Genomic DNA, 57,671 nt, shown 5'->3' on the forward strand with positions numbered 1-57,671 from the left:
AGCCCCTGCACGATCACCGCAATCAGTTCCCGACGAACTGCCTCCGTTTGGAGGGAAGTCAACGTCGGGTTGGCACGGGACAGGTGATCTACGAGATCGCTTGCCAGTGGGATGACGTCGTAGACCGCTGTGGAGGCGGGCTTGCCTCCCAACATGAGCGGTCCCGGGTTGTTCAGCAGCGCTGGGGACATGGGTGGCCTCCTCTAGACAGGTGCGTCGCCTGGCACAGGCACCCGGAGGCTCGGCGCGTTACGAAGCGGGGTACACGCTGAGGCCTTGTTCGGGGGCATACTCGCCGCTGAAATTTGCGGATCGAATTGCGCCAGGCGTTGTGATTTCTACCACATGAACGATCGTCCAACTGTGAAATGGACAAATGTGAAGATAAGTCCATATGCCCCACGCGCTGCGGACCTAAACAATCGTCCACTTACGGTGTTTTTCGACGTCAGAGCGGAAAACGGATTCGGAGGACACCACGAGTTCCGTCTGGGATCATTGCCGGCGCCTACGGTGCTCGTCGCGGGCGATTTGCTCAGATCAAGCTTGAGGGCCCTGGGTCCTCGCGGACCCAGGGCCCTCGAGGCCTAGGTATTGATTCGACCAGTCCGATGTACGGGAACCGGTTCAGGGTGAAATCACCCCTTTTTGTACTGCTGTCTGTATTGCGGAAATCTCTAGATGACGCCCAGCGAAATCATGGCGTCGGCCACCTTCACGAAGCCGGCAATGTTCGCGCCGTGCACGTAGTCGCCCGGCTTTCCGTACTCGGCAGCGGTGTTGATGGTGCGCTTGTGAATGCCGCGCATGATTCCGGCGAGACGCTCGTCGGTGTACTCGAAGCTCCAGGAATCACGCGAAGCATTCTGCTGCATTTCGAGGGCGGAGGTTGCGACGCCACCGGCGTTGGCCGCCTTGCCGGGCGCGAAGGCTACGGTCGCGTCACGGAAGAGCTGGATGCCGCCGGGGGTGGTGGGCATGTTCGCGCCTTCGGCAACGGCCTGAACGCCGTTGGCGATCAAGGTCTTTGCGGCATCTTCGTCGAGCTCGTTCTGAGTCGCGCAGGGGAGTGCGACGTCGCACGGCACGTCCCAGATGGAACCATCGGCGATGAACTCGGCATGCGGAACTGCGTCGGCGTACTCGCTGATGCGGCCGCGGCGAACTTCCTTGATCTCCTTGAGGAGGTCGAGATCGATGCCCTTCTTGTCCACGATGTATCCCGAGGAATCCGAGCAGGCGATCGCGACGCCGCCGAGCTGGTGGATCTTCTGGATTGCGTAGATGGCGACATTGCCGGATCCGGAGATCACGACGTTCTTGCCTTCGAGGCCTTCACCCTTTGCCTTGAGCATTTCGGCGACGAAGTACGCGACGCCGTAGCCGGTGGCCTCGGTGCGAACCTGCGATCCGCCCCAGGTGATGCCCTTGCCGGTGAGGACGCCCGACTCGTACGTGTTGGTCAGCCGCTTGTACTGACCGAACAGGTAGCCGATCTCGCGACCGCCGACGCCGATGTCGCCGGCCGGAACGTCGGTGTATTCACCGATGTGACGCTGCAGTTCGGTCATGAAGGACTGACAGAAGCGCATGACCTCTGCGTCGGAGCGGCCCTTGGGATCGAAGTCCGAGCCACCCTTGCCGCCGCCGATGGGCAGGCCGGTGAGTGAGTTCTTGAAGATCTGCTCGAAGCCGAGGAACTTCACGATGCCCAGGTTGACGCTGGGGTGGAAGCGCAGGCCGCCCTTGTACGGGCCGAGTGCACTGTTGTACTGCACGCGGAAGCCACGGTTGACGTGAACGTTGCCCTGGTCGTCGGTCCACGGCACGCGGAAGATGATCTGGCGTTCCGGCTCGCAAAGCCGCTCGATGAGTCCGGCGTCGGCGTAGCGGGGGTGGCGTTCGAGCACTACGTGAAGAGACTCGAAGACCTCTGCGGCGGCCTGATGGAACTCGGGCTCTCCTGCATTGCGAACCAAAACCTGATCGTAAATCTGCGCTACGCGGTCACGTACGGACACCGCTCACCTACCTCGTTGTGAGAACTCTTTTACATTTCCGTTACATACTAGGCGCCTTTATTGCTGTATCGGACAACTGTCCTGTGAAGGTGAAATCGGACACAGCTGTCACTTGTGTCAGTTGAAAGGGCGATTTATAACAATTTGCTCAGCTTTCACTCTCTTAACACAGTCCAAATGGTTTGCTTCTGCGGTCGGGGATCACTGTGCCTGTGGTCCGAACGGGAGTCGAAATGATCAGAGGGGCTGCACGTGCGTAAAAAACACTCGATGTCGGCGATGTTGTCGATAGGCGTCGTCACGATTGCCGCGACGATTGCCGCAGCACCGTCTGCGTCGGCGATCGGCGGACCGTGTGGGTCGGGAGGAAGTGGTTCCGCCGGATCGATGACGGGTTCGCTCGGTTCGCTGACCGGATCACTTGGCAGTGGTTCCGCCGGTACCGGCTCCCTCGCCAACGCGTTGCCGTGGATCACCGGCGCGCCCAACGGTGCTCTGCCGGTGTTGACCGGCCGCACAAAAGCGATCGAAATGGTCACTGGCCCAGGCAGTCCCAACAACACTATCGAGCGGTTCAACGTGTCGGGAACCGACCTCGGAATCATGTGGGACAACGGTCTTTCGGGGCCGGATCACGACGTTCTGATGGCATTCGGCGATACGGTTGGCGACTGCGACACCCCGGGTGACGACTGGCGCAGCAACGTGTTGTTCCGCAGCAACGACACCGCCATTGCCGACGGGATGAAGATCGACAGTTCTCCTTTGGACGGCCCCAATCATTCCAAGGAGATCATTCCGGGATTCGGCATTCCGGGTGAGTTCACCACCATCCCGACCGCTGGAATCTCTTACGGTGGTGTGCAGTACATCAGATTCATGTCCGTTCGGTCGTGGGACGAACCCGGAGCCTGGACCACCAACTACTCGGCTCTGGCTTTCTCCACGGACAACGGTGAGAACTGGGAACTCGATCCGGCGACAGTTCGCGCCAATACCGAAGGACTTGGCATTCCGGGGATTCCGGCAGTATCGCCGATCAATTCCAACTTCCAGCAGAGCGCCTTCCTCGACGGTCGGGACGGCTACATTTACGAATACGGAACTCCCTCAGGTCGTTTCGGTAAGGCGGTCCTGGCGCGAGTGGCCGGCGCCGACATCAGAAACCTCGGCGCGTACGAATACTGGGACGGCTCCGGTTGGAGTCCGCGAGATACCGATGCGGTGCAGGTCATCAAAGCGCCGGTCAGTGAACTTGCCGTGCAGTGGAACGACTACCTGAGCAAGTACGTCGCGATGTACACCAGTGCCGAGGGTAACCTCGTGATCCGTCAGGCCGACCAACCGCAAGGCCCGTGGAGCGGTACGCAAACTCTGTTGAGCGGAATCACGTTGCCCGCGTTGTACGGCGGATTCATGCACCCGTGGGCGAGCGGACAGTTCCTCGAATTCGTCGCGACCACGTGGGACCGTTACAACGTCATCTACATGCGAACCGACTTGAACGGACTCAAGATGGCGTCGTCGGATTCGCGCGATCGTCCTGACCCCGCGACCACCGGTGAGGCCCGCGTCCTCGAAGTCACGATGCCGGAAGACCGCTAGCCCGAGCAAGATTCGACAACTGTGGCCTGCAACTCGATCGAGTTGCAGGCCACAGTTTTGTGAGCGTTGATTTCGGTGATGCTCAGAGAATGAAGAGCATTTCCTGATACGTCGGGAGTGGCCAGTGATCGTCGGCGACGATGGTTTCGAGGAAGTCGGCCGCTGCACGTACCTCTGCCATGGCGGGCAGGAGTGCGTCCTGTGCGTGCTTGGCCTGATCGAATGGCGACTCGCCGGCGTCGGTGTCGATTGCTGCGCGCAGGGCCGCGAGCGCTGTGCGCAGAGCCGCAACGGGCGCCGACACTTCTTCGAGCGGAGCTGAATCCGGTTCGAGGCCGGCGGACTTCAGTGCGACGAAGTTCTGCGCAACTTCCGTCTGGTGGCGCACTGCGGCCGGAAGGATCAGCGTCGTACCGATTTCGGCGGCCAGGCGTGCCTCGACGCCGATGCTCAGTGCGTACTGTTCGAGTCCGACCTCGTAGCGACTGTGCATCTCTCGGTGGTTGAAGACCTTGTACTTCTCGAAGAGTTCCATCGAGGACTCGGTGATCAGTTCAGGAAGGGCGTCCAGCGTCGTGCGAAGGTTCGGCAGGCCGCGAGACTCGGCCTCGATCTGCCAGTTCTCCGAGTATCCGTCGCCGTTGAAGACAACCGCACCGTGGTTGGTGATGATCTCGGTGAGCAGATTCTGGACGGCGGTGTCGAAATCGGCGCCGTCGGCGACCGCGGCCTCCAGTTCGGTGGCGATGTAGTCCAAGGCCTCGGCCATGATCGTGTTGATGGTGACCATCGGGCCGTTGACTGTTTGCAGCGATCCTGGTGCGCGGAACTCGAAACGGTTGCCGGTGAAGGCAAATGGGCTCGTGCGGTTGCGGTCGCCCGGATCGGTCGGCAGGACGGGAAGGGTGTCGGCTCCGATCATCATGGTGCCCTTGTCCTTCGACGATGTTGCCGCGCCCTTGGCGATCTGCTCGAAGACGTCGGCCAGTTGATCGCCGAGGAAGATCGAGATGATTGCCGGGGGAGCCTCGTTGGCACCGAGACGGTGATCGTTGGTTGCCGATGCGACCGACGCGCGCAGGAGGCCGGCGTATTTGTGGACGGCCCGAATGACTGCGGCGCAGAATACGAGGAACTGGGCGTTGTCATGCGGATTGTCGCCGGGGACAAGCAAACTGCCGAGTTCGGAGTTGCCCAGCGAGAAGTTGACGTGCTTGCCGGAGCCGTTGACACCGTCGAACGGCTTCTCGTGGAACAGACATTCCATGCCGTGCTTCTTGGCGATGGTTTTGAAGGTGGTCATCAGCAACTGCTGGTGGTCGGCGGCGATGTTGCCTCGCTCGAACATCGGGGCGATTTCGAACTGGCCGGGCGCAACCTCGTTGTGCCGTGTCTTGGCGGGGATGCCGAGTTTGAACAGTTCCCGCTCGGTGTCCATCATGAATCCGAGCACACGTTCCGGGATCGCCCCGAAGTAGTGGTCGTCGAACTCCTGGCCCTTGGGCGGCTTTGCGCCGAAGAGTGTTCGGCCGGCGTTGAGGAGGTCGGGGCGGGCGAGGAAGAAGTGTCGATCGATCAGGAAGTACTCCTGCTCGGGACCGCAGAACGACACGATGTGCTCGGGGTCGTCGTGGCCGAACAACTTCAGGATTCGTTCGGCGTGGAAACCCATTGCCTGTTGTGAACGCAGCAGGGGAGTCTTGTGGTCGAGCGCTTCGCCGGTCATCGAAACGAACACGGTCGGGATACACAGTGTGTTGCCGTTGGGGTTTTCGAGAACGTAGGCCGGGCTCGTGACATCCCAGCCGGTGTATCCGCGAGCCTCGAATGTGTTGCGCAGCCCGCCGTTCGGGAAACTCGAAGCGTCGGGTTCACCTTGGATCAAGGTCTTGCCGGCGAACTCCGCCAGTGCACTGCCGTCGCCGACCGGCTCGAGGAAGCTGTCGTGCTTCTCGGCCGTCAACCCGGTCAGTGGATAGAAGACGTGGGCGTAGTGGGTTGCGCCTTTCTCCAACGCCCAGTCCTTCATCGCCGACGCGACCGCATCGGCGACCATGGGATCAAGCGGTTTGCCTTGCTCGATCGTCGCCATCACCGACTTGTAGACGAGCTTGGGCAGTCGCTTCTGCATGACCACCTTGTTGAAGACGTTGGCACCGAACACCTCGCCGGGTGTCTCGTCGGTGGTGAAACTGACCACCGGAGGTGTGTAGGCCTCGACGTCCTTGATCGCTTGCAAGCGAACTGCATTTCCACTCATGTGCTTACCCCTCGCCCGGGCCCAGGGCTGCGCTGCTGATTGCGAGCCCGACTTCGGCAAACCCTACGAACCTCCGGTATCGGGGGTGTTTCGTAGATATTGCGCCTGTCCGCAAACTTCGAGTCACAACGGAAATGTCGATCTGTCGGAGGTCTACGGCAGACTTCGAGCCGACGGGCTATTGCACGACAGTCGAATCGGAGAGTCTTTGTGATCAGGGTGTTGGTGCCAACAACGGTGGAGCAGGGCGATCTCGCGGAAGTGCTTCGGTTGTACGAGGAACTTGTCACCGAGACCCGAAAAGAGGACGGCTGCATCAATTACGAGTTACTGCAGCGCACCGACAATCACTGCGAGCTCGTGTTGGCGGAGGAATGGGAATCGCAGGAGCACCTCGACGCCCACACTCATACCGAGCACTTCGTCAGGTTGGTTGAGGCGCTGGACAAGCTCGAGACGGCAGCGCCGGCGCAGATCTTCACGAAGGTTCTGTAGCGGCGGAGTCCGGTCTCAGTGCTCGCTCAGGCGTCGAACGAACATTCCGGAGAGCCTCGAGCGTCAACTAGGCGAGCCGTTCCGACACACGCGGAAACTGGTTTGCATCGACACGCCAGAATCATCGTAGGTCCGTCGAGTCCGATGTAGGACAGCGCCTTCGGGCTCCAGCCGGGCCTTGTGCCGGTGTCGGCCGACCTGCACGGGCGCTCTATACGGTCACGTCGGAGTAGGGCATATGCTCTGACACCCAAGGAAATACGACTTCCATGAGTAGCAGCACCACCGCGACCGAGAGAACGATCGCCAGCAGGGCCTTCACTGGTCGGGGGCCGGGGAGCGCGCCCCAGAGGTAGCCGTACATTCATTGCTCCTGGAATGCCGCGGGCATGGTGCCCGAAGTCTTCGAGATTGTTTCGACGAGAACCGCGTGGACGATCAAGCGTTCGCTGTTCGAGTAGAGCGGATGGCACGTGGTCAGTGTCAACATACTTTCCAGCGTGGCGTCGGGCTCGGCCCAAGGGCTTCCGGGCAGCGGGTTGACGACCGCGACATCCCCGGGCACGGTGATGTGCCGCCCGAGGAGATGGGCGTAGTCGCCTTCGGAAACCCGATCGGCTTGCTCGGGATTCAAGCAGGCTTTCGCCGCAGCGCGACGTTCGGGCGAGGCCTGGTCGAGTGGGAGTAACCGGTACGTCATCCACTGGGACTCGGTCTCCACGACGACGGCATCGCATGCATCGAGTCGATCCAGGTGTTGGAAGACTGCGCCGGAACCATTGCGGTGCCCGGCGAGCGCGAAGTTTCCGGCTTCGCCGGGCATCTGCGAGTCCGGGTAGTGGCCGGGGCCGGCCCGCAGGTCCTCGTTGCGTGTGCCCTCGACGATTGCGTACGCGGCGCCGAGTGTGGGGAAATGCACGCGCGCGAATCCCTCGCCGAGCACAGGGATCAGCGGGGACACCGGCTGACCGTCGATCGCTCCTGGGGCTTCGGGGTCTTCGGCCCAGGATTCCTCCAGACTGTTGTTGAGCTCGTCCTGCAGCCGCCCTGAGACGATATTGGTCCAGAAGGCCTCATAGATGACGAACAGCAGGACGACGACCCCGGCCGTGAGGAGCAGTTCGCCGATTACCTGGCCTGTGCCCGGCCGCCGACGCCCTGGAACTTTGGTATCGCTCACGGACCGGGGTCTCCTCTTCACAGATCTACCGAGCTAGCCGATGTGTCGAATTGGTGCCGTATCGAACTAGCTGCCCGCGTTGATCGTGGCGCTTCCGGTACCGCCGAGGAGATCGTAAAGGAGTACGGACAGGCGACCGAGGCCGTCGATCGCGGCAGAACCAGTGGTCTCGATGCCTTCGATGACGATCGGGAACGGGAGGAATGACATGGTGTTTCTCCTTCGAGGGGTGGGCCACGGGGGCGGCCGCGAGATAGATACGTCGTGACGGTGAAACAGGGCGGGGGCGACCAGGCGTAGGTCGCCACCCGCCCTGTTTCGGTATTCCTGGTTGGGAGTTACTCCTGGCCGGGTGCACGCTTGCGGTTACGCAGGGTGAGCCATGCGCCACCGCCGATCAGCGCCAGCGCCAGACCGGCGAGCCAGATGACGTTCGCGCCGGTTACCGGCAGGGACGATGACTGGTCCGGTTTGGCCTGAGCAGGATTTCCCGGAGCAGGCGTGCCCGGAGCACCGTTGTGTCCACCACCGTTATTGCCGGGAGTGTTGTTGCCGGGAGTCGACACGTCGGTGCCTGGTCCTCCGGGTACCTCAGAGCCCGGCCACGTCGGGATTTCCCACGGCGGCAGCGGGATCGGGATCGGGATGATGATCAGCCCATTGCTGCTGGTTTTGTTCTCGAGTCCCAGGACCACCGACTTGTTTGCTTCGCCGGTGAGCTTGACGGAAGTTGCGGTCGGTTCGCCGTCGATATTCGAGACGTCCGCCTTGCCTTCCTTGACGCCCCAGATCACTTCACCCCACTTGACGTTGGTGACGTCAGTGTGAGCACCGGTTTCTGTGAAAGTGATGTCGGTGTTCAGCGGGAACTGGACCCGGCCGTCGATGACGGCTGCGTCGCACTGGGCGGTCGGAGTGACCGAAGCGCCCGGTCTGACATCGAGAACACAAGACCGCGCCTCATTGTCGATGTCCGTCCACGTAGCCGTGACCTGGAAGATCGTGGATCCGTCCTTGACCACCTGGCCGCCCTTGGGGCCGGTCACGATCTTGTCGATATCCACCTCGGTGGTCGGGATCGGGCGGTTGTGGATCTCCACCACAGCCTTCTCACCAGCTACCGCCTTGACGGTGTCGCGGTATTCGGCGTCACCGGCATCCGCGGACACGTAGTAATACGGCCGCGCCCAGTCGATACCGGCCAGGGGCTTGGGGTCGACCTCGGAGAAGGTGATCACGGTGTTCCGCGGCACAACCTCGTCGGACGTCCAGCTCCAGTCGTTTCCGGCATCGAGGGTGATGGTCTGGCCCACTGCCGGGAAATCGGTTCCGGCGGGGAGCGCCGGATCGATTCCGTCGATACGGACTTCGAACTTCGTGCTGTCAGGCAGGTCGGCCTCGGGGGCGCGGACGGGGTTGCCGTCAGCGTCGAGGATGAACTTCGTGAATTCGACCGATCCGAATTTCCACAGCGCCTCGTTCGACAGCGTGATCAGTCGACCGTCGGTCGGGTCGTCGGAGACTATGCCCGTCGCGGTGCCGTCGAGGTTCGAATGCAGCCACGATTCGCCTTCCGGGCTGGTTCCCCAGGAGATGGTGCCCCACTCGACTCCGTCGACATCGGGACGGCCGGTCTCGGTGAAGGTCACCTCGGTGCCGACGGGGAGGTCGACGCCGAGCGGTGTGGTCTGTCCCTGCTTGACGCTCAGCACCTGGGTGCGGTACTCCACACCGTCGCGCCAACGCGCCTCGACCGTGAACTCCACGTCGTCGCCGATGGCCTCGGCGGCTTCACCGCCGACCTGCTTTGCGATGCGCAGAGTGCCGTCGTTGACGTCGACGAAGTTCGACACCTCGATCTTGCGCAGATCCTTGCCGATGGTCACCACGGCTGCGTTGTCCGGATTGATCCTGACATTCCCGGAGTATGCGGGCACGCCATAGGCGAGACCGTCACCGTTTGCCGGAACCAGCTCTGTCAGTGTGACTTCGGTGCCGCCGGGCAGGTTCTCGCCGAACGGAACCGCGGTGCCGTCGGACGGAAGAGACAGTGTCTTGCTCTGCGGTTTGTCGTCCGTATCGAGCCAGGTGGCAATCACGTCGAAGCTCGCCGGTACGGCCTTGTCGAACGCCTTCGGGCCCGTGAGTTTCTTGCTCACTTCGAAGGTGCCTTGCGTGATCGTGGCCTCGTTGGTGACGGAGACCGTGTTCGCCGACGCATCGGCGCCGATGGTGAGCATTTTCGGGTTGATCACCGGCTCCGACCAGGTCACGAGGTCGGTGTTCATCGGTTGTACCTCGGTGAAGGTGACTTTCGCTCCGATGGGCAATTTGCCCAGGTCGTAGTGCTGACCGTCCTTCAGAGTGAATTGACGCAACTCGTTGCCGGCGGCGTCGTCACCAAAGGCGATCTCTGCGTTGACGACGAAAGCCTCGAGTCCCGTGCGCGCTCCGTCACCGATGACGGACTTGGTGATCCGCGCCGATCCCAGACTCGCTTTGTTGAGCAGTGTGACACCGACATTGCTCTTCGGTGTGATGGTCACCAGCGCCTCGGTGCGGTCCCCGTTGAGCGTCACACCCTCTGACGGGCGGAACGTCCCTCTCTCGAAATACACACCGTCAACGGTGGGGAGGTTGATCTCGGACAGTCGGATCTGCCAGCCGGTTCCGCGGGGGTTGATCCCACTGACCGGTGTCCCGTCAGCCTTCACCTTGATCTCGTAGGAGCTCACCGGGGCGTCGGTCGCTGGGTTTTGCCCGGGGGCGAACTCCTCGACTTTCACGGTGAACTCGGTGTCTTGCGGGAATTTCTCGGAGAAGGGAGCGATCTCCTTCAGCAGCGAGAACGAGCCCCGTGACACACCTTGACCGGTGCCGCCGCCGCCCCATTCCTGCTTGACGCTCTGCGACAGCGTCTGCTTGCCGGCATAGGTGAGGGTGTTGGCGTATTCCGTGTCGCGCTGGTCGAGTCCGCCGCTGCTGGTGCACAGGGTGTAGCTGACGAGGTACTTCGTCTGACGGCTGTAACCGTCCGCGTCACGCGGGAGAGTGAGATCGAAACCGCCGTCGGCGCGCGCCACCGAGGTGGCATCGGTGATATCGCGTTTCTTGTTGCCGTCGAAGAAGTCTTGCGCGACGACCTTGAGATTGAGGTTGCTCTTGAGATCGCCGCCGATTTCACACACCGTCATGTTCGGTGAGAACCTGTCGTTGATGACCGCCGGTTCCGTAAGGCCCTCGAGATCGTGTCCGGAGATTTCCACGGTCCAATTGAGGGTGGTGCCTGCCGGCTGCTCCACGCCGCCGACAGTCTGCGACGTGGTGTTGATCGCGCCGTTCTTGCCGCTCGTGAACCCAGGCCCCTCAGTCTTTCCCGTGATCGACGTCTTGTTGACGACCGCCGAGTTGGTGAGATGGTCCTCGGAGTCTGGCACCTCGGTGGTGGTCAGGCAGGTCCGGTACGTGAGGTAGTAATACTGCTCTTCGTTGAACGTGTCCGGGTTATCCACAGTGATCGCCGCGGTGAAGGTACTCGCGCCGGCTACTGCGCCGATGGGAGCAATGGTGAATCCTGCGGCAGGAGTGCGGTAGTTGGGTTCGTTCTCCCGACCTGGGAGGTAGTCAGACTTCTCGATGACTACCTGCACGCCCGAGGCACAGACCGCATGGGGGCCGCCGAAGGTGTCGGTGATGTCGATCTTGTGGTTGTTGGCGGCAATGTCGGTGCCCGGAACCACAATCGTCCAGACGGCTTCCATATTGCGCTTACCGCCGTCGAGGTAGCCACCCTTCCAGGGCTCGGTCTGCGGCGCATAGTCCTGTCCCACGCCATCCGAAGCCACCGTGTTGTCACCGATCGTCACGGAGTTGGTGTACTGAGTCCCCTTGAGATCCACCACGCCGCTGGTCGTGCATGAGGTGTACTCGATGCGGTAGAGCTTGTTGCCCTCGAAGGGCGCGCCGTTGTTGATGTTGATGGTGACCTGATCACCCGCGTCGGCTTGAGCGACGGTGACGCCGCCGGGGGTCTCTTTGAGATCGCCCGGGCGACCGGACCACAGCTTCGCGTTGAGCAGGCTGCCTGCACACACCTTCATGTTGTCGGAGAGCTCGTCGCTCAGGGTCACCGAACCGGTGTTGCCTGCGTCCAACTTGGCCAGATCGGCGCCGGGGATGTCGATGGTCCACCGCACTGACTGCTTGTTGTCCTGGAGTTTGCCGGACTTCGTCGACTCGCCGATTACGCGGCCGTCGGTGATGCCGCCCGTGCCGGGCAGGTCGACCGGCGTGACCTTGTTGTTGATCGTGAAATCCACAGTCTCTGACGTGGTGTACTCGACTGCCTTCGTGTAGACGAAGAAATCGCCCTTCACCTCGTCCGGCCGATCCGCCACAGCGTCGGAGAGCACGCAGGTCATGAGATTGGTGGAAGCAGCCAGATCGCATGTGCCCCAAACCGTCCCATCGTCGCCCTCCAGCGCGATCGTCGGGTTGGACTGAAGCTTCAGCTCGCCAGGGAATCCAATGGTGAACTGGTCGCCCGGCTGCGGACTCGCGCTTGACGCGTCCCAAGTGCCCTTCACGGTGACGGAGTCCCCGACCGTAATCTGCTGGTCGTTCTTTCCCTCGACCTGGACGTCGGTGATTTTCACATCGATGCCGGGATTGACTCCGCGTGCGGCCAGTCGCTGCGCCGCCACAGAAGTCGTAGACGGGGGCGCTGTGGATGTGATCGGCGGTTTCGCAGAAGTGGGTGACTCCGACGTGGAAGTAGGCGGCGCCGTCGTTTTCAGTGGCGCCTCCGTCGTAGTCGCGGGCGGCTTCGTTGTGGTCGGAACTGTGGTGGTCGGAACTGTGGTGGTCGAGGTCCCGATGTCATCTGCCGAGGCAACTTGGACGAATGAGAACGACGATATGACCAGCGCCAGGACCGCAACAATCATCCCCAACGCCGCCCACCGAGACACCACCCCCTCCCCGGCACGACGCGGGAAGACACGGTTACGCATGACGAACACCTTTCGTTCAGAACACATGATTTAGGCCCCGTTTCCGGGGCCGGCGAATAGCGAAACGGGACCTTGGAGCAGCTCTGGAGCCTGAATGCGAGCGTTGGTGATTCTCAGGCGACCTACTGCGGAGCCGAACAGTTGGTAATCGGGCCTCGGCTGGCGCAAAGGCAGACTGACGACCCACTGCGGGTGGGGCCGGGAAATTCCAACTGAATTCGGCCGCCGGCATTCCCTAACGCGACGACTTACGGGGCTCTAAAGGCCGCGGCTGAGGTTTTTTCCTGCGCAATTCATCGCAGTCCGGGTATGAGCGCCATCCCGGATAGCAATAGCACCAGCGCGATGGCTCCGAAGGGGAGTCTTCGTACTGCGTACAACGCGGCCGTGACGGTTTTCATGAAATTCCTTTCTCTGACAAAATTTGAAGAAACTTGCCCGGGGCGGTTCGCGAGAATGTGCAAAAGACGAGCAAACTACGCAGAAGGCGCAAACCGGACGATGCGCAATCAGGAACCTAACATGAGCAAATCGCGTAGCTGGACATGCCCTGGACGTCCGTCCATGCACGAAAAACTCCATGTACCTGGCTATATATGGTTAATTCGAAATCTTCCCAAGTTAACTGGCTGGTTCGTCACAATTCGATATCAACCATCAGTTGCATGCCCGTCCTGGCCCTCGTCGACGACCGATGAGCGACCGAGTCGGTTCGGTGCTGCTGTACCGATTGAGCCTTTATGCAGTTCACTGGCCGTTATCTGCTGTCGCAACGACGGGTTGTTCAGCGAATTATCTGTGCGCACACAGTCGGCATAAATGCAAATCTTTTTTCTTCTGGTAGTGCGAGGGTGAATTAGGGGGTGAATTTAGTTGCGAGTCATCGAAACCTGGAATCCCTGAAAGGATCCAGAGATGGGGGTCACATTAGATTCGTTTTTCTTAGCAGACTGGATTCCGGCCTGAGCTAACCGTCGATAATGCTTCGGGGCCGACATGGCATTTCGAGACGAAGAATCGCCCAGCTTTTCGTAGAAAGCCTTCGGTACGGTTACGTCAGTCCAGCTGATCACGCGCCGCAGCGACTTTTGGCGACGCTCTTGTGCGCACGGATGAGGCACTGTCTGGGATGTGAGTGGATCTCGGAAAATGCCACGTCGGAGGCTTCTTCGAAGATCTCGAGACCTCGCAAGTTCAGGTCGTTCTCGCGCATTTCGGCACGATGAAATGGCTTACTTTTCAAGCGCTTTCGATGCCCGGAGTCAAATGGTGACGGTCGTTGCGTAGTCGCTGACGGCGGATGCGGCCGGTTCGGTCGGTGCGCAGTCGCCACATCCGAGCAACCGCACCGAGTAGCCGCGAGGTCCCAGAGCCGGCGCCTCTCGCGGCTCCCTGGAAACTTCGCGAAATTAGAACTTCGAATCGAGTTCTCGCTCAACCATTCTGACGCAGCTTGTGTCAATGGTGCTACGCCCACGGCCGCCAGCAAGGTCCGACTACTCCGGCTGCTGTTACGCCCTGGGATCCGGAGCCCAGAGATTCTGTGACACTGTGCGGCGGCTCTGCTTAGCGTGTTGCATGCGACTCAGTTGGCAGTGGTGGATTCTTGGCTACCGGCTCGTTGTCGTATAACTTCGTGAGACGACCTTGTCGCAGGGGAAGGGCTACAACGATTGGTCGGGTCCGGTCAACGAGGCGGGACCGGTAGTCGGTTGGTGTGCGCCGGTGAACCGCTCGACGACGGATACAACGACGATCGCGAGTGCCAGGATTCCAACGGTCCGGGCGAGTGACTTCAGGGTCTTCGGAAGTGCCTTCTTCATGCGAGGCAGATTACTGCGGACGGCACGTAATTTGTGGGCTAGGTTTCGGTCCGTATCGGACTGCTCTGCCCAGTGGCCGCTCGTCCACGCAGTGTGACTATCCGTGAATCAAATCTTGTGGTGCCCCCGGCAGGATTCGAACCTGCGACCAAGAGATTAGAAGGCTCTTGCTCTATCCCCTGAGCTACGGAGGCGCGTGGAACATCATACTCGAGGGTTCGGGATGTGACGCGCGCCGCCCAACTCCGACGCGTTGTCGTAGTCGGTTCGCGAAGGTCCTACCCTTGAGGTATGGCTACACCCGACCTCGCGCCGACAGATTCCCCACCGGAGTCCACACAGCACAGCGGTGCACCCGCTTCTTCGACCGCGATATTCGTGGTCAGTGGACTCATCGCAGGGCTCACCGCAGCCATCGTGGTGGGATTCTCCGCGTCGCAGGCACTGACTCTTCTGGGTATCCCGGATCCAGGTCCGATCACCACGTACGGCCTCCCCGCGATGCGCGCACTGGGGGAGATCGCCGCGGTCATCGCGATCGGGTCACTGCTGCTGGCCGCGTTCTTCGTGCCGCCGCAGAAGTCGGGCGTCCTCGACGTCGACGGCTATCGAGCAGTCCGAACTGCATCGCACGCCGCGATCGTGTGGGCGATCTGTTCGTTCATGATGGTGCCCCTGACGCTCTCCGACACGTCGGGTCAGCCGTTTGCCGAAGCGATCAAACCGGCAAACCTCTGGTCGGGACTCGATCAGGTCGAGATCGCCGGCGCCTGGCGCTGGACGGCGATCATCGCGGTTGTTCTGGCGATCCTGGCCCGACTGACACTGCGCTGGTGGTGGACTCCGCTACTGCTGCTGGTCGGTCTTCTCGGACTGATGCCGCTCGCTCTCACCGGTCACTCGTCTTCGGGTGGGTCGCATGACATCGCTACTAACAGCCTGATCCTGCACCTCGTGGCGGCTTCGCTCTGGGCCGGCGGCTTGTTCGCGCTACTGGCCCACGCGCGGCGCGGCGGCGATTACACCGACGTAGCGGCTCGACGCTTTTCGACGGTCGCATCCATCTGCTTCGTCGTCATGGGATTCAGCGGCGTCATCAATGCGATTGTCCGTCTGCCTCTCGACGACGTATTCACCACGACGTACGGGCGCCTGATCGTCGCCAAAACCGTTGCACTGATCATCCTCGGGTTCTTCGGTTGGGCTCAGCGGAGTCGGGCGCTGCCGGCACTGGCGGAGAACCCGAAGAGCCGCTCTGCTCTGATCCGATTTGCCGGCGCCGAGGGCATCGTGATGGCGGCGACCATCGGTCTCGCGATCGGCCTCGGTCGTACCCCGCCGCCTCCGCCGCTGTCGATTCCCTCGATCCCCGAGGTCGAACTCGGTTACAACCTTCCGGACCCGCCGTCGTTCATGGCGTTCGTGACGGACTGGCGATTCGACCTCATGTTCGGCACCGCCGCGATCGCCGCGGCGATTCTGTACGGCATCGGCCTGCGCAAGCTGGCCAAGCGTGGAGACTCCTGGCCCGTCGGCCGAACCATCGCCTGGATGAGCGGTTGCGCGGTGCTCCTGATCGCCACGTCGTCCGGTGTCGGCAAGTACGCGCCGGCAGTCTTCAGCGTTCACATGGGCGCACATATGGCGCTGTCGATGTTGGGCCCAGTCCTGCTGGTTCTGGGTGCGCCGATCACTTTGGCTCTGCGGGCGCTCGATCCGGCGGGCAAGGACGGCGTGCCCGGCATTCGCGAGTGGATTCTGACCGCGCTGCACAGCCCGTTCTCACGATTCATCACCCACCCGATCGTGGCGGCAGTTCTCTTCGTCGGCGGTTTCTACGCGCTGTATCTCGGCGGAATCTACGGCGCGACCGTCGACTCGCACAGCGCTCACCTGCTGATGAACCTGCACTTCATCCTCAGCGGCTATCTCTTCTACTGGGTGGCGATCGGAATAGACCCGTCACCACGCCAATTGCAGCCGGTGACCAAGCTGGCGATGGTCTTCGGCTCACTTCCGTTCCACGCGTTTTTCGGCGTGGCATTGATGAGCACCACCGCCGTCATGGGCGGCGCGTACTTCCGCTCGCTCGGACTCGGTTGGAACAACGACCTGATCGGCGATCAGCAGCTGGGCGGCAGCATCGCGTGGGCGACCGGCGAGATCCCACTCATGGTGGTCATGCTCGCGCTGCTGGTTCAGTGGTCGCGCAGTGACGGAAGGACCGCGCGCCGAACGGACCGTGCGGCCGAGCGTGACCACGACGCCGACCTCGCTGCTCACAACGCCATGTTCGCCGAATTGGCCAGGCGGGACCGCGAGGGGTGGAAACCGCGTGAGGCTGCTGACGCGGAGACTGCAAGCGAGGACTCTGCGGGCGAGACACCCAGCGAGAAGAAATCCGACGAATCCTCCACTAGCACTTAGCTCCGACACTGCCCGGGCCGTTTGGCTCGGGTAGTGCTGTTTCTCCACAGCTGTCCCGCCGATGCACAGGTGGAAATCGAAATCCCGAGCCAGGCGTTTGCCGTTCCACAATCGAAACTGCCGACGCAATGATCGGCCCCGCGACAGTTGGCGGGTTCTGGAGTTCGAAGGGGGATCGGACATGTACGAAACGCATGCAACGGTTGTCGGAACCGTCATCACCAATCCGGTGAAGCGGCAGACAACCAATGGCGAAGAGGTGCTGAGCTTTCGGATGGCGAGCAACACGCGTCGCAAAGACGCGGTGACCGGAGAGTGGACGGACGGAGCGACCCTCTATCTCACGGTCAGCTGCTGGCGGCGGTTGGTCACCGGCGTCGGCGCATCCATCATGAAGGGTGATCCGGTCATGGTGGCGGGGGAGTTGCGCACCAACGAGTACACGACCAAAGAGGGTGTGCCTCGTTCCGATCTCGAGTTGCGGGCGACGGCAGTTGGCGCGGACCTTGCTCGTTGCATCTCGAAGATCGAGCGTCAGAGCAAGCCGACGTCGGCGGAGAATGTCGAGGACGCAGTCGACACCGTCGCTGCGTGAGAACTCAGATCGAGTGTTTCGGGCAGTCGCGGGGCCGAGAGTCGTGCCCCGCGTCCACTCGCTCGAGAAGTTCGGTGAGAGTTGCTCGCTCCGATTCGTCGAGGTCGTCGAACACATCCGAGGATTCTCGTCGTTGAGCTTTCGCGACGTCGGCAGCGAGGGTAGCGCCGGCGTCGGTGAGCTCGAGTAATACAGCTCGCCGATCGTTCGGATCGGGAGTGCGGCGCACCCATCCGGCCTCTTCGAGGGAATCCACGACGTCGGTCGCCGACCGCGGAACGATGCGCAATCGCTCGGCAAGAAACCCGAGTCGAACCGGCTCGCCCACTCGGGTCAGTACTCGCAGCGCTCGGCTTTGCGACGGCGAGAGACCGAATGGTTCCAGCGCTGCCACTTGGCGTCGGCGGATGAGCCGTGCCACGGACATCACGACGTCGGTGAGTTCGCGCTCTCGGGAATGCATGGCGTCAGTCTAGCGTTGTTGGTGTCAGCCTCATAGTGAGGTAACCTCACCAATATGAAACTAGGGTGAGAAAGCCTCCAGGAGGTAGAACGTGAAACCAGATCACATGCGAAACATCGAACGATCCGCTGTCGAGATCACTCCGGCGGACTCAGTACCGGCAAAGCGCGTACTCGGACTGTTCGCGCCGTATCGAACTCAGATCGCCATCGTCACCGCGGTCATCACACTCAGCGCGATCGTGGCGTTGGGCAGTCCGCTGCTCCTACGCGAAATGCTCGACAAGGCGATCCCGGACAAGAACCTCGGACTCGTCAGCGTTCTGGCCATCGGCATGATCGCCATTGCCGTGATCACGAGCTGTCTCGGCGTGGCGCAGACTTGGATGTCCAACAGCATCGGCCAGAAACTGATGCACCAACTGCGTGTGCGGGTCTACTCGCATCTGCAGAATCAGTCGCTCGGATTCTTCGCTCGAACCCGAACCGGAGAAGTTCAGTCGCGCATTGCCAACGACATCGGCGGTATGCAGTCGGTGGTCACCAACACGGCAACGTCCATCGCGCAGAATGCAACGACCGTGGCAGCCACCATTGTTGCTCTGTTCCTTCTGGATTGGCGGCTTGCCATCTTTTCGCTGGCGATCTTGCCGGTGTTCATCCGTATCGCACGCAAGATCGGTGACGAGCGCCGCAAGATCTCGGGTAAGCGGCAGAAGCTACTCAGTGATCTGTCGGTCCAGGTGGAGGAATCTCTCTCCGTCAGTGGCATTCTCCTCGGCAAGACGACCGGCGCGAAGTCGGCTCTGACGGATCGATTCACCGAGCGCTCAGCGGAAGTCGCGGACGTCGAACTCCGAGCCATGATGGCCGGCAAGTGGCGCATGGCGACCATGTCGATCACTTTCGCGGCCATGCCCGCACTGGTCTACTGGTTTGCCGGTTTCACTCTCGATCACGGCAACACCATCACCGTCGGCACCCTCGTCGCATTCACCACACTGCAGACCCAATTGTTCCGCCCCACCATGATGCTGCTCAACACGGGCGTCGAGGTGCAGAGTTCGATGGCACTGTTCAGTCGCGTGTTCGAGTACCTGGATCTGCCGATCGACATTGCGGATCCGGAAGAGTCGAAGAGCTTCGACCGCACCAAGATGTCCGGCGAACTTCGGTTCGACCACGTCGACTTCTCGTATCAAGGAACCGACAGCAAGACTCTCGACAACATCGACCTCACGGTCCCGGCCGGCGGAACCTTGGCGCTGGTCGGCTCCACAGGTTCGGGCAAGACCACTCTCGGATACTTGGCCGCACGTCTGTACGACCCGACTGCGGGATCGGTGAGAATCGACGACATCGATCTGCGGGACCTCGATCTGGCGACGGTCTCCGATCTGGTGGGCGTGGTGTCGCAGGAGACGTACCTCTTCCATACGACGATTCGTGAGAACCTTCGGTTCGCGAAACCCGATGCCACCGACGCCGAGATCGAGCAAGCAGCGCGCATCGCGCAAATCCACGAGTTCATCTCCGGTCTCGACGACGGGTACGACACCATGGTCGGCGAGCGCGGCTACCGATTCTCCGGTGGTGAGAAACAGCGCATCGCGATCGCGCGCACAGTTCTGCGGAATCCGCCGATCCTGGTCCTCGACGAGGCGACGAGCGCCTTGGACAATCGCACTGAACGTGCGCTGCAGGACGCGCTCGACGAGCTGATGGTCGGACGCACCACTCTTGTTGTAGCGCACCGACTCTCCACGGTTCGAGATGCGGATCTCATCGCGGTCCTCGACCAGGGCGTGGTTGTGGAAAAGGGCACCCACGACGAACTTGTGCAACAAGGTGGGCGATACGCACAGTTGCTTGCGGCCTCGGGTAGCGACGCCGTCGAACTCCCGTCGGAACTGCAGACCGTATGAGTGTAAGAAATGTCGGCCATTTCACTTCCGCAAGTTTCTAGAACGTGTTCTACTTTAATGGTCGTTGATCGACTATCAGTGGAGGCGGAAAGATCATGGGTCAGGTTCTGGACAACATCTCACAGTTCGCCGACGAGATCCGCGCCGACGGAGTCGAGGGCGACAAGCTGATGCGCTTGACGGACGGCAGCGCGAAGCGCCTGCGCGACTCCGGCGTCATCCGGATGTTCCAGCCGAAGGAATTCGGAGGCCTCGAGGCACATCCGCGTGAATTCGCCGAGACGGCAATGGCTATCGGCGCGATGGACGGTGCCACGGGCTGGGTCAGCGGCATCGTCGGTGTTCATCCGTGGGAGCTTGCGTTCTTCGACCGCAAGGCTCAGGAAGAGGTATGGGGAACCGATCCCGATACGTGGATGGCGTCACCGTATGCGCCGATGGGCGTGGCGAGGCCGGTCGAGGGTGGCTACATCCTCAACGGGCGCTGGTCGTTCTCCTCCGGTACCGATCACTGTGACTGGATCATGATCGGCGCGATGGTCGGTGACGAGTCCGGCAAGCCGTTGATGCCGCCGAAGCACCTGCACGTACTGCTGCCGCGCTCCGATTACGACATCGACCAGGACAGCTGGAATGTCGTGGGGCTGCGCGGAACCGGGTCGAAGGACCTGATCGTCAAGGACGCGTTCCTGCCCACCTACCGCACGATCGACGCCGGAAAGGTGTACGACGGGACGGCGTGGAAGGAAGCGGGCCGTACGGAGACGTTGTACAAGTTCCCGTTCTCCTGCATTTTCCCGTTGGGGATCACTTCGTCGTTGATCGGTATCGCGGAGGGTGCGTTGGCGTGCAACATGGCGGCGCAGCGTGAGCGTGTGACGGTCAGTGGTGTTCCGATCAAGGAAGATCCGTACGTGCTGTTCGCGATCGGTGAGGCGGCGGCCGAGATCGCTGCTTCTCGGGCTGCGATCTTGGAGACGGTGGATCGTTTCTGGGACATGACTGAGAAGGGGCAGGAAGTTTCGTTCGAGCTTCGTGCGATCGGTCGGCGTACGCAGACTGCTGCGGCGTGGCGTGCGGTGCGGGCGGTGGACGAGATCTTTGCTCGTTCCGGTGGTGGCGCGTTGCAGTTGAACACGCCGATGCAGCGGTTCTGGCGTGACGCTCATGCCGGTCTCGCGCATGCGATCCATGTGCCTGGTTCCATTTTCCATTCGTCGACGCTCTCGCAGCTCGGTGGCGAGCCGAAGGGCATCCACCGGGCAATGATCTGAGCCGTCCGGGGGACACCCGGAGGTGTCCCCATCGCGGTTTTCGTGGGGGTCGATGAGCATGTCGGTGAATCTGGTCGATGACCTCGGGCTGTCCGCAGAACCCGCATCGGAGTGAGCGCCAACGCGCAATGTGGGTTATAGGACAAACACCGATAGGCTGGCGGTCATGGCTGAGTTCATTTACACGATGAAGAAGGTGCGCAAGGCGCACGGTGACAAGGTCATCCTCGATGACGTCACGATGAGCTTTTACCCCGGCGCGAAGATCGGTGTCGTCGGACCGAACGGCGCTGGTAAATCCAGCATCCTCAAGATCATGGCCGGACTGGACCAGCCGGGCAACGGCGAGGCATTCCTGGCTCCGGGCGCGACCGTCGGCATCCTCATGCAGGAGCCGGAGCTCGACGAGACCAAGACGGTTCGCGAGAACGTCGAGGACGGTCTCGGAGAGACGATGGTCCAGCTCAAGCGGTACAACGAGATCGCCGAGCTGATGGCCACGGATTACTCCGACGAGCTCATGGAAGAGATGGGCGAACTGCAGGAGAAGCTCGATCACGCAGACGCGTGGGAGATCGACTCGCAGCTCGAGCAGGCTATGGACGCCCTGCGCTGCCCCCCGCCGGAAGAGATGGTCACCCACCTCTCCGGTGGTGAGAAGCGACGCGTTGCGCTCTGCAAGCTGCTGCTGAGCAAGCCCGACCTCCTGCTCCTCGATGAGCCCACCAACCACCTCGACGCCGAATCTGTCCTGTGGCTCGAGCAGCACCTCGCTGCTTACCCCGGCGCAATCCTCGCCGTGACCCACGATCGTTACTTCCTCGATCACGTCGCGCAGTGGATCTGTGAAGTCGACCGCGGACGCCTGTACCCGTACGAGGGCAACTACTCCACCTACCTGGAGCAGAAGGCTGCACGCCTCGAAGTTGCCGGCAAGAAGGATCAGAAGCTGCAGAAGCGCCTCAAGGACGAGCTCGCATGGGTTCGTTCCGGCGCCAAGGCCCGCCAGGCCAAGAACAAGGCTCGTCTCGATCGCTACGAGGAAATGGCGAACGAAGCCGAGAAGACCCGCAAACTCGACTTCGACGAGATCCAGATCCCGGCACCGCCGCGCCTGGGTGACGTGGTCGTGGAGGTCTCGAACCTCGACAAGGGCTTCGACGGCCGCGTGCTGATCAAGGATCTTTCGTTCACGTTGCCGCGCAACGGAATTGTCGGCGTCATCGGCCCCAACGGCGTCGGTAAGACGACGCTGTTCAAGACCATCGTCGGTCTCGAGGAGCCTGACGCCGGTGAGGTCAAGATCGGTCAGACGGTCAAGCTGAGCTACGTCGACCAGAACCGTTCCGGAATCGACCCCAAGAAGACGGTCTGGGAGACCGTGTCCGACGGGCTCGATTTCATCGTCGTCGGCCAGACCGAGTTCCCCTCGCGCGCGTACATCAGCTCGTTCGGTTTCAAGGGCCACGATCAGCAGAAGCCGGCCGGCGTCCTCTCCGGTGGTGAGCGCAACCGCCTGAACCTGGCGATGACGCTCAAGCAGGGCGGCAACCTGATCCTGCTCGATGAGCCCACCAACGACCTCGACGTCGAAACCCTCGGCTCGCTGGAGAACGCTCTCGAAGAGTTCCCCGGCTGCGCCGTCGTGATCTCGCACGATCGCTGGTTCCTGGACCGGACCTGTACCCACATCCTCGCGTGGGAAGGTGGCTTCGGCGACAACGAGGCAGCTTGGTACTGGTACGAGGGCAACTTCGAGGGCTACGAGGCGAACAAGGTCGAGCGACTCGGCCCCGACGCCGCACGCCCGCACCGCGTGACTCACCGCAAGCTCACCAGGGACTGATCCGGTGTCCGACGTATACACAGCGCAGATCCAGGTCCGGTGGGGCGATTCCGACCGGTTGGGTCACGTCAACAACACGCGTTACGTCGAGTACATGCAGGAAGCTCGCATCCAGTTCCTGGAAGCGAAACTGGCGCCGCTCGGCGGCCGGCCGGGATACCTCGTGGTTCGAAAGATGACCATCGAGTTCCTCAAGCCGGTCACCGATCGGTCCGGTCCGTTGAACGTGGAGATCTTCACGACTCACGTCGGGACTTCCTCGTTCACGGTTCGGCACGTCATCCGTGACAACGCGGGTGTCGAATGCGCCTTCGGCGACGCGTTGATGGTCGGATTCGACACCGTGTCCGAAAAGTCCAGACCGCTGGCGGACAGCGAACGTGCAGTGCTCGAAGCATCGCTTGTTCAGATGACGACATCGTAGATTTCGTTTCTCAGTTCACCCTAGGTACTGGTTGCCGCGGCTAGTCTCGAGTCAGAGATTGGTCGCGGCGATCAGAACCCACAAGGATGTGAGCCAGGAATGACAGACCGTGTACGGCAGCAGGGCACAGGCCTCGACGAAGCGACGTTGTTGACGCGTCTTCGCGAGGCCTTTTTCACGCACATCGACGAGGGTGACAGCGACGATGTCATCAACGGTCGATCGGATCGAGTCCTGCTCGCGCATCTCGCGCTCGGGAGGCAGCGGACGCCAGGCACGGCCGTATGGCGTGTGTACCGCCCGTCAGGATCCGAGGGTCTCGGCGCTGCCGTCCAGATCGTCACCGACGACATGTCGTTGCTCGTCGAGTCCGTTACCGCGATGCTCAACCGACAAGGTGTGGGAATCAGTCAATTCGCCCATCCGATCCTGACGGTTGAACGCGACAACGCGGGCAATCTGATTTCCTTGGGCGACAGCGGTATCCAAGAATCCTGGATGCACGTCCAGTTGGACTCCGAAGTCGAGGATTCCGATCTCGACGCGATCGAAGCCCACCTCGGCAAAGTGCTCGCGGACGTCCGCCAGGTGGTTGGTGACACCCCGGACATGAAGGCACTGCAACTGCGCGTTGCCGACGAGTTGGAGAGTGCTGCAGAAACTGCCTCCGGGAGGATCGCCCCCGAAGAATTCTCCGATACGGCTCGACTGCTCCGGTGGATGGCGGACGGAAACTACGCCGTACTCGGATACCGGCGATTCGAGGGCACGAAGGACGGCTCGCGCACGGTCGCCGGCAGCGGGCTCGGCGTGCTGCGCTCCGACGCGATCACCGAAGGCCCGATGAGCTTGCCTCCCGTCGCAGATCTCCCGGATCGACCGCTTCTGGTGCTGACACAGGGATCGTTCCCCGCCACGGTGCACCGCGCTGTCTACCCGTACTTCGTGGGTGTCTCGATCCTCGACGACAGCGGAAACATCGTGGGGGAGCACAGATTCCTGGGTGTGTTCACCGTGGTCGCACTCCACGAGAACGTTCTCGCGATTCCCCTGATCGAGCGCCGCGTCCGCGAAGTCATCGCGCGTGCCGGTGTCGACCTGCATTCGTACTCCGGGCAGGCGATGCTCGAGGTCATCCAGTCCTTCCCGCGCACCGAGTTGTTCTCGAGCGATGCCGAGACCTTGTTCGAGACCGTCCACGCCGTGCACAGCATCGGGCTGCGTCGACAGGTGCGACTCTTCGTCCGCGAGGACACGTTCGGACGGTTCGTATCCTGCTTGGTGTATCTGCCTCGCGACCGGTATACGACGCGGGTGCGACTGGCGATGCAAAACCTGTTGTGGCGCGAATTCGGACCAGGCACAGTCGATTACACCGCCCGGGTTACCGAGAACGATCTTGCGCTGTTGCACGTGACGATCCGGCGCGATCCGGACAGTGAGCCGGTTCATCTGGATGTCTCCGAGGCCAACCGCGAGCGAGTTCAGGCCCTGCTGACCGAAGTCAGTCGTAGCTGGGACGACCGCATCAACGACCTTGTTCGCGACATTCCGGGTGTGGATCCGGAACTGGTGCAACGGTATTCGCGGGTACTTCCCGATGGATACAAGGAGGACTTCGAGCCGTCACGCGCGCTGGCCGACATCGCCAGGCTCGAGGCGTTGGCGCCAGGCGCGATCGACGTACTGCTCTATCGCGCTGTGGACTCCGCGCCCGGTGCCTGGCGCTTCACGCTCTTCGTCGGCGGCGACGGTATCTCGCTGAGTCAGGTGCTACCGGTGCTGCAGTCACTCGGCGTCGAAGTTCTCGACGAGCGGCCGCACGTCGTGCAGCGACTCGACGGCGTTCAGTGCTGGATCTACGATTTCGGATTGTCGGTACCGGCGGATCTTCGGGCGTCGGTCGAGATCGACCTCGATGCGCAGGTGCCACTCGAGACCAGCACCGCCCCGCTGACCGAGGTCCAGAAGCGATTCACGGCTGCATTCGGTGCAGTCTGGTTCGGCCGGGCAGAAGCTGACCGATTCAACGAGTTGGTGCTGCGGGCCGGAATGTCCTGGCGGCAAGCCGTGGTGCTGCGTGCTTACGCAAAGTATCTGCGCCAGGCCACATTTCCGTACAGTCAGTTCCACATCGAAGGAATCGCGCTTACGCACCCGCAGACCGCGTTTGCATTGGTGCAGTTGTTCGAGGCGATGTTCGACCCCGAGAAGCAGGACGACATCCGCGTCGCCGAATTGGACGAGCAGTTGCGTGCGTCCATCGACGAGGTACTCAGCTTGGATGCCGATCGCATTCTGCGTGGAATGTTCTCCTTGGTGAAGGCGACCTTGCGTACCAATTTCTACGTCGTCGACGCCGATGGCCGCTCTCGCGACTACCTGTCGGTCAAGCTCGATCCCTCGCGGATCAGCGAGTTGCCCAAGCCGCGGCCGGCTTTCGAGATCTACGTGTACTCACCCGAGGTCGAAGGCGTCCACCTGCGATTCGGCGCAGTAGCGCGCGGCGGACTCCGCTGGTCCGACCGGCGCGAGGATTTCCGCACCGAGGTGCTCGGCTTGGTGAAGGCTCAGGCCGTCAAGAACGCGGTGATCGTGCCGGTCGGCGCCAAGGGCGGCTTCGTCGTGAAGAATCCGCCTCTGCCGACGGGTGATCCGGCGGCTGATCGAACGGCGACGCTGGAAACGGGCAAGGCCTGCTACACCACGTTCATCTCCGGATTGCTCGACATCACGGACAACGTGCACGCGGCTACCGGCGAAGTTGTGACGCCGGATCGAGTGGTGCGCAAGGACGATCAGGATCGCTACCTGGTGGTCGCCGCGGACAAGGGCACGGCGACGTTCTCGGATCTCGCGAATTCGGTTGCCGCCAAGTACGACTTCTGGCTCGGCGATGCGTTTGCCTCCGGTGGCTCCGTGGGATACGACCACAAGGGCATGGGAATCACCGCTCGCGGCGCCTGGGAAAGCGTCAAGCGGCACTTCCGCGAACTCGGGGTCGACACGCAGACGCAGGATTTCACGACGGTAGGCGTCGGCGACATGAGCGGAGACGTGTTCGGCAACGGAATGCTCCTCAGTCGGCACATCCGTCTGGTGGGCGCGTTCGACCATCGACACATCTTCCTCGATCCGAACCCGGATGCAGCGAGCTCGTTCGTCGAACGTCAACGACTTTTCGAGTTGCCACGGTCGTCGTGGGCCGACTACGACAAGAGCCTGATCAGTGAAGGTGGCGGCGTCTGGGACCGCACGGTCAAGTCGGTTCCGATCGCCGAAAGCGTCAGAATCGCACTGGGTCTGGCCGAGGGGGTCACGAAGCTGTCGCCGCCGGAATTGATGCAGGCGATTCTGTCGGCACCGGTGGATCTGCTGTGGAACGGCGGAATCGGTACATACGTCAAGGCTTCGACCGAGACGAACGCGCAGGTCGGAGACAAGAGCAACGACGCGGTGCGAGTCGACGGTCAAGACCTACGAGTCAAGGTGATCGGTGAGGGCGGCAACCTCGGCGTGACTGCTCTGGGACGAATCGAGTTCAGCGCCAACGGCGGTCACATCAACACCGACGCCATCGACAACTCGGCCGGCGTCGACTGCTCCGATCACGAAGTGAACATCAAGATCCTTCTCGATTCGCTCGTGCGTTCGCAGTTACTGCCGACTCAGGAACGGAATCCGTTGCTGGCGTCGATGACCGACGACGTGGCGGCGCTGGTGTTGGCGGACAACATCGCCCAGAACGCGCTGCTCGGAATCTCCCGCGTGACCGCGCCGCAGATGCTCGGTGTTCACCGCCGTCAGTTGACGGATCTGACCAAGGCACGTGGCCTTGACCGCAAGCTCGAGGCGTTGCCGACCGACAAGGAGATCGAGCGTCGACTCGAGGCCGGTGTGGGTCTGACGTCGCCGGAATTGGCGACGCTGACGGCGCACGTGAAGCTTTCACTCAAGGACGATCTGCTCGCAACCGAGTTGCCGGACAACGATTTCTTCGCCCAGCAGATCCCGCAGTACTTCCCGACCGCTGTTCGCGATCGGTTCGAAACGGAGATCAAGGCACACCCGTTGCGGCGGCAGATCGTCGCGACGATGCTCGTGAACGAAGTGATCGACAACGGCGGAATCACGTACGCCTACCGCTTGGCCGAGGAGACCGGAGCGAGCAGTACCGACTCGATCCGTGCCTACGCCGCTGTGCGAGAGGTCTTTGCGCTCGACGAGGTGTGGTCGCGAATCCGCTCGGCCGGCGTCAGTGCAGAGATCGAAAACGAGCTGATCGTGGAGTCATGCCGCTTGCTCGACCGCGCGTCGCGGTGGTTCCTGGCCAATCGGCCCCAGCCGATCGCGGTCGGCGCCGAAGTTGCGCGCTACTCGGCAGCGTATCGGGCGACGGCGCCGCTGGTTCCGGGGCTGCTCGCCGGCCACCAGCTCGACGATCTGCTCGTGCGCGCTCAATCCGTGATCGATCGCGGGGCTCCGGAAGCGTTGGCGCTGGACGTGTTCCGACTGCTCGACGTCTACTGCCTGCTCGACATCGCGGATATCGCCGACATCGCCGATCACGACATCACCGAAGTCGCGGAGCTGTACTACGCCTTGGACGCGCATCTGGGAATCGACTGGCTGCTGAGCGCGGTCTCGGGACTCGAGCGCGGCGATCGCTGGCACTCGCTTGCTCGGCTCGCGTTGCGAGACGACCTCTACAGTTCGCTGCGGCAGCTGACGATGGAGGTTCTGGCCGGCGGCGAGCCGGGGGAGTCGCCGCAGGAGAAGATCGACGAATGGGAATCGACCAACGCCTCGCGGCTGAGTCGGGCGAGGGCAGCTCTCGTCGAGATCTTCGAGTCTGGGACGCTTGACCTCGCGACGCTCTCGGTGGCGGCGCGTCAGGTTCGTAGCATGGTGCGCAGCATGGGCACCCGATCGGAGGTAGGACGTTGAGCGAAGGATTCCACGCCGAAGTTGTGGTTCGGTGGTCCGACATGGATGCCTTCCAGCACATCAACCACGCACGGATGGTGACGTTGCTCGAAGAGGCGAGGATTCCTTGGTTGTTCGAAGACTCGCGCCCGACGGTCACCCTGCGTGACGGGGCTGTGATTGCCGATCTCCATGTGCGGTACCGCGGGCAACTGCGGCACGACGATTCACCGCTCGATGTCTTCATGTGGGTGGAAAAGGTTCGCGCGGTGGACTTCACCATCGCGTACGAGGTTCGCCCCCGCGGCGCCGATCTCAGCGTTCCGCCGTCCATCGTGGCATCGACTCAGATCGCGGCTTTCGATATCGACACTCAACGTCTGCGCCGCCTCAGCGGGCCCGAGCGGGAGTACTTGGAGAGCTGGCAACGTGCATGAACGTGTCCTGACCGTGCCCGAGGAGGCCGAGCGAAAGAACTTGGCCGGCTTCATCGGTCACGCCTTGCGTTTGGACGAGTCCGCGGTCATCCGAATGCGTCGACGCGGCGATGCGCACCTGAGCGTCTGGGCGTCAACGGGTTTCGACGCTCTGGCGACGCGAACCGTGGCGGGCACCATCAACCCTGACGACACGTCGGCTGCCGGCGATCAGTTGCTCTCGGCGGTGGAGCAGGCAACAGGTGAGCTGATCGATCCGGGGTTCGCCATGGATTCGGCGTGGCGTGGGGCGTTGCCGCCGATGGACGGCTTCGAGCACCTGGACGACGTACCCGCCCGGGTGTTGATCGAACTGGCGCAACGGGGCAACGCCTTGGCGCTCGAGCATGGAAGTAGTCACGGGCCGCCGGCGTCGTTGCTCGATCAGGACGTGCTCGAGGTCAGTGGTCCGTCAGGCACGGTCGGGATCTCGATGCGAGTTATTTTTGCCTTGACCGCAATGGGATTCGTTCCGCACGCCGGATCCGAAGCGATGACTGCGGACATCGATCTCGAACAGATCGACGCGTCGGAACTGGTTCGGGTGCGGGCGAGTCGATCGTGGGTGCGCCTCGATGCACGGTTTGGTTCGATCTACCGTCACCGCGGTGGTTCGATACCGCTGATGGTTGCGCGGTAGGAGTTCAGGCGACGGCCACCACCAGCGCGATGGGGCCGCCGCCTGACGACGTGCGAGAGTGTTCGGTCAGATCAGCCACGCCGCAGCGTTGACGGGCAACTGACCGTCGACGAGTGGTGCGCTGCTCAACAGCAGCTGCCCGCTCGGCAGTGCGATCGGCACCTCCGTGGTGTTGAGAGCACAGATCAGACCGCCGCGTCGACGGAAAGCGAGGCAGCCGGGGGGACTGCCGTACCAATCGATGTCGGTGCCGGAAAACTCCGGCCTGGCGCTACGAAGTTCGAGGGCGGCGCGATACAGCGAGAGCATCGAGTCGACGTCCTCGATCTGAGCCTCCACGGTGAGCGTCGACCACTCGGCCGGCATCGGCAGCCAGGTACTCGCACCGGTGGTGAATCCGAAAGGCGGCTCGGTTCCTTCCCAGGGAAGGGGCACTCGACAGCCGTCGCGTCCTCGCTCGGCATGTCCGGATCGTTCCCAGACCGGGTCCTGTAGTGCATCGTCGGGCAGGTCGACGTTCGGCAGGCCGAGTTCGGCTCCGTTGTAGATGAAGCTCGCGCCCGGAAGCGCCAACTCGACGAGGATCATCGCCCGTGCGCGTTGCGTTCCGATCTCGCCCCCGCCGTAGCGCGTGACTTCACGTTCAACGTCGTGATTCGACAGTGTCCACGTGGGCACACCCCCGACCTCGGCGACGGCCGCGAGGGAGTTCTCCACGGCCTCTCGGACGGACTCGGCGGAGAATTCGGTTTCTGCAAGCCGGAAGTTGAATCCGAGATGCAGTTCGTCTGGCCGGATGTATTCGCCGAACTTCTGGTTGTCCTTCACCCAGATCTCGCCGACGGTCATCGCCTCCGGGAACTCGTCCATGACCTTGCGGATGCCGCGGTGGATTTCGTGAACTGCCGGATTGTTGAACCGCGGGTCGTCGTCGGAATTGCGCATGAGCTCGTTGAGCTCCCAGTCGTGGTCCGGCAAACCGTCGGGCTTGGCCATTCCGTGGGCCACGTCGATGCGGAATCCGTCGATTCCGCGCTCGAGCCAGAAGCGCAGAGTCTTGGCGAGGTCGTCGAAGACCTCGGGGTTGTCCCAGTTCAGGTCCGGCTGTTCCTTGGCGAAGATGTGCAGGTACCACTGGCCGGGTGTTCCGTCGGCTTCGGTGACGCGGGTCCATGCCGGGCCGCCGAAGATGCTCGGCCAGTTGTTCGGCGGTTCGTTGCCTTTTTCACCTTTGCCGTCTCGGAAGATGTAGCGGGATCGCTCCGCAGAACCGGGCGCCGACGCCAGGGCTGCCTTGAACCACTCGTGCTGATCACTCGTGTGGTTCGGGACCAAGTCCATGGTGACCTTGATTCCGCGCTCGTGGGCCGACGTGATCAGCGAATCCATCGTCGCCAGATCACCGAACAGGGGATCGATGTCGCGAGGATCCGAGACGTCGTAGCCGTGGTCTGCCATCGGTGACTTCATCACCGGGCTCAACCAGATCGCGTCGATGCCGAGCAGCTCGAGGTAGCCGAGTTTCTCCTCGACTCCGCCGAGGTCGCCGATACCGTCACTGCCCGAATCGGCAAAGGAACGCGGATAGATCTGATAGAAGACCGCCTCGTTCCACCACGGGGCTTCGGGCCGGCTTACAGAGGACGAATCCGCGGGGGTGCTCACAGCAGTTCATAGTGCCAAACGTCTGGCACTCTCACGACTTGGACACGGCAAAAGCGTGACTCTTTACCTAGCCTTGGTGTACTTTGCATTCACGCGGTGACTCCATGTGGCAACTTTGGTGTTACTGCCGGGGGAGAAGTATCGAGAATTCAACCAAGGGGGCTTGGCCTTGACTTTGTCGGCAATCGAAGCGGTCAGTTTGGATCACGTACTGCTCGACGATGATCCGATCAACCGTGACTGGATAATCTTCGGCACACCGGTTGCACGGTCGGCGCAATGGTCGGCGAGTAAAGACGGGACCACGACTACGCACGTCTGGGATTGCACGAAGGGGCGCTTCCGCTGGTACTTCCATGCGGACGAAATCGTGCACATCATCGAAGGGTCGGTCACCGTTCAGGGCGACGGAATCGCGAAACGAACCCTGGGCGTCGGCGATGCCGCACTCTTCCGGGCGGGCAGCTGGTCGGAGTGGGAGGTCGAAGAGTACGTGCGCAAGCACGCAATCTTGAGTTCTCCGCTACATCCCACGGTGTCGTTCGGGGTACGAGCGGCCCGCCGGATCGCGCGTGTGTTCAGGCCGAAGGCGAAGTAAACGGTCAGATGGCGGAGTTCACCATGGACGCAGCAGCCATCTCCATGTAGTCGATCAACTGCTTGCGGTGCACCGGGCTCAGGGTCTTCTCGTCGATGGACGCGATGGCGACGTGCATGCACCTAAGCCACGCATCACGCTCGATCGGGCCGATCACGAAAGGATTGTGGCGCATCCGCAGACGCGGATGCCCACGCTCCTCCGAGTACGTGTGCGGCCCGCCCCAGTACTGCTCGAGGAACATCCGCATCCGCCGCTCGGCCGGGCCGAGATCGGCCTCGGGGTAGAGCGGGCGCACAACCTCGTCCTTCGCGACTTCTTCGTAGAATCGCGCGGTGAGCTTGTGAAACGTCTCGGCTCCGCCGACGGCGTCGTAGAAGGTCTGCTGCACGTCGTGCTGTACGTCATTCATGGCAAGTTCCATTGTGCCTGACGGCCGTAGTGGTCGGTTTCCGGGTCGACGACGGTTGCATCGGGTCGGAATGCGTACCCATTCACCGGAAATTCACCGGCCGTCCTGGCAATTTTGTTCGAAATGGGAGTGCGTAACGCGATCATCCGTGGTCAACTTGGGGGCAGTCTCCCGGAGGTCGTATGAAGAACCGACATGCTGCACGCAATCACCGACAACTCCAGCCCACTAGCGCGCGGAACGACCACGCGTTAGGGGCTGTTCTGGAAGTTGTTCCTGACGGGTTCGCGCACACTGCTGACCCACTCTTTTCCGAAGAGCATTCTCACCTCGAGATGTTCCCTCCCGATCGCGTTGTGCCCGAGTGGGTAAAACGTCGGGTGCTACTGCTCAACGTCACGTACGAACCGCTGACCGCCCTTCCTGCCAGGCGCGCGGTCGTACTGATGGCCTGCGGCAAGGCCGATACCGTCCACGAGGACGAACAGGGCCCGGTAGTCCATTCTGCGGACTGGTCGGTGCAGGTTCCCTCGGTCATTCGATTGCGCACCTACGTGCGCGTTCCGTATCGCGCCCGCATCCCCATGACTCGTGCCGCACTGATGCATCGTGACCACTTCCGATGTGCGTACTGCGGAGCCAAAGCCGAAACCATCGACCACGTCGTTCCTCGCAGCCGAGGGGGCGGGCATTCGTGGGAGAACTGCGTCGCGTGCTGTGCCCCCTGCAATCACCGCAAGGCCGACAAGATGCTCAGCGAACTCGGATGGACTCTCCGTGCGGAATTGGTTCCCCCGTCCGGTCCGCATTGGCGTCTGCTCGCGGCGACCAAGGAATTGCATCCGGCGTGGATGCCGTATCTCGGCGTGGGCGCAGCCTGAGCTATGTGTCGGCGTGGGCGCAGCCTGAGCGGCGTTCTGTCGTCACCGAAACGAAATTGCCCGAGAATTTGTGGCCCTGACGCTTTCCTTCCTGGCGTTCTGGGCTACGTTATCTGGTGTGAGCATTCTCGAGGTAGTACTGATATACGTTGGGATTCCGGCCTTGATCACCGCGTTCTTCGCGGCTGCGTCCTTCCTCGGGAAGAAGACGCCGGGACCGGTTCCGCCGGCGTTCCATCTCGGTGAGTCGTGGGATCACGCTCCCGTGCTGTGGAGTGCTGTCGACGAAGTCACCGTTCGCGGTGGCCATCACGGCAGTGCACACGCAATCGAAGCCGGTTCGGCTGATCTGATCGGAGGGTCCGCAAGTGGCAAGTGGTGATCATTCGACCGCGCTCGCAGTAGCGCCCGAGGACCTGCCCGTCGGCAGCGTCGTCACGTCCAGCGGACGCGTTTCCGGTGTGCACCGCATCGGCGAGCCGTTCACCGACGATCTTCCGTTCGAGACCATGGATCTGGTCGCGCTCGACGTCGCGATGACCGAAGCGACGCGGGCCACCAAGGTGCGATTCAACGCCTACATCGGTGATCTCGGTTCTGATCCGGCAGCGGGCGCCGACGCACTGTTCCCGACCACGCCGGAAGCCGAGCGTTCCGTGCTGATCGCCGTCTCGCCCAACCAGCGCACCGTCGAGGTACGCAGCGGGCGGGCAATCGCCGATCGGGTCACTGATCGCGTTACCCAGCTCGGAGCAACGGCAGCTGTTGCATCCTTCAGTGAAGGCAACCTGATCGACGGACTGATCAGTGCCATCCGCGTTATGGCAGCCGCAATTTCAGCGCCGTAACTGTTTGTCAGACACAGGCCGGTGCCCGCGTCGATTCGTGAGAATCGACGCGGGCACCGGCCTTTCGCATGTCAGCTCGCGTCGAACTTTCGTGCTGCGAGTGAACGAACCACACCGGCCTGGCCTTCGACGACCAGACGACGTAACGCGGGAGGGATGTCGCCTTCGAGGAATCGGTCTGCCGCCGCGACGGATTCTGCGGAGATCGACCACGCCGGGTACAGCCCGATGACGACGGTCTGTGCCACTTCGCTCGAGCGTCGTTCCCACACCGCCGCGATGTCGGCGAAGTAACGGGAGACGAAGGGTTCGAGCAATTCGTCCTGGCCTTCGCGAGCGAACCCGCCGATGATCGATCGTGCGGTGATGTTGGGCACCGAGTCGTCGCCGACGACCTTCGCCCAGACCTCTTCCTTGACAGCGGCCTGCGGACGTCCGGCCGCGGCCGCCGCGGCCTGACGAGCGCCCGCAGCGGTCGGGTCACGCTGGGCTTCGGCGTCGATGAACGGAGTTGCGGTTCCTTCGGCGTCGATCTCACCGGCAGCTGCCAGTGCCCCGACGATGCGCCAGCGCAGGTCCGTGTCGACGATCAGGCCGTCGAGCCCAACGGTGGAGGGATCGGCGTCGAGCAATTCGCGCAGTACCTCGGTGTGCCACGGGGAGAGTGCTGCACCGGTGAGTGCGTTGACGAATGCCAGCTGGTGGTCGGACCCGGCCTCTGCCTCACGTGCGAGTTCGAGCAACCGATTGGCGAAGCTCGCCGCACCTTCGGCCTCGGCCCAGGCCGGATCTGCGTAGGAGCCGATGGCGGTTTGGGCTTGGAGCAAGAGACGTTGCACCACACCGACTTCGGTCTCCGAACTGATGCCGCGCTCGACCAGTGCGACGAAGTCGCGTGCCTTCAGTTCGGCCTGACGGGTCATTTCCCACGCCGCCGACCAGACCAGAGTGCGGGGGAGTGAGTCGGTGATGTCGCCGACCCGCTCGATCGCCGTCGCCAACGAGTCGGGATCGAGTCGCACGGAGCCGTAGGTGAGATCGTCGTCGTTGACCAACACGAGTGCACCGCGGGCGACGCCGACAAGTTCGGGGACGTCCGTGCTTTCCACAGCATCGAGGTCGAGTTCGACGCGATGGCTTCGCACCAACTTGCCGTCGACGTCGTCGTAGATGCCGATGGCGATCCGGTGGATTCGCCGCTCGCCGGCGCCTGGTGCCGCACCGTCCTGCAGGACGGCGAAGCGGGTGAACTTTCCGTCTGCGTCGACATCGAAGTCGGGGCGCAGGATGTTCAAACCGGTGGTCTTGAGCCACTGTCGACCCCAGTCGGAAAGGTCACGGCCCGAGGACTTTTCGAGTGAGCCCAGCAGATCGTCGAATGTTGCGTTTCCGAATGCATGCTCACGGAAGTACTCACGCAGTCCGGCGAGGAACGGCTCGAGTCCGACGTATGCGACCAACTGCTTGAGGACGCTGGCGCCCTTCGCGTAGGTGATGCCGTCGAAGTTGACCTCGACGGCAGCCAGGTCCGGAATGTCCGCGGCAATCGGGTGCGTCGACGGCAACTGATCCTGGCGGTATGCCCACGACTTCTCGACGTTGGCGAACGTCGTCCAGGCGTTCGTGTACTCCGTGGCCTCGGTCTGGCACAGGACCGAAGCGAATGTCGCGAACGACTCGTTGAGCCACAGGTCGTCCCACCACGCCATCGTGACGAGGTCGCCGAACCACATGTGCGCCATTTCGTGCAGCACCGTCTCGGCACGACGCTCGTACGAGTAGCGGGTCACCTTGGAGCGGAAGACGTAGTCCTCGAGGAAGGTCACGGCGCCGGCATTCTCCATCGCGCCCGCATTGAATTCGGGGACGAAGAGCTGGTCGTACTTGCCGAAGGCATAGGGAACACCGAAGTTGCGGTGGTAGAAGTCGAATCCCTGCTTGGTCTCGGTGAAAAGCCGCTCCTCGTCCATGAACTCGGCCAGCGAAGCGCGGCAGAAGATTCCGAGCGGGATGTCGCCGTGCTCGTCGGAGTAGTTGTCGGTCCACTGCGCGTAGGGACCGGCGATGAGCGCCACCAGGTACGTGCTCATCTTCGGGGTGGTCCGGAAAACGTGCTTGCCGGGATCGGCGGCGAGGGTCTCGACGACCGCGGAGTTGGAGATGACCTTCCACGACGTGGGAGCGGTGACGCGGACGTCGAACGTCGCCTTCAGATCGGGCTGATCGAAGCACGCGAACATGCGCTTGGCGTCAGCCGTCTCGAACTGTGAGTAGAGGTAGACGGCGTCATCGGTCGGGTCGACGAATCGGTGCAGCCCCTCGCCGGTGTGGGAGTAGATGCAATCGGCCTCGATGACCAACTCGTTGTCGGCAGCGAGGTCGGGAAGGCTGATGCCCGTCGACTCGTCGTAGTCGGAGACGTCGAGTGCGGTGCCGTTGAGGACCGCGGAATGGACTCGGGCCGCGACGATGTCGATGAAGCTGCTTGCTCCGGCCGTAGCCGTGAACGTGACGGTGGTCTTCGAAGAGAACGTCTCCTCGCCGGGTGCGTCGTTGCCGTCGGTGAGATCGAGTTCGATCAGGTAGTTCTCGACGGTCAGGATTGCTGACCGTTGCGCTGCGGTTTCGCGTGTCAGGTTCGGTGCGACCACAAAGATCTCCTCGTAGATGGTGCGGATCTATTACGTCCATCCCATCACGAAGAGAACGGCTTTACTCAAGCGGACACTTCTGCCAGCGGAATCTCCGGATCGGCCAGCCGCTCCGGATCGACAGGACGCGAAGAGGCGACCAATTCCTTGATGGCGTCACCGGCATCCCAGATGTTCACGTTCATGCCGGCGAGCACCTTGTTCGCGGAATCGAGCCAGAAGGCCAGGAACTCGCGCTTGTCGACGTCGCCGCGAGTGACGACACGGGAGTAGCCGCCGTGAGGTGCGTGACCCACGTATTCCATCCCGAGGTCGTACTGATCGGTGAAGAAATACGGCATGCGCACGTACTCGGCGGGCCGACCCAACATGGTGTCTGCGGCCGTCTCGGGTTGGTTGAGTGCGTTTGCCCAGTGCTCCACCCGAATTCGTGCATTCAGAATCGGATGCTGTGCGGCCGCGATGTCGCCTATTGCAACGACGTCGGGGTCGCTGCTCTGCAGACCGGCGTCGACGAGAACTCCGTTGTCGACGTCGATACCCGCCTCCGACGCCAACTCGGTGTTCGGCAACGCGCCGACAGCAATCAACACGGCGTCGGCCGGAATCACGGTGCCGTCGCTCAAAGTGACGCCGGCGGCGTGATCGCCGTCGACAGAGATTGCGCTGACGTCCGTGCCAGTGCGCAAGTCGACGCCGTTCTGGCGGTGCAGAGCGGCGAAGACCTCACCCATTTCCGGGCCCAGGGTCGATTCGAGCGGAAGGCCGGCATGTTCGAGCACGGTGACGTCGACGTCGAAACCGCGAGCCGACGCGGCAATTTCGAGACCGATCCAGCCGGCACCGATCACGATTAGCTTCTTGTCGGCGGCCAGGGTGCGCAGTAGCGCAGCGGCTTGATCGACTGTTCGCACGTAGTGAACGCCCTCGGCGTCGGACCCCGGGATGTCGAGGCGCCGCGAACGTGAGCCGGTGGCCAAGGCGAGCTTGTCGTAGCTGATCGTGGAACCGTCCGGAAGTGACACGGTGTGCGCAGCGGGGTCGATGGCCGTTGCCGTCGTTCCCGGACGAAGATCGATGTGATGGTCGCGGAACCACTCGCCGTCGTGGACGGTAAATTCGGGGAGTGTCTTCTTGCCTGCGAAGAACTCTTTCGACAGCGGCGGCCGCTCGTACGGAAGGTGGTCTTCTTCGCTCAATACGGTGATCTCACCGTCGAAATCTCTGTCACGCAGGGCTTCTGCGATCTTTGCGCCCGCGAGCCCGCCGCCGACGATCACGAATCTCCGGTTGGTGCTCATTACTGAACCACTCCTTCGTACTCGTTTCTTTTCGACACTACTGCGATCGGAAGGTGGTTCGGGGGAAAGCGCGGGAAGGATTGCGGGTTCATGATTGTTGGCAGAACGGGAGTATGTCCCCGAACTGACAGAACCTGACCGACATGAACTGATAGGGAGTTTCTTCGTGAGCGCAACCTCGAGTAAGACCACGGACACTGCTGACTTCTGGTTCGACCCGCTCTGCCCGTGGTGCTGGATCACCTCGCGCTGGATTCTCGAGGCCCAGCAGGTACGCGACATCGAGGCCAAGTTCCACGTGATGAGCCTTGCGGTTCTCAACGAGGGCCGCGACCTCCCCGACGAGTATCGCGAGATGATGACCAAGGCCTGGGGCCCGGTCCGCGTCGCTATCGCGGCAGCGCAGCTGAAGGGTGACGAGATCCTGCTGCCGCTGTACACGGCCATGGGTACGAAGATTCACAACGAGGGCAACAAGGACTTCGCCGACGTCATCAAGTCGTCGCTCGCCGAGGTCGGACTGCCGCCCGAACTGGCCGAGGCTGCCGACACCGACAAGTACGACGAGGCACTGCGTGAGAGCCACCACAAGGGCATGGACGCCGTCGGACCCGACGTCGGAACCCCGACGATCCATGTCAACGGCGTGGCGTTCTTCGGTCCCGTGCTGTCACGTATCCCGCGCGGCGAGGATGCAGGCAAGGTGTGGGACGGCGCCGTCGCGCTGGCCGGCTACCCGCACTTCTTCGAGCTCAAGCGGACCCGCAACGAGGATCCTCAGTTCGACTGAGCGGTAGTGAGCGCCGGATTTCGGTAGAGCTGACCGGGCCGGAAGAACAGATGCCCTGAGTGCGTGCGGTTGCGAAGCGCGGCCGCACGCCAGGTCAGCACCGGATGCGACGACAAGATGTTGACGAACCACGGGAAGAAACCGGATTCGAGTGTCGCGCGATCGGCGAGTTCGTCGAATCCGACCAGACCCACGAGATACTTTCCGGCGCCGAGGACACCCATGGCGCCCGGTGCTCCCTGTGGGCGCATGTGAAAACCGAAGTTGTCTGCCGTGTACTCCATGGAACGCGACAGCGAAGATCCGATCACCGGAATGTAGTTCGACGCGAACTGTCCCCACTGGCGCCAGTACGACGCATGCCCAGCAGCGATGTGGCCGACCTCGTGACCGATGATGAATGCGAGCGCATCGGGCTCGCGGGCCTGCCCACCGACCTCGAACAGGTCGCTGTAGACGACGACGAAACGCCGAAATCCGTGCCCTGACGCAAATGCGTTGATCCGTCCGTTCCCCAGCACGACGTAGGCATCCGGCGGAGTTTTCATGCCGAACCGTGCCGCGGCCTCGGCGACCAGCTGATACCCCTCCGGAAATTGCGAAGGCGTCATCTTGATTCCGTTGACCTGCTGCGATCCGTACAGCTGACCTCGCGCGAGGAACAGCAGGATCGGAGCCGCGAGCACCACGAGGATCCACGTCGACAGATCACCCGCAGCGATCAGAACGATCGCCACCACATAGGTGACGACTGTCGTCAGAACGGCGAGCACGAGTAGCGGGATTTCCCACGGGTGGCGAACCGCGTCACTGCCTGGTGACACACGAACGGCGGGTGCAGCGGCCTGGCCGTTGACGGGGTACATGGGCACCACGATAGGTGCGCTCGCGCGGCGATGCGTGTTCCTGAAAGTGTGACGTCGACCCGGGTGCGCCCGGCTGGTCGGGCCTGAGAGAATTGTCGCCATGCGCGTATACCTGGGTGCCGACCATGCCGGATTCGAACGTAAGAACGAGATCATCGAACACCTGAAAGCGAACGGCCACGAGGCTATCGACTGTGGTGCTCACGAGTACGACGCCGTGGACGACTACCCGGCATTCTGCATCGAAGCCGCAAAGCGCGTCGTTGCCGACGAGGGCAGCCTGGGAATCGTCCTGGGTGGCAGTGGCAACGGTGAGCAGATCGCCGCGAACAAGGTTCCCGGCGCACGGTGCGCTCTCGCTTGGAGCGTCGAAACGGCGAAGCTGGCCCGCGAGCACAACAACGCTCAGCTGATCGGCATCGGTGGACGTATGCATTCCCTGGAGGAATCACTCGCCATCGTCGACGCTTTCCTCGCCACCGCATGGTCGGGTGAAGAGCGTCATCAGCGTCGTATCGACATCTTGTCCGAGTACGAGAAGACCGGCGTCGCACCGGCTCTGCCGCAAGCCTGATCCGAAAGTTGTTCCGTGCCTGAAGGTCATACCCTGCATCGACTGGCACGGTTGCATGCCCGCAAGTTCGTCGGTTCACCGGTCCGCGTCCTCAGCCCGCAAGGCAGATTCGCCGAGGACGCGCGTCTGGTGGACGGACACGTACTCACGTCCTCGGATGCCTGGGGGAAGCACCTCTGGCACACCTATGACAACGGATTGACAGTTCACGTACACCTCGGGCTGTACGGAAAGTTCACCGACTCCGCCCTGCCGATGGAAGAACCGGTAGGCCAGGTCCGGATGCGAATGGTCGGTGCCGATTTCGGCACCGACCTTCGTGGTCCCACCGCCTGCGAAGTCCTACTGCCGCCTCAGGTCGCCGCGATCGAGGCCAGACTCGGGCCGGACCCACTGCGCCGCGGCGCGGATCCACACCAGGCATGGGTGCGAATCTCCAAGTCCAAGAAGGCGATCGGCGCGCTGCTCATGGATCAAGCGGTCCTGGCGGGTGTCGGCAACGTCTATCGCGCCGAACTTCTCTTTCGTCACGGAATCAGCCCTGAACGGCCGGGGAATCTCATCTCTCACGACGAATGGACTGCCATGTGGGCAGATCTTGTCGAATTGATGAAGGTTGGTGTCAGGCGCGGGAAGATGCACGTCGTTCGCGCCGAGCACGACAACGGTGATCCGGCGTACGCGAAGGATCGTCCGCGGACTTACGTTTACCGAAGAGCAGGATCGCCGTGCCGCGTGTGCGGCACACCGATCCTGCATTCCGTCATGGAGGCGCGAAACCTGTTCTGGTGCCCGGTGTGCCAGTCGGTTTAGAAGTCGAAGCCGCCGAAGTCTCCGCCGCCGAAATCGCCGCCTCCGAAGTCCCCGTAGTCGCTGCCTCCACCGTCTGCGGTGAAATCGGTGTTGTCGACACTTCCTTGATCCGCGCCGGAGTCACCGGCGTCCAAACCCTGATCTCCCGAGTCGCCCTGATCTCCCGAGTCGCCGGCTCCCGTATCGCCACCCTGCGCGAAAGCTTCTGCGCCGTAAGGAACCCCGGCCATGCCGGAGAACATGGTCGAGAACAGCATCATCGAACCCAGACCCCAGGCGCCGGCGACGAGGGCAGGCTTCCACCAGGGTTCGGAGTACCAGCCGGCCGGGACCGGGCGTCCGGCGACTCGGCCACCGGGGTAGTAGTTGGGTGTGTGCGACGACGGATTGGGTGATGCCGCGACCTTGCGGCCCTCGAATTCGACCTCACGGTCTTCGGTGACCGAACCCGCAGCCTTCTGTCCGTCGATGGAAGGAACTTCCGGTCCCGGATCCATGCCCATTGCCACCCGCGCCGCGCGGATGTAGTAAAGCCCTTCCAGCGCAGTCTGTTTCGCGAGACGTGCCTGCACCGGCGTTGCGGCTTGATCGATCTGCGAGCCTGCGGCGTTGTACCGTTCGGCCGCGTCGGCGAGGGCTTGGCGCGACGCGTCGTCACTGCCGGTCAGGTTGTAGACCTGACCGCCGAGGCGTTCGATCGCCTGCCTGGCATCGGCTTTCGCGTCGTCGAGTTGTGTTGCGCTGTGGCCGGAACCGCGTTGCTGGCTTTTCATGACCAGAAATACGACTACGGCCAGAACGACGAGTATGAGAAGAATCGTGGTCACGAGTGGCCTCCCGAGCAGAATCGATCCGGACAACTCCAGGATACGGACCACAGGGGAGTGGCCTGAGTGCACAAAGTCTGAACACAAAAAATCCGCACCGGCCAGGCCGATGCGGATTTTTGTGGAGTTTCCCTCCTCATGGAGGGGATGACGGGAATCGAACCCGCGTGATCAGTTTGGAAGACTGAGGCTCTACCATTGAGCTACATCCCCGTGCATACGACAACTCGGGATCGCCGTGTTCGTCGTCTGCGATACGAAACTGTACCCAATGCCCCACCGGATTTCATAATCGGGGGGTTGGAGAAGTTCGATACCGTCGTTCACCTGGGGAATTGCCGAAATGCCCGGCGAGTCGGGGTGTCTTGCCTTGCGGCCCGGCTTCTGATTCCGGCTGTCATCACGTTTCGTTCAGCCAAGGCTGTATGTGGCGGCGGTCGGATGACATACTGACGGGGTCGGACAGGCGGGCCGTGTACAAACGACGGTCGGGTTCGTGAGAGAGTAGTGAGCGCGATAGGGTTGTGCGCGGTCACCGATGGTGGCTGCCTTTGTGGCCCGCTGTCTTTGTGGCCTCGGATGGCCGTATCGTGTGTTTCATGTGATCGGAAACGGGATGTAGCGCAGCTTGGTAGCGCATCCGCTTTGGGAGCGGAGGGTCGCAGGTTCAAATCCTGTCATCCCGACAAGTACGTACATGGCACTTCACCTCCAGTAAGTCCGGGAGTGAAGTGCCGCGCCAGACAGCAGTACCGATTCAACACAAGTTGTGAGCAAGACCAGACGAAGGAGCGAAGTTTCGTGAAGAGCACCGTCGAGCAGCTCAGCCCGACGCGAGTCCGTATCAACGTTGAGGTGCCCTTCGCGGAACTCAAGTCTGATTTCGACAAGGCCTACAAGGCCCTCGCGCAGCAGATTCGTCTCCCCGGCTTCCGTCCCGGCAAGGCTCCGGCTCGCCTCCTCGAAGCACGTGTCGGTCGCGGCGCTGTGCTCGAGCAGGTCGTCAACGACGCTCTGCCGTCGCGTTACTCCGAGGCTGTCACCAGCGCCGGCGTGAAGGCCATCGGCCAGCCCGAGATCGAGGTCACCAAGATCGAAGACGGCGAGCTCCTCGAGTTCACCGCCGAGGTCGACGTGCGCCCCGAGATCGAGCTCCCTGACTTCAGCTCCATCAACGTCGAGGTCGATCCGATCGAGATCACCGACGAAGCCATCGAAGAGCAGTTGCTTTCGCTGCGTCAGCGTTTCGGCACCCTCACCGGCGTCGACCGCGCAGTCGAGGACGGCGACTTCGTCTCCATCGACCTGTCGGCCACCGTCGACGGCGAGAACGTTGCCGAGGCAACCGCTAGCGGACTGTCGCACGAGGTCGGATCGGGCCAGCTCATCGAGGGCCTCGACGAAGCCATCATCGGCCTCAAGGCGGGGGAGTCCAAGGACTTCACGTCGACGCTGGTCGCCGGCGAGTACGCGGGCAAGGAAGCTGTTGTCACCGTGACCGTGCAGACGGTCAAGGAGCGCGAGCTTCCGGCTGAGGACGACGAGTTCGCTCAGCTCGCCAGCGAGTTCGACACCCTGGAAGAACTGAAGGCTGACCTCCGCGAGCGCGTCGCACGCGTCCGCAAGGTCGAGCAGGCCGGTCAGATCCGCGACAAGGTTCTCGAGCAGCTGCTCGAGACGGTCGAGGTTCCGTTGCCGGAAGCCGTCGTCAAGGCTGAGGTCGATGCTGCACTGCATGACGCCGTTCACGGTCTCGATCACGACGAAGAGGCACTGAACAAGCTCCTCGAAGAGCAGGGCAGCAGCCGCGAAGAGTTCGACAAGGATGCCCAGGAAGCCGCTGAGCGCTCCGTCAAGACGCAGCTCTTGCTCGACTCGATCGCCGATGCGGGCAACGTCACCGTCGGTCAGGACGAGCTCACCGAGCGCATCCTGTTCCAGGCGCAGCGTTACGGCATGGCTCCTGAGCAGTTCATCCAGCAGATCCAGCAGGCCAACCAGCTCGGCGCCGTCTTCGCAGACGTCCGTCGTGGCAAGGCTCTCGCGTCCGTCGTCGAGTCGGCCGGTGTCAAGGACACCTCCGGCGCCGTTGTCGACACCGCTGAACTGTTCGGCAGCAGCGAGGACGAAACCGAAGCGGATGCGTCTGATTCCGCCGAGAGCGAAGACAAGTAAAAACGCAGGCGGACGGGTGTTTTCACCACGATCGACTGCACTGAGTTTTCCGCTTTGAGCGAAGTAGGGCGGCACCGGGACTCCGGTGCCGCCCTACTTCGTTACTGTCTGTGTCAGTAGAAGTGTTTCGCATAGACGATCCACCGCACAAGTAGATCCACATAGAAGGCAGGTACCGTGACTTCCAATCACCTGGAGACTTTGCAGAGTCCCGCCATGACTTCAGCGACCGCTGGGTTGAACCTCAGCGACTCGGTGTACGAGCGCTTGCTGCGAGAGCGCATCATTTTCCTCGGTACCCAGGTCGACGACGACATCGCCAACAAGCTGTGCGCGCAGATCCTGCTGCTCTCGGCCGAGGACCCGACGCGAGACATCTCGCTCTACATCAACTCGCCCGGTGGATCTGTCACCGCAGGTATGGCGATCTTCGACACGATGCAGTTCGCCGAGTGCGACATCGCCACCTTCGGTATGGGCCTTGCGGCGTCGATGGGTCAGTTCCTACTCTCGGCAGGCACCAAGGGCAAGCGTTACGCACTGCCTCACGCCCGCATCATGATGCACCAGCCGTCCGCCGGTATCGGTGGTTCCGCCAGTGACATCGCGATCATGGCCGAGCAGTTCAAGCACACCAAGCGCGAAATGGCCGAGCTGATCGCTCAGCACACCGGCCAGACGGTCGAGCAGATCACCGCGGACTCCGACCGTGACCGTTGGTTCACGGCGAAGGAAGCTCTCGAGTACGGCTTCGTCGACCACGTCGTCTCCCGTGCGAATCAGGCCGGCGGCACCGGCAACTGAGCCGGTTCGTCCATCCTTTCGCTGCCCAATTCATACTTTGGAGAACTGATGACCAATCTTTTCGGAGCTAACTCGCTGGGCGGCCAGGCGCCGTCGGGCCCCCAATCGCGTTACATCCTGCCCCAGTTCACGGAGCAGACCAGCTACGGCGTCAAGACGTCCGACCCGTACAACAAGCTGTTCGAGGAGCGCATCATCTTCCTCGGCTCGCAGGTCGACGACGTCTCCGCCAACGACCTCATGGCACAGTTGCTGGTTCTCGAATCGCAGGATCCGGACCGCGACATCACCATGTACATCAACTCGCCCGGTGGTTCGTTCACCGCGCTGATGGCGATCTACGACACGATGCAGTACGTCCGTGCCGACATCTCCACCGTCTGCCTCGGTCAGGCTGCTTCGGCAGCTGCTGTCCTTCTCGCCGGTGGTACGCCGGGCAAGCGCTTCGCGCTCCCCAACTCGCGCATTCTGATTCACCAGCCGGCCACGGGCGGCATCCAGGGTCAGGTTTCCGATCTGGAGATCCAGGCTGCGGAAATCGAGCGTATGCGTCGACTCATGGAGAGCACGCTGTCGCTGCACACTGGCAAGGATCCGGAGACCATCCGCGTCGACACCGATCGCGATAAGATCCTCACGGCCGAGCAGGCCAAGGAGTACGGCATCATCGACGACGTGCTGGCTTACCGGAAGCTCAGCGCACAGAAGTAGTCGATTTCCGCCTCGTGTCGAGGATCTGTATTCCGATTCCCGACACGAGGCGGACACGTCGAGAAGTGCCTGGTGGAGCGCTCGCCAGGCTGAAATCTCGACTCTTTTCTTTTTTATCCGCAGGCGAAACGCCGAGAACAGGTCGACCCCGTTCGGGATCTGCGGGTACCGTCACTTCACGGGCTGGTTCTCGACCGGCGTTCTGCGATTGTTCGACCAGATTTGTTCGATCAGTTTGTTGATCAGTTTGTCTGATCCGACAACTTCTGATCTGACAACTTCTGATCTGATACCGAGTACTGCGGAGCGTCTCGACCGATCGAGTGGCGGCGAGTGCACGTACATGATGGAAAGTAGGGACCTCACGAGATGGCACGCATCGGCGACGGCGGGGATCTGCTCAAGTGCTCTTTCTGCGGCAAGAGTCAGAAGCAGGTCAAAAAGCTCATTGCAGGACCCGGGGTGTACATCTGCGACGAGTGCATCGACCTCTGCAACGAGATCATCGAAGAGGAATTGGCCGAATCGAGCGAGGTCAAGCTCGACGAGCTTCCCAAGCCTGCGGAGATCCGAGAATTCCTCGAGAACTACGTCATCGGTCAGGATTCCGCCAAGCGGACGCTGGCCGTGGCCGTCTACAACCACTACAAGCGCATTCAGGCCGGAGACAAGGGCCGTGATGCGCGGGGTGAGACGGTTGAGCTCGCAAAATCCAACATCTTGATGCTCGGCCCCACCGGCTGTGGCAAGACGTACCTCGCTCAGACTCTCGCGAAGATGCTCAACGTCCCGTTCGCCATCGCCGATGCGACGGCGTTGACCGAGGCCGGCTACGTCGGTGAGGACGTCGAGAACATTCTGCTCAAGCTGATTCAGGCTGCCGACTACGACGTCAAGCGCGCCGAGACCGGAATCATCTACATCGACGAGGTCGACAAGATCGCTCGCAAGAGCGAGAACCCGTCGATCACGCGTGACGTCTCCGGCGAAGGTGTTCAGCAGGCGTTGCTGAAGATCCTCGAAGGTACGCAGGCGAGCGTCCCGCCGCAGGGTGGTCGCAAGCATCCGCACCAGGAATTCATTCAGATCGACACCACGAACGTGCTGTTCATCGTCGCGGGTGCTTTCGCTGGTCTCGAGCGGATCGTCTCCGATCGTGTCGGCAAGCGCGGTATCGGTTTCGGCGCCGAGGTTCGGTCGAAGGCCGAACTGGATACGGTCGATCGTTTCGCCGAGGTCATGCCGGAGGATTTGATCAAGTTCGGTCTGATTCCCGAGTTCATCGGCCGTTTGCCGATGATCGCGTCGGTGACCAACCTCGACAAGGAATCGCTCGTTCAGATCTTGTCGGAGCCCAAGAACGCTCTCGTCAAGCAGTACCGTCGTCTCTTCGACATGGACGGCGTCGAACTCGAGTTCACCGAAGAAGCGCTCGACGCTATCGCCGATCAGGCGATCTTGCGTGGAACCGGCGCTCGTGGCCTGCGCGCCATCATGGAAGAGGTTCTTCTTCCGGTGATGTACGACATCCCCAGCCGTGACGACGTCGAAAAGGTGGTCGTCACCGCGGAGACCGTCAACGACAACGTACTTCCGACCATCGTTCCGCGTAAGCCGGAGCGTGGCGAGCGTCGCGACAAGACGGCGTAGAAACTTCAAAACGACTGTGGCCCGGTATCTCTCGCGAGAGATACCGGGCCACAGTCGTTCGTGCAACACAGTGGTTCGTGCAGGGTGTCTGGGGGTGTTCGGCTAGATCGGGTTGCCGAGTTCCTTGAGGGGAGTGCGGAACGTCTCCTTGGCGGTGAACGCGGAGATCGCGCAGATGACGCAGGCCACCGATGTCAGAATGGCAACGGGCATCCAGTGTGTCTTGTCCCCGCCCATGAGGGCGTTGCCGATGGCGGGCGCAAAGCCTGCGAGGGCGAAGCCGACCTGGGTGCCGATCGCGATGCCGGAGTAGCGGACCTTGGTGTTGAACATTTCGGAGTAGAACGACGGCCAGATGGCATTCGGGGCAGCGTAGAAGACGGACATCAATCCGATTGCGGCCAGGAAGATCAGCGGGACGTTGCCGCTGGCGATTGCGCCGAAGTACACGTAGATGAACACCGCGCTACCGAGGGCGCCACCGATGAACAGCGGCCTGCGACCGATCCGGTCGGAGAGAATCGCCCAGGCGGGCTGGCTGAGCAAGGCCACGGCGTTGGCTGCGATAGCCACCCAGAGCATGGTCGACTTCGGGATCCCCACTTCCTCGGTGGTCGCGAAGGCGAGTCCGAAGACGGAGAAGATGGTCGAGACGACGGCGATGAAAGCGCAGCAGATCACGCGAATCAGATTTGCGCTGTGGGTGCGAAGGAGATCGGCAACAGGCAATTTGGCGACGGCCTTCGACTCCTGCTGCTCGGTGAACTCTTCCGGCTCTTCGAGCTTGAGACGCATGATGTATGCAGCCACGAGAACGATCAGGCTGCCCCAGAACGGGATTCGCCAGCCCCACGTGTAGAGGATGTCGTCGGGGAGTGCGGCGATGGGCAGGAAGACGAGGCTGGCGAGGATGAAGCCGGCCTGGGTGCCGTTGAGGGTCCAGCTGCAGAAGAATGCCCGTCGACCTTCGGGAGCGTGTTCGAGAGTCAGTGAGCTGGCGCCACTCTGTTCGCCAGCGGCGGAGATGCCCTGAGCGATTCTCATCAGGACCAGCAGTATCGGTGCAAGAACTCCGATCGAATCCGCGCTGGGAATACATCCGATGAGGAATGTTGCTGCGCCCATCATGATGAGCGTGAGCAGCATGATCTTCTTGCGGCCGACGCGGTCACCGAAATGGCCGAGGACTACAGCGCCGAGGGGACGCGCGACGTACGCGACACCGAAGGTGGCCAGCGAAAGCAGTGCCGCATGTCCGCTGTCCGGGAAGAACACGGTGGGGAAGATGAGTGCAGCGGCGGAGGCGTAGATGTAGAAGTCATAGTACTCGAGCATGCTGCCGAGAAACGACGACGTTGCGGCGCGCTTGACCTTGGTCGTGTCCGGCCTGGCCAAGGATCCCGCCTCGGGGCCGGACGGTGTAACCGTGCTAGCTGACATGCTCATCTCCTGGGTGGAAGCGTCGTGGAGGCTCTACATCCGCCGATGATGTTCGTCGAGGGTGTTCGTATCGAGAACGTCTGTGCGGAGAGCGATACAAGGAATGTAACCGACGCCACAGCAACTACACAAGATTATTAACCAAATAGTTCATAAAAATCTACCGGCGGACTCTTCGCACGTCGAAACCGCAGTTCAGGCGGTCAGGAGCCTGGCTGCGCGGCGGCCGCCACCAACTGCGCCACCTGTTCCTCGGTGATGCCGAGGCCGAAGGTGGCGAGTTTTCCGAGCGGCATCGAGCCTGCGAGTGCCATCATCTCGGGGCTGACCGCCTGTGCACCGTCGCCCGCTGCGGCAGCCATGGCGGCGCCGAGAACTGCGCTGCCGACGGGATGGGCGAGCCATTCGCCGATGGTCGACATGGCGTCGAGCGTGCCGACGCCGACGTTCCCGGCCAGGGTGATCGTGTCGGTGGTTGCGATGTCCCGAGACGAGAAGCCGACGCGGATCTCGTAGTCGCCAGGTTCGATCGCCCAGTCCTGCGCCGCGACGGACCAATAGGCGAATGCCCTGGTGTCGAGCGTGATGGCCACAGTCGCGGATTCGTCGGGGTCGAGGTAAACCTTGGCAAAGCCCTTCAATTCCTGCGCGGGTCGATCGATGCTTGCCGAGGCGTCGTGGACGTAGACCTGAACGACGGTGCTGCCCGATCGGTCGCCGCTGTTGCGCACGGTGACGGTCACTTCGGCGGAGTTCTCACCGGCCTCGACGGAGGTATCGGTGATGTCGAAGGTGGTGTAGCTCAGCCCGAACCCGAACGGGTACGCCACTTCGCGCAGCGCGGAGTCGTAGTAGCGGTATCCCACGTACAGGCCTTCGCCGTAGCGGACGTGCTGCTGTGATCCCGGGAAATGCAGATACGACGGATTGTCTTGGAGGCGAAGCGGAATGGTCTCCGTGAGGCGGCCGGACGGATTCGTGATGCCGAACAGAAGATCGGCAATCGCCGAGCCGCCCGCCTGGCCGAGTAGCCAGCCCTCGAGGATTGCGGCGGCATGATCCTTCCAAGGCTCGATCGAAACCACACCGCCGTTGGCGAGCACGACGACCGTGTTCGGGTTCGCGCCGTGGACCGCTTCCAGCAGGGCGATCTGGTCAGCCGGCAGTTCGATGTCGGTTCGGTCGAATCCTTCGGATTCTGTGGCGGACGGTAGTCCGAGGAACAGCACCGCGACGTCAGCGCGGCGTGCGGCGTCGACTGCCTCGGTGACCATGTGGTCGTCCGGAGTGCCGTCGAAGGTGAAGCCCGGTGCGAAAGTGACGCGGTCGGCGCCTTCGAGGTCGAGGATCGCGTCCAAGGCATTGTCGAGCTTGGTTGGAACCACCTGTGAACTGCCGGCCCCCTGGTACCGCGGGCTGCACGCGAATTCGCCGATCACCGCGACAGTTTGCCCGCCGGGGGTCAGCGGCAGTAGTTCTCCGTCGTTGGCCAGCAAGACAGCGGACTCCGCTGCAGCGGTCCGTGCCAGTTCGTGGTGACGCTCGACGTCGTACGTGTGGCCTTCGGTGCGCGCGGCGGCGGTGCGTTTCACGAGCGTCGACAGTCGTTCGGCTGCAGTGGTGAGCACGGATTCGTCCAGGTCGCCGCCGCGCACGGCGTCGACGATCTGGGTATCGGTTCCGGTCGGCGGCATTTCCAGGTCGAGGCCCGCGGCGAGTGCCGCCACGCGGTCGTTGACCGCTCCCCAGTCCGAAACGACGAGGCCGTCGAAGCCCCACTGTTCGCGGAGTACCTCGGTGAGTAGCCAATGGTTCTGGCTCGAGTACACACCGTTGATCTTGTTGTACGAGCACATGACCGTCGTCGGGGCCGCGGTCTTTACGGCGTATTCGAAGCCGGCCAGATAGATCTCGCGCAGCGTCCGTTCGTCGACATCGGCACTGACTCTCATCCGGTCGTGTTCTTGGTTGTTGGCAGCGAAGTGCTTGAGCGAGGTTCCGACGCCGCGAGACTGGATGCCGGTGATCAGCGCTGCCGCGACGCGGCCGGAGAGGAACGGGTCCTCGGAGACGTATTCGAAATTCCTGCCACACAAGGGTGATCGTTTGATGTTGATGCCTGGGCCGAGGAGGACCGAGACCTGTTCGGCTTTGGCTTCGTCGCCCAGAGCCTCACCGACCTGGCGGATGAGGTCGAGGTTCCACGACGAGCCCAACCCGACCGCCGGTGGGAAACACGTCGCTGGAATGCTGTGGCCGAGTCCGAGTGCGTCGCCGCCCTCGGGTTGTTTCCGGACTCCGTGCGGACCGTCGGTCAGGAGTATCGATTCGATTCCGGCAACGGACTGGCTGTGCCAGAAATCCGAGCCGGACGTCAACGACGCCTTCTCCTCGAGTGAAAGCCCGTCTACGTAATTCTCGGTCACGTCATTCCTCCCGGTGGCAGCTGTGAGTTCCACTCACCACCGTAGGGGGATTTTTCGGACTTCGGGGTAGGTCAGGACGGCGCCTTCGAGGTCAGGAACGCAACAACCATGTCGCCGAGCATTGTTCGGAGATGCTCACGATGCGTCGAGTCGGTCAGATCGCGGTCGAAGAGCGCTTTGAAGGTGTACCGATTGGCGATACGAAAGACGCAGTAACTGCTGATCAACATGTGAATATCGAGCGCATCGACGTCGGAGCGGAATGCCCCAGACTGCTGCCCGTCGTGCAGGATCTGCGAGACCAGGTCGGCGGCAGGGGCGCCGAGGCCGCTGAGTAACTCGGATTTCTCGATGTGCTCGCCGCGGAGCATGTTCTCGTTGGCCACGAGCCGAATGAAATTCGGGTGCTGTTCGTGGTGGTCGAAGGTGAGTTCGGCCAAAGCGCGGACTGCTGCCGTGGGGTTCAATCCCTCGAGGTCGAGTTCACGTTCCTGCGCACGAATGACGCTGTACGCATGCTCGAGTACCGACTTGTACAGCCCTTCCTTGTCGGTGAAGTAGTAGTAGATCATGCGCTTGGTGGTATGCGTCTTGGTTGCGATCTCGTCGACCCGGGCGCCGGCGAAGCCTTTGTCGGCAAACTCCTCGGTCGCGACGGCGATGATGTTCACCCTGGTCAGATCGCTGTTTCGGCGTCGTTTCTCCGGCTTCGACACCACAGAGTTCACTGACTGCTCGGAAACCATGTGCTCACTCTATCTGCCAGCAGTTTGTCGACTTTGCTTGTCGAGTTCACGTCGGGGGAGTAACGTCCAGTGAACTAACTCACTAGTTCGTACATTAGTTTCGAGCGTCAACCCCGAGGTGCCCTTGATGACTCCATCTCTACCGGTTCTGGTCCTCAACGGACCCAACTTGAATCTGTTGGGCCAGCGCCAACCGGAGTTCTACGGGAGAGACACCCTGGACGACGTCGTTTCCCGCTGTGAAGCGGCGGCCGAGAAGTTCGGAGTGGTGGTCGAGGCAAAGCAGTCGAACCACGAGGGCCAACTGATCGATTGGGTCCACGAGGCCAGGGGAAATGTCGCGGGCATCGTCATCAATCCCGGTGGGTACTCGCACACCTCCGTTGCGTTGCGCGACGCTCTGGTCACACTCGATGCCCCCGTCGTGGAGGTGCACATCAGCAACATCCACAGTCGCGAAGAATTCCGTCACCACTCGTATGTCTCCGGCATCGCCGACGCCGTCATCTGTGGATTGGGAATCGACGGATACAGCGCCGCAGTCGAATTCGTCTGCATCCGAGAAGGGAAGAACTGATGAGTGATTCGATCCTCTGCGGTCTGATCGGCACCGGAATCGGAGCCTCCTTGACTCCGATCCTGCACGAGGAAGAAGGGCGCAGACAGGGCCTGCCTTACGTCTACTGCATCCTCGATCTCGACGTGATGGGAATGGCGCCGTCGGACATCGGTGAACTTCTCACCTATGCAAGACGTTTCGGCTTCCGCGGCCTCAACATCACTCACCCGTGCAAGCAGTTGGTGATCGAGCACCTCGACGAGCTCTCGCCGGATGCGAGCCGGCTCGGTGCGGTGAACACGGTCCTCTTCGACTCCGGCAAGGCGATCGGACACAACACTGATTGGTCGGGCTTCGGCCGAAATTTCGACGACGGACTTCCCAGAGCGCAGCTCGATCGCGTCGTGCAGCTCGGTGCCGGCGGAGCCGGTGCGGCGGTTGCCTATGCAGCGCTCACCCGCGGTGTCGGGACACTGACGTTGGTCGATTCGAGCCTGCCTCGCGCGGAGGAACTTGCACAAACCTTCGCGCAGCAGTTTCCGGCGCAGGTTGTCGAGGCGCGACACACGAGCGACCTCGGCGAAGTGCTCGGCAGTGCAAACGGATTGATCCACGCGACGCCGATGGGAATGGCGGCTCATCCCGGAATGGCATTCTCGCCGGATCTGCTCCGTCCAGATCTGTGGGTAGCGGAAATCGTCTACCGCCCGCTCGAGACCGAGCTGTTGCGTCAAGCGAGGTTGATCGGAGCCCCGACGCTCAGCGGAGGCGGAATGACTGTCTTTCAGGCCGTCGACGCGTTCCGGATCTTCACGGGCATCGAGCCCGACAGTAAGCGGATGCTCGCGCACATGACGGAACTCGTGCACGGCGAACAGACTGCGGCAGCGCTGTGAGTGCCCCGGTCCGGACGTCGATCGCGACGGTATCGCTCAGTGGGACTCTCGAGGAGAAGCTCGACGCCATCGCTGCTGCCGGCTTCGACGGCTTCGAGGTGTTCGAGCCGGATTTTGTCGCTTCGCCGTGGTCCCCGAAGGAATTACGAACGCGGGCTGCGGATCTGGGCTTGACCCTCGATCTGTATCAGCCGTTCCGTGACTTCGACACGGTGGACGAGGCCCAATTTGCTCGGAATCTTGTTCGAGTGCAACGCAAATTCGAGCTGATGGATCAACTGGGGTGCGAGACGCTCCTGGTGTGCTCCTCGCCCCTGCCGACCGCAAGTCACGATGACGGTCAGTTGACAGAGCAGTTCGGAGCTCTCGCCGAACTGGCGTCCGAGCACGGCAAGAAGGTTGCCTACGAGGCGCTCGCGTGGGGTGCCCACGTCAATACGTACGGCCATGCGTGGCAGATCGTCGAGGGCGTCGACCATCCTTCGCTCGGTACCTGTCTGGACAGCTTTCACATCCTCTCGCGCGGTGACGATCCCGCCGGAATTCGCGAGATTCCCGGCGAGAAGATCTTCTTCCTCCAGTTGGCGGACGCTCCGTTCTTGGCGATGGACATCCTCCAGTGGAGCCGGCATCACCGAAACTTCCCGGGGCAGGGCAGCTTCGATCTCAGTGCGTTCGCTCAGCATGTCTACGCCACCGGTTACGACGGACCGTGGTCGCTCGAGATCTTCAACGACGTATTCCGCCGCGCGGACACCCAGCGGACGGCAATCGACGCTCATCGGTCGCTCCTCCATCTGGAAGAACAGGTCGCCGCCGCGAACCCTGCCGCCGGTGGACTCACGCTGTTCACCGCCCCGGAGCGCACCCCGCTCGAAGGGATCGTGTCTCTGCGAATCGCTGCAGGTCCGGCTAAACAGGACCAGGTGCACTCGATGCTCTCTCGCGTCGGTTTTCATCTGGTCGGACGGCACCACGATCACGACTTGCAGTTGTGGCGGCACGGACCGCTCACCGTTGCCGTCGACGCGACAGCGGGCACGGTGTGGACGGCGCCCGGGCTCCCCGCGGATCTGCCGGTTCTCACTCAGATCGGCATCAGGGCAACCGAACCCGAAGTGTGGGGAGAGCGCGCTCTGGCTCTCGAAGTACCGGCGACGCGCGTGCAGTTGCCCGGTTCGAGCGACGAGAACTCCGAGGTACCGGACGTCGTACGCTTGAAGGTCACCGATGCGACATCGATCGACCTTCGTGGCCCCGGCAGCGCTGCAGCGTGGGAATCGGCATTCGAGATCTACCCGCTGCCCGCCGAGCGCAATCGTGAACAGGGCGCAGTGTTCACCGGGATCGACCACGTGGCACTGGCAGTTCCGGCCGAGAGTTGGGACGGCATCATGCTGCTCCTGCGGTCCGTGTTCGAGATGCAACCGCACGAGGGGCAGGACGTCACCGATTCGGTCGGACTCATGCGGAGCCAGGCACTCACGCTCGTTCAGGACGGTGACGGACATACCCTGCGGATCTCACTGAACATGGTGGAGGGCAGTCGAAGCGGGCTGCCGACGGTCCGTCGCGGCGGCGTCAGCCACGTCGCTTTCGCGTGTGAGAACATCTTCGGTGCCGCTGCGTCCATGCAGGACTGGGGCTTTGCTCCGCTACCCATTTCCCCGAATTACTACGACGATCTGGACGCACGTTTCGGTCTGAATTCAGAACTGCTCGACCGGATGCGCAGCGCCGGAATCCTTTACGACGCTGACGCCCGCGGTGAGTTCTTCCACCTGTTCACCCCGACGGTCGGGGGAGACCTGTTCTTCGAGGTCGTGCAGCGAGTGGGTGGATACGAGGGCTACGGGGAGGTCAACTCCGCTGTGCGACTGTCGGCTCAGTTGCGCGCGAATCAGACGTGACCTCGACTCGGTGCGGGTGCGAGTAGATGTTCATCGAATCGCCGCGGATGAAACCGGCGAGGGTCAACCCCGATTCCTGTGCCAGCTCCACGGCCAATGACGACGGCGCGGAGACTGCGCCCAGAATCGGAATGCCCGCCATGACGGCCTTCTGGACGAGTTCGAACGACGCCCGCCCACTGACGATCAGGATCGTGTCGTAGAGCGGCACTCGGCCGTCGGTGATTGCCCAACCGATCACCTTGTCGACTGCGTTGTGCCGGCCGACGTCCTCGCGCAGCGCCAGGAGTTCGCCGGTGGCGGTGAACAATCCGGCTGCGTGCAGGCCTCCGGTGCGCTCGAAGATCCGTTGGCTCTCCCGAAGCGTGACCGGCATGGCCGACAGGACGGTGGAGGTGACGGAAGTCGTGTCACCGACCAGGGGATGCCGCGTGGTGGTTCGGACGGCATCGAGTGACGTCTTGCCGCACACGCCGCACGCGGAACTGACGACGGTGTTGCGATCGGTGGTGTGATCGGGCAACGGCACTCCGGGAGCGAGCGCGATGTCGAGGACGTTGTAGGTGTTCGCGCCGGTTTCGTCGACGCCGTCGCAGTACCGGACGACGCTCACGTCGTCGCGGGTACCGATGACGCCTTCGCTGAGAAGGAATCCGTGGACGAGGTCGACGTCGTTGCCTGGTGTTCGCATCGTCACGGCCAGCACCTGACCGCCAACCCTCATTTCGAGTGGTTCTTCGACGGCCAGCGTGTCGGGGCGCGTGACGACCCGATCACCCGAGATTCGAACGACCGGTGTTCGTGCGGTGACCCGTCCCATCTCAGGCGCCTGATGCTTCGAGTCGAACAGTGACGGCCTTCGAGACCGGCGTGTTCGACTTGGCTGCAACGTGTTCGAGGGGAACGAGCGGATTTGTCTCGGGGTAGTACGCCGCCGCATTGCCGCGGGGGGTGTCGTAGGAGACGATGCGGAATTCCGTGACCCGACGCTCTTCGAGTGTTCCGTCTGGTGTTGTCCACTCGGACACGATGTCGACGAGATCGCCGTCGCGGAATCCGAGTGCAGTGATGTCTTCGGCATTGACGAGGATGACCTTGCGTCCGCCCTTGATACCGCGGTATCTGTCGTCGAGGCCGTAGATCGTGGTGTTGTACTGGTCGTGGCTGCGCATGGTCTGCAGAATCAGGCGCCCGCTCGGAGTGGGTATCCAGTGCAGTTCGTTCACGCCGAAGTTGGCTTTGCCGGTGTGCGTGCGGAACTCACGCGAGTCACGCGGTGGGTGTGGGAGCTGGAATCCATCCGGCTGGCGAACCCGGGTGTTGTAGTTTTCGCATCCGGGCACCACTCGTGAGATGGAGTCGCGAATCAGGTCGTAGTTGCCCTCGAAGGCCGACCAGCGGACGGAGTGATCGCTGCCGAGTAGTTCGCGGGCGAGTTGGCAGATGATGGCGACTTCGCTACGTAGGTAGGGGCTGACCGGCGTGAGGCGTCCGCGCGACAGGTGCACCATGGACATCGAATCTTCCACGGAGACAAGCTGCTTTCCGCCGGCCTGGACGTCGAGGTCCGTGCGTCCGAGGGTGGGGAGGATGATTGCGGTCTGCCCGTGAACGACGTGGCTTCGGTTCAGTTTGGTGGAAACCTGAACGGTGAGTTCGCATTGGCGCAGCGCGGTTTCGGTGGCTGCGGTGTCCGGGCTGGCCTGGATGAAGTTGCCGCCCATCGCCATGAAGAAGCTTGCCTTGCCGGCATTCATCGCGCGGATCGCGTCCACGGTGTCCCACCCGTGCTTGCGAGGGCTCGAGATCGAGAACTCGGTGTCGAGTGCGGACAGGAACTCTTCCGGCATCTTCTCCCAGATGCCCATCGTGCGGTCACCCTGGACATTGGAGTGTCCTCGCACCGGACAGACCCCGGCACCGGGTTTGCCCATCATTCCACGCATGAGCAGCAGGTTGACCGCTTCTTCGATGGTGGCGACTCCGTGTGTGTGCTGAGTGATGCCCATGGCCCAGCAGGTGACGGTTCGCTCGGAGCGGGCAAGCGCGGCAGCCGTTTCCTCGAGCTGCGCCATCGACAGGCCCGTCGCCTCGAGTACCGTGTCGAGATCGACCGCGCGGATGTGCTTCTCGTATTCGTCCCAACCGGCGCAGTAGCGGTCGACGAATGCGCGATCGACCACGGTGCCGGGAGCGCGATCTTCCTGCTCGAGCAGCAGCTTCCCCAAGCCTTGGAACAGCGCCATGTCGCCGCCCAGCCGGATCTGCAGGAACTCGTCCGCGATGTCGACTCCGTGCCCGATCACGCCGGAGACTTTCTGCGGATCCTTGAACCGTCGCAATCCCGCCTCGGGGAGGGGATTGATGGCAATGATCTTGGCGCCGTTGCCCTTTGCCTTCTCGAGTGTCGAGAGCATTCGAGGGTGGTTGGTGCCGGGATTCTGTCCGGCGATGAGGATGAGATCGGCGTTCTCGAGGTCGGGAACGGTCACCGAGCCTTTGCCGATGCCGATGGATTCGGTCAGTGCGCTTCCGGACGACTCGTGACACATGTTGGAACAGTCGGGCATGTTGTTGGTGCCGTAGCTTCGAATCATCAACTGGTAGAGAAACGCTGCTTCGTTGGATGTGCGGCCGGAGGTGTAGAACACTGCTTCGTCCGGCGACGCGAGGCCGTTCAGATGTTCGGCGATCAGTGCGTACGCGCCGTCCCAGTCGATCGGCTGGTAATGGGTTG

45 protein-coding genes and 3 tRNA genes (2 of these 48 cut by a window edge) are annotated in these 57,671 nt (G+C 62.2%); 26 read left to right on the forward strand and 22 right to left on the reverse strand.

Annotation, left to right across the window (positions count from 1 at the left end):
- Both EEB12_RS25410 and gdhA read right to left on the reverse strand, forming a co-directional pair.
- Positions 1-191, reverse strand: partial view of a PucR family transcriptional regulator gene (locus EEB12_RS25410; protein ID WP_046378785.1) — the start only. Its footprint begins 1,069 nt before the window's first position; the window shows 191 of its 1,260 coding nt (coding positions 1-191); the start codon lies at positions 189-191; its stop codon lies off the left edge, out of view.
- A gap of 486 nt (positions 192-677) precedes the next feature.
- Positions 678-2,021, reverse strand: coding sequence for an NADP-specific glutamate dehydrogenase (gene gdhA / locus EEB12_RS25415; protein WP_141488745.1), 1,344 nt, complete (start codon positions 2,019-2,021; stop codon positions 678-680).
- A 270-nt stretch (positions 2,022-2,291) separates the two neighbouring features.
- On the opposite strand from gdhA, the gene EEB12_RS25420 reads away from it, so the two are divergent.
- A complete protein-coding gene (locus EEB12_RS25420; RefSeq protein ID WP_141488903.1) occupies positions 2,292-3,626 on the forward strand; it encodes a DUF4185 domain-containing protein in 1,335 nt (444 codons plus the stop codon).
- An 82-nt stretch (positions 3,627-3,708) separates the two neighbouring features.
- Here the strand turns inward: EEB12_RS25420 and EEB12_RS25425 are convergent, their stop codons facing one another.
- The gene (locus tag EEB12_RS25425) at positions 3,709-5,886 is read right to left on the reverse strand and encodes a glutamine synthetase III (RefSeq protein WP_141488746.1); all 2,178 of its coding nucleotides are present in this window, start codon (positions 5,884-5,886) and stop codon (positions 3,709-3,711) included.
- A 225-nt stretch (positions 5,887-6,111) separates the two neighbouring features.
- Between EEB12_RS25425 and EEB12_RS25430 the strand changes: the two genes are divergently transcribed.
- Positions 6,112-6,381, forward strand: a complete 270-nt coding sequence (locus EEB12_RS25430) for a putative quinol monooxygenase (RefSeq protein ID WP_256279806.1) — start codon at positions 6,112-6,114, stop codon at positions 6,379-6,381.
- A gap of 364 nt (positions 6,382-6,745) precedes the next feature.
- Here EEB12_RS25430 and EEB12_RS25435 read toward each other — a convergent pair whose 3' ends face one another.
- From EEB12_RS25435 to EEB12_RS25445, 6 genes are all read right to left on the reverse strand, one after another.
- On the reverse strand, positions 6,746-7,561 hold the full coding sequence (locus EEB12_RS25435; RefSeq protein ID WP_141488747.1) for a class E sortase: 816 nt from the start codon (positions 7,559-7,561) through the stop codon (positions 6,746-6,748).
- A 66-nt stretch (positions 7,562-7,627) separates the two neighbouring features.
- Positions 7,628-7,771, reverse strand: coding sequence for a hypothetical protein (locus tag EEB12_RS30580; RefSeq protein WP_003945342.1), 144 nt, complete (start codon positions 7,769-7,771; stop codon positions 7,628-7,630).
- A gap of 128 nt (positions 7,772-7,899) precedes the next feature.
- On the reverse strand, positions 7,900-12,507 hold the full coding sequence (locus EEB12_RS25440) for a DUF5979 domain-containing protein (RefSeq protein ID WP_141488904.1): 4,608 nt from the start codon (positions 12,505-12,507) through the stop codon (positions 7,900-7,902).
- Positions 12,508-13,642: 1,135 nt separating this feature from the next.
- On the reverse strand, positions 13,643-13,786 hold the full coding sequence (locus EEB12_RS30585; protein ID WP_021333432.1) for a hypothetical protein: 144 nt from the start codon (positions 13,784-13,786) through the stop codon (positions 13,643-13,645).
- Between the two features lie 451 nt (positions 13,787-14,237).
- Positions 14,238-14,396, reverse strand: coding sequence for a hypothetical protein (locus EEB12_RS30590; protein ID WP_003945304.1), 159 nt, complete (start codon positions 14,394-14,396; stop codon positions 14,238-14,240).
- A 118-nt stretch (positions 14,397-14,514) separates the two neighbouring features.
- A tRNA-Arg gene (locus EEB12_RS25445) sits at positions 14,515-14,590 on the reverse strand.
- Positions 14,591-14,687: 97 nt separating this feature from the next.
- Here EEB12_RS25445 and EEB12_RS25450 point away from each other — a divergent pair.
- A complete protein-coding gene (locus EEB12_RS25450; protein ID WP_113684270.1) occupies positions 14,688-16,823 on the forward strand; it encodes a cytochrome c oxidase assembly protein in 2,136 nt (711 codons plus the stop codon).
- A gap of 181 nt (positions 16,824-17,004) precedes the next feature.
- Entirely contained in the window at positions 17,005-17,418 is a 414-nt protein-coding gene (gene ssb / locus EEB12_RS25455; protein WP_007733347.1) for a single-stranded DNA-binding protein, read from the forward strand.
- A gap of 4 nt (positions 17,419-17,422) precedes the next feature.
- On the opposite strand, the gene EEB12_RS25460 is transcribed toward ssb, so the two are convergent.
- Entirely contained in the window at positions 17,423-17,881 is a 459-nt protein-coding gene (locus EEB12_RS25460) for a MarR family winged helix-turn-helix transcriptional regulator (RefSeq protein WP_070797086.1), read from the reverse strand.
- Between the two features lie 106 nt (positions 17,882-17,987).
- On the opposite strand from EEB12_RS25460, the gene EEB12_RS25465 reads away from it, so the two are divergent.
- The 7 genes from EEB12_RS25465 to EEB12_RS25495 all read left to right on the forward strand — a co-directional run bounded on the left by EEB12_RS25465 (position 17,988) and on the right by EEB12_RS25495 (position 29,391).
- Positions 17,988-19,805, forward strand: coding sequence for an ABC transporter ATP-binding protein (locus EEB12_RS25465; RefSeq protein WP_141488905.1), 1,818 nt, complete (start codon positions 17,988-17,990; stop codon positions 19,803-19,805).
- A 95-nt stretch (positions 19,806-19,900) separates the two neighbouring features.
- Positions 19,901-21,079, forward strand: a complete 1,179-nt coding sequence (locus tag EEB12_RS25470; protein ID WP_141488748.1) for an acyl-CoA dehydrogenase family protein — start codon at positions 19,901-19,903, stop codon at positions 21,077-21,079.
- 166 nt (positions 21,080-21,245) lie between these two features.
- The gene (gene ettA / locus EEB12_RS25475; protein WP_007730925.1) at positions 21,246-22,925 is read left to right on the forward strand and encodes an energy-dependent translational throttle protein EttA; all 1,680 of its coding nucleotides are present in this window, start codon (positions 21,246-21,248) and stop codon (positions 22,923-22,925) included.
- Positions 22,926-22,929: 4 nt separating this feature from the next.
- Positions 22,930-23,349 (forward strand): acyl-CoA thioesterase, encoded by a 420-nt coding sequence (locus tag EEB12_RS25480; RefSeq protein ID WP_019749099.1) that lies wholly within the window; start codon positions 22,930-22,932, stop codon positions 23,347-23,349.
- Positions 23,350-23,448: 99 nt separating this feature from the next.
- On the forward strand, positions 23,449-28,296 hold the full coding sequence (locus tag EEB12_RS25485; RefSeq protein WP_046378780.1) for an NAD-glutamate dehydrogenase: 4,848 nt from the start codon (positions 23,449-23,451) through the stop codon (positions 28,294-28,296).
- Positions 28,293-28,712: an acyl-CoA thioesterase gene (locus tag EEB12_RS25490; RefSeq protein ID WP_003944573.1), complete on the forward strand. Its 420-nt coding sequence runs from the start codon at positions 28,293-28,295 to the stop codon at positions 28,710-28,712. Before EEB12_RS25485 ends, EEB12_RS25490 begins: the two co-directional genes overlap by 4 nt.
- Positions 28,705-29,391 (forward strand): hypothetical protein, encoded by a 687-nt coding sequence (locus tag EEB12_RS25495; RefSeq protein ID WP_019749097.1) that lies wholly within the window; start codon positions 28,705-28,707, stop codon positions 29,389-29,391. The genes EEB12_RS25490 and EEB12_RS25495 overlap by 8 nt, the downstream gene beginning before the upstream one ends.
- Before the next feature lie 66 nt (positions 29,392-29,457).
- Here EEB12_RS25495 and EEB12_RS25500 read toward each other — a convergent pair whose 3' ends face one another.
- Positions 29,458-31,056 (reverse strand): glycoside hydrolase family 13 protein, encoded by a 1,599-nt coding sequence (locus EEB12_RS25500; protein ID WP_020970005.1) that lies wholly within the window; start codon positions 31,054-31,056, stop codon positions 29,458-29,460.
- A 106-nt stretch (positions 31,057-31,162) separates the two neighbouring features.
- Here EEB12_RS25500 and EEB12_RS25505 point away from each other — a divergent pair, with 106 nt between their 5' ends.
- Positions 31,163-31,654: a cupin domain-containing protein gene (locus tag EEB12_RS25505; RefSeq protein ID WP_019749095.1), complete on the forward strand. Its 492-nt coding sequence runs from the start codon at positions 31,163-31,165 to the stop codon at positions 31,652-31,654.
- Between the two features lie 4 nt (positions 31,655-31,658).
- Here the strand turns inward: EEB12_RS25505 and EEB12_RS25510 are convergent, their stop codons facing one another.
- Entirely contained in the window at positions 31,659-32,066 is a 408-nt protein-coding gene (locus EEB12_RS25510; protein ID WP_003944464.1) for a globin, read from the reverse strand.
- 182 nt (positions 32,067-32,248) lie between these two features.
- Here EEB12_RS25510 and EEB12_RS25515 point away from each other — a divergent pair, with 182 nt between their 5' ends.
- The 3 genes from EEB12_RS25515 (at position 32,249) to EEB12_RS25525 (ending at position 33,795) form a co-directional block, all read left to right on the forward strand.
- Positions 32,249-32,947, forward strand: coding sequence for an HNH endonuclease (locus tag EEB12_RS25515; RefSeq protein ID WP_020908239.1), 699 nt, complete (start codon positions 32,249-32,251; stop codon positions 32,945-32,947).
- Between the two features lie 118 nt (positions 32,948-33,065).
- A complete protein-coding gene (locus EEB12_RS25520) occupies positions 33,066-33,329 on the forward strand; it encodes a hypothetical protein (RefSeq protein WP_007730943.1) in 264 nt (87 codons plus the stop codon).
- Positions 33,316-33,795: a DUF5130 domain-containing protein gene (locus EEB12_RS25525; RefSeq protein ID WP_019749092.1), complete on the forward strand. Its 480-nt coding sequence runs from the start codon at positions 33,316-33,318 to the stop codon at positions 33,793-33,795. The genes EEB12_RS25520 and EEB12_RS25525 overlap by 14 nt, the downstream gene beginning before the upstream one ends.
- A gap of 71 nt (positions 33,796-33,866) precedes the next feature.
- Here the strand turns inward: EEB12_RS25525 and pepN are convergent, their stop codons facing one another.
- Together pepN and EEB12_RS25535 are read right to left on the reverse strand one after the other, a co-directional pair.
- Positions 33,867-36,446 carry an aminopeptidase N gene (gene pepN, locus EEB12_RS25530; RefSeq protein ID WP_141488749.1) on the reverse strand — a complete coding sequence of 860 codons (2,580 nt, stop codon included), beginning with the start codon at positions 36,444-36,446 and terminating at the stop codon, positions 33,867-33,869.
- A 65-nt stretch (positions 36,447-36,511) separates the two neighbouring features.
- Positions 36,512-37,747: an NAD(P)/FAD-dependent oxidoreductase gene (locus EEB12_RS25535; protein ID WP_141488750.1), complete on the reverse strand. Its 1,236-nt coding sequence runs from the start codon at positions 37,745-37,747 to the stop codon at positions 36,512-36,514.
- Between the two features lie 166 nt (positions 37,748-37,913).
- On the opposite strand from EEB12_RS25535, the gene EEB12_RS25540 reads away from it, so the two are divergent.
- Positions 37,914-38,537 (forward strand): DsbA family protein, encoded by a 624-nt coding sequence (locus EEB12_RS25540; RefSeq protein ID WP_003944541.1) that lies wholly within the window; start codon positions 37,914-37,916, stop codon positions 38,535-38,537.
- Here EEB12_RS25540 and EEB12_RS25545 read toward each other — a convergent pair.
- A complete protein-coding gene (locus EEB12_RS25545) occupies positions 38,525-39,403 on the reverse strand; it encodes a M48 family metallopeptidase (RefSeq protein ID WP_021333424.1) in 879 nt (292 codons plus the stop codon). The two genes, EEB12_RS25540 and EEB12_RS25545, sit on opposite strands and share 13 nt — an antisense overlap.
- Before the next feature lie 100 nt (positions 39,404-39,503).
- Here EEB12_RS25545 and EEB12_RS25550 point away from each other — a divergent pair, with 100 nt between their 5' ends.
- Positions 39,504-39,977: a ribose-5-phosphate isomerase gene (locus EEB12_RS25550; protein WP_003944571.1), complete on the forward strand. Its 474-nt coding sequence runs from the start codon at positions 39,504-39,506 to the stop codon at positions 39,975-39,977.
- Between the two features lie 15 nt (positions 39,978-39,992).
- Positions 39,993-40,790 carry an Fpg/Nei family DNA glycosylase gene (locus EEB12_RS25555; protein WP_020908236.1) on the forward strand — a complete coding sequence of 266 codons (798 nt, stop codon included), beginning with the start codon at positions 39,993-39,995 and terminating at the stop codon, positions 40,788-40,790.
- On the opposite strand, the gene EEB12_RS25560 is transcribed toward EEB12_RS25555, so the two are convergent.
- Positions 40,787-41,563, reverse strand: coding sequence for a hypothetical protein (locus EEB12_RS25560; protein WP_051296042.1), 777 nt, complete (start codon positions 41,561-41,563; stop codon positions 40,787-40,789). The genes EEB12_RS25555 and EEB12_RS25560 overlap by 4 nt on opposite strands.
- Before the next feature lie 193 nt (positions 41,564-41,756).
- Positions 41,757-41,830: transfer RNA gene (locus tag EEB12_RS25565), tRNA-Gly, on the reverse strand.
- Between the two features lie 399 nt (positions 41,831-42,229).
- Here EEB12_RS25565 and EEB12_RS25570 point away from each other — a divergent pair.
- From EEB12_RS25570 to clpX, 5 genes are all read left to right on the forward strand, one after another.
- Positions 42,230-42,303 (forward strand) — tRNA-Pro (locus EEB12_RS25570).
- A gap of 115 nt (positions 42,304-42,418) precedes the next feature.
- The gene (tig, locus tag EEB12_RS25575; protein WP_019749086.1) at positions 42,419-43,792 is read left to right on the forward strand and encodes a trigger factor; all 1,374 of its coding nucleotides are present in this window, start codon (positions 42,419-42,421) and stop codon (positions 43,790-43,792) included.
- A gap of 216 nt (positions 43,793-44,008) precedes the next feature.
- On the forward strand, positions 44,009-44,596 hold the full coding sequence (locus tag EEB12_RS25580) for an ATP-dependent Clp protease proteolytic subunit (RefSeq protein ID WP_007730960.1): 588 nt from the start codon (positions 44,009-44,011) through the stop codon (positions 44,594-44,596).
- Positions 44,597-44,644: 48 nt separating this feature from the next.
- A complete protein-coding gene (locus tag EEB12_RS25585) occupies positions 44,645-45,307 on the forward strand; it encodes an ATP-dependent Clp protease proteolytic subunit (protein WP_003944539.1) in 663 nt (220 codons plus the stop codon).
- A 369-nt stretch (positions 45,308-45,676) separates the two neighbouring features.
- Positions 45,677-46,957, forward strand: coding sequence for an ATP-dependent Clp protease ATP-binding subunit ClpX (clpX, locus tag EEB12_RS25590; RefSeq protein WP_003944582.1), 1,281 nt, complete (start codon positions 45,677-45,679; stop codon positions 46,955-46,957).
- 102 nt (positions 46,958-47,059) lie between these two features.
- On the opposite strand, the gene EEB12_RS25595 is transcribed toward clpX, so the two are convergent.
- The 3 genes from EEB12_RS25595 to EEB12_RS25605 all read right to left on the reverse strand — a co-directional run bounded on the left by EEB12_RS25595 (position 47,060) and on the right by EEB12_RS25605 (position 51,569).
- Positions 47,060-48,397, reverse strand: coding sequence for an MFS transporter (locus EEB12_RS25595; protein ID WP_020970000.1), 1,338 nt, complete (start codon positions 48,395-48,397; stop codon positions 47,060-47,062).
- A gap of 203 nt (positions 48,398-48,600) precedes the next feature.
- Positions 48,601-50,823: a glycoside hydrolase family 3 C-terminal domain-containing protein gene (locus EEB12_RS25600; RefSeq protein ID WP_141488751.1), complete on the reverse strand. Its 2,223-nt coding sequence runs from the start codon at positions 50,821-50,823 to the stop codon at positions 48,601-48,603.
- A 71-nt stretch (positions 50,824-50,894) separates the two neighbouring features.
- On the reverse strand, positions 50,895-51,569 hold the full coding sequence (locus EEB12_RS25605; RefSeq protein ID WP_019749082.1) for a TetR family transcriptional regulator: 675 nt from the start codon (positions 51,567-51,569) through the stop codon (positions 50,895-50,897).
- A 127-nt stretch (positions 51,570-51,696) separates the two neighbouring features.
- Between EEB12_RS25605 and aroQ the strand changes: the two genes are divergently transcribed.
- Genes aroQ through EEB12_RS25620 form a run of 3 tightly spaced genes read left to right on the forward strand, consistent with a single transcriptional unit; the run spans position 51,697 to position 54,934 of the window.
- The gene (aroQ, locus tag EEB12_RS25610) at positions 51,697-52,146 is read left to right on the forward strand and encodes a type II 3-dehydroquinate dehydratase (protein ID WP_029538345.1); all 450 of its coding nucleotides are present in this window, start codon (positions 51,697-51,699) and stop codon (positions 52,144-52,146) included.
- Positions 52,146-53,024: a shikimate dehydrogenase gene (locus EEB12_RS25615; RefSeq protein ID WP_141488752.1), complete on the forward strand. Its 879-nt coding sequence runs from the start codon at positions 52,146-52,148 to the stop codon at positions 53,022-53,024. The genes aroQ and EEB12_RS25615 overlap by 1 nt, the downstream gene beginning before the upstream one ends.
- Positions 53,021-54,934 (forward strand): sugar phosphate isomerase/epimerase and 4-hydroxyphenylpyruvate domain-containing protein, encoded by a 1,914-nt coding sequence (locus tag EEB12_RS25620; protein WP_141488753.1) that lies wholly within the window; start codon positions 53,021-53,023, stop codon positions 54,932-54,934. The genes EEB12_RS25615 and EEB12_RS25620 overlap by 4 nt, the downstream gene beginning before the upstream one ends.
- Here EEB12_RS25620 and fdhD read toward each other — a convergent pair.
- Both fdhD and EEB12_RS25630 read right to left on the reverse strand, forming a co-directional pair.
- Positions 54,885-55,754, reverse strand: a complete 870-nt coding sequence (gene fdhD / locus EEB12_RS25625) for a formate dehydrogenase accessory sulfurtransferase FdhD (RefSeq protein ID WP_020908229.1) — start codon at positions 55,752-55,754, stop codon at positions 54,885-54,887. The two genes, EEB12_RS25620 and fdhD, sit on opposite strands and share 50 nt — an antisense overlap.
- A gap of 1 nt (position 55,755) precedes the next feature.
- Positions 55,756-57,671 carry the 3' portion of an FdhF/YdeP family oxidoreductase gene (locus EEB12_RS25630; protein WP_024487627.1) on the reverse strand. It continues 394 nt past the right edge of the window, so 1,916 of the gene's 2,310 nt are visible here — the last part of the coding sequence; its start codon lies beyond the right edge, outside the window; its stop codon occupies positions 55,756-55,758.

Origin of the sequence: Rhodococcus sp. WS1, from assembly GCF_003797745.1 — a bacterium.
In the GTDB taxonomy this organism is placed as follows: domain Bacteria; phylum Actinomycetota; class Actinomycetes; order Mycobacteriales; family Mycobacteriaceae; genus Rhodococcus_F; species Rhodococcus_F erythropolis.

Coding starts and splice junctions, on each gene's coding strand:
- EEB12_RS30580 (WP_003945342.1), bottom strand. CDS start 7,771: ATGTCATTCCTCCCGTTCCCGATCGTCATCGAAGGCATCGAGACCACT.
- EEB12_RS25515 (WP_020908239.1), top strand. CDS start 32,249: ATGAAGAACCGACATGCTGCACGCAATCACCGACAACTCCAGCCCACT.
- EEB12_RS25580 (WP_007730960.1), top strand. CDS start 44,009: ATGACTTCAGCGACCGCTGGGTTGAACCTCAGCGACTCGGTGTACGAG.
- EEB12_RS25470 (WP_141488748.1), top strand. CDS start 19,901: ATGGGTCAGGTTCTGGACAACATCTCACAGTTCGCCGACGAGATCCGC.
- aroQ (WP_029538345.1), top strand. CDS start 51,697: ATGACTCCATCTCTACCGGTTCTGGTCCTCAACGGACCCAACTTGAAT.
- EEB12_RS25420 (WP_141488903.1), top strand. CDS start 2,292: ATGTCGGCGATGTTGTCGATAGGCGTCGTCACGATTGCCGCGACGATT.
- EEB12_RS25560 (WP_051296042.1), bottom strand. CDS start 41,563: ATGAAAAGCCAGCAACGCGGTTCCGGCCACAGCGCAACACAACTCGAC.
- fdhD (WP_020908229.1), bottom strand. CDS start 55,754: ATGGGACGGGTCACCGCACGAACACCGGTCGTTCGAATCTCGGGTGAT.
- EEB12_RS25595 (WP_020970000.1), bottom strand. CDS start 48,397: ATGTCAGCTAGCACGGTTACACCGTCCGGCCCCGAGGCGGGATCCTTG.
- ssb (WP_007733347.1), top strand. CDS start 17,005: ATGTACGAAACGCATGCAACGGTTGTCGGAACCGTCATCACCAATCCG.
- EEB12_RS25585 (WP_003944539.1), top strand. CDS start 44,645: ATGACCAATCTTTTCGGAGCTAACTCGCTGGGCGGCCAGGCGCCGTCG.
- EEB12_RS25510 (WP_003944464.1), bottom strand. CDS start 32,066: ATGAATGACGTACAGCACGACGTGCAGCAGACCTTCTACGACGCCGTC.
- EEB12_RS30590 (WP_003945304.1), bottom strand. CDS start 14,396: ATGAAGAAGGCACTTCCGAAGACCCTGAAGTCACTCGCCCGGACCGTT.
- EEB12_RS25605 (WP_019749082.1), bottom strand. CDS start 51,569: ATGGTTTCCGAGCAGTCAGTGAACTCTGTGGTGTCGAAGCCGGAGAAA.
- EEB12_RS25465 (WP_141488905.1), top strand. CDS start 17,988: ATGCGAAACATCGAACGATCCGCTGTCGAGATCACTCCGGCGGACTCA.
- EEB12_RS25545 (WP_021333424.1), bottom strand. CDS start 39,403: ATGTACCCCGTCAACGGCCAGGCCGCTGCACCCGCCGTTCGTGTGTCA.
- EEB12_RS30585 (WP_021333432.1), bottom strand. CDS start 13,786: ATGCGCGAGAACGACCTGAACTTGCGAGGTCTCGAGATCTTCGAAGAA.
- EEB12_RS25615 (WP_141488752.1), top strand. CDS start 52,146: ATGAGTGATTCGATCCTCTGCGGTCTGATCGGCACCGGAATCGGAGCC.
- EEB12_RS25460 (WP_070797086.1), bottom strand. CDS start 17,881: ATGCATTCCCGAGAGCGCGAACTCACCGACGTCGTGATGTCCGTGGCA.
- EEB12_RS25535 (WP_141488750.1), bottom strand. CDS start 37,747: ATGAGCACCAACCGGAGATTCGTGATCGTCGGCGGCGGGCTCGCGGGC.
- EEB12_RS25450 (WP_113684270.1), top strand. CDS start 14,688: ATGGCTACACCCGACCTCGCGCCGACAGATTCCCCACCGGAGTCCACA.
- ettA (WP_007730925.1), top strand. CDS start 21,246: ATGGCTGAGTTCATTTACACGATGAAGAAGGTGCGCAAGGCGCACGGT.
- EEB12_RS25440 (WP_141488904.1), bottom strand. CDS start 12,507: ATGATTGTTGCGGTCCTGGCGCTGGTCATATCGTCGTTCTCATTCGTC.
- EEB12_RS25485 (WP_046378780.1), top strand. CDS start 23,449: ATGACAGACCGTGTACGGCAGCAGGGCACAGGCCTCGACGAAGCGACG.
- EEB12_RS25550 (WP_003944571.1), top strand. CDS start 39,504: ATGCGCGTATACCTGGGTGCCGACCATGCCGGATTCGAACGTAAGAAC.
- EEB12_RS25425 (WP_141488746.1), bottom strand. CDS start 5,886: ATGAGTGGAAATGCAGTTCGCTTGCAAGCGATCAAGGACGTCGAGGCC.
- clpX (WP_003944582.1), top strand. CDS start 45,677: ATGGCACGCATCGGCGACGGCGGGGATCTGCTCAAGTGCTCTTTCTGC.